This window comes from Gemmobacter aquaticus, from assembly GCF_007859075.1.
Classification (GTDB): Bacteria; Pseudomonadota; Alphaproteobacteria; order Rhodobacterales; family Rhodobacteraceae; genus Gemmobacter; species Gemmobacter aquaticus.
The window spans coordinates 166,704-224,374 of sequence record NZ_VOAK01000024.1 but is presented as its reverse complement, the minus strand read 5'-3'; the positions used below and the strand labels follow the sequence as shown (position 1 = coordinate 224,374).

General features: G+C 61.5%; 40 protein-coding genes and 3 pseudogenes (2 of these 43 cut by a window edge). 23 read left to right on the top strand and 20 right to left on the bottom strand.

All coding sequences use genetic code 11. The features are described from left to right. Positions 1-693, top strand: partial view of a LysR family transcriptional regulator gene (locus tag FQU74_RS16830; protein ID WP_146287637.1) — the 3' portion only. It extends 219 nt beyond the left edge of the window; only the last 693 of its 912 coding nucleotides appear in the window; its start codon lies beyond the left edge, outside the window; its stop codon occupies positions 691-693. A gap of 184 nt (positions 694-877) precedes the next feature. Here the strand turns inward: FQU74_RS16830 and FQU74_RS16825 are convergent. Then, positions 878-1,509 (bottom strand): annotated as a pseudogene (locus tag FQU74_RS16825) (tyrosine-type recombinase/integrase). Positions 1,510-1,838: 329 nt separating this feature from the next. On the opposite strand from FQU74_RS16825, the gene FQU74_RS16820 reads away from it, so the two are divergent. Continuing rightward, positions 1,839-4,097, top strand: coding sequence for an AAA family ATPase (locus FQU74_RS16820; RefSeq protein ID WP_146287636.1), 2,259 nt, complete (start codon positions 1,839-1,841; stop codon positions 4,095-4,097). Between the two features lie 256 nt (positions 4,098-4,353). Further along, positions 4,354-4,545 (top strand): GFA family protein, encoded by a 192-nt coding sequence (locus tag FQU74_RS16815; protein ID WP_146287635.1) that lies wholly within the window; start codon positions 4,354-4,356, stop codon positions 4,543-4,545. A 358-nt stretch (positions 4,546-4,903) separates the two neighbouring features. Here FQU74_RS16815 and FQU74_RS16810 read toward each other — a convergent pair whose 3' ends face one another. Beyond that, positions 4,904-5,932 carry an AraC family transcriptional regulator gene (locus tag FQU74_RS16810; RefSeq protein ID WP_146287634.1) on the bottom strand — a complete coding sequence of 343 codons (1,029 nt, stop codon included), beginning with the start codon at positions 5,930-5,932 and terminating at the stop codon, positions 4,904-4,906. A gap of 74 nt (positions 5,933-6,006) precedes the next feature. Between FQU74_RS16810 and FQU74_RS16805 the strand changes: the two genes are divergently transcribed. Both FQU74_RS16805 and FQU74_RS19765 read left to right on the top strand, forming a co-directional pair. Then, the gene (locus FQU74_RS16805; protein ID WP_146287633.1) at positions 6,007-7,527 is read left to right on the top strand and encodes a DUF1254 domain-containing protein; all 1,521 of its coding nucleotides are present in this window, start codon (positions 6,007-6,009) and stop codon (positions 7,525-7,527) included. 17 nt (positions 7,528-7,544) lie between these two features. Next, a pseudogene (locus tag FQU74_RS19765) lies at positions 7,545-7,700 on the top strand (IS3 family transposase); the annotation flags it as partial. A 72-nt stretch (positions 7,701-7,772) separates the two neighbouring features. Here FQU74_RS19765 and FQU74_RS16800 read toward each other — a convergent pair. Together FQU74_RS16800 and FQU74_RS16795 are read right to left on the bottom strand one after the other, a co-directional pair. Continuing rightward, positions 7,773-8,552: a class I SAM-dependent methyltransferase gene (locus FQU74_RS16800; protein ID WP_229704410.1), complete on the bottom strand. Its 780-nt coding sequence runs from the start codon at positions 8,550-8,552 to the stop codon at positions 7,773-7,775. Positions 8,553-8,794: 242 nt separating this feature from the next. Beyond that, positions 8,795-9,232, bottom strand: coding sequence for a DMT family transporter (locus FQU74_RS16795; protein ID WP_146287632.1), 438 nt, complete (start codon positions 9,230-9,232; stop codon positions 8,795-8,797). A gap of 143 nt (positions 9,233-9,375) precedes the next feature. Here FQU74_RS16795 and FQU74_RS16790 point away from each other — a divergent pair, with 143 nt between their 5' ends. Then, complete coding sequence (locus FQU74_RS16790) at positions 9,376-10,062, top strand: TetR/AcrR family transcriptional regulator (protein ID WP_146287631.1); 687 nt, start codon at positions 9,376-9,378, stop codon at positions 10,060-10,062. Here FQU74_RS16790 and FQU74_RS16785 read toward each other — a convergent pair whose 3' ends face one another. Genes FQU74_RS16785 through FQU74_RS16775 form a run of 3 tightly spaced genes read right to left on the bottom strand, consistent with a single transcriptional unit; the run spans position 10,063 to position 13,150 of the window. Continuing rightward, positions 10,063-11,301, bottom strand: coding sequence for an FAD binding domain-containing protein (locus FQU74_RS16785; protein ID WP_146287630.1), 1,239 nt, complete (start codon positions 11,299-11,301; stop codon positions 10,063-10,065). A 15-nt stretch (positions 11,302-11,316) separates the two neighbouring features. Beyond that, positions 11,317-12,636 carry a TRAP transporter large permease gene (locus tag FQU74_RS16780; RefSeq protein WP_146287629.1) on the bottom strand — a complete coding sequence of 440 codons (1,320 nt, stop codon included), beginning with the start codon at positions 12,634-12,636 and terminating at the stop codon, positions 11,317-11,319. A 1-nt stretch (position 12,637) separates the two neighbouring features. Beyond that, complete coding sequence (locus tag FQU74_RS16775) at positions 12,638-13,150, bottom strand: TRAP transporter small permease subunit (protein ID WP_158635614.1); 513 nt, start codon at positions 13,148-13,150, stop codon at positions 12,638-12,640. Between the two features lie 124 nt (positions 13,151-13,274). On the opposite strand from FQU74_RS16775, the gene FQU74_RS16770 reads away from it, so the two are divergent. Together FQU74_RS16770 and FQU74_RS16765 are read left to right on the top strand one after the other, a co-directional pair. Continuing rightward, complete coding sequence (locus FQU74_RS16770) at positions 13,275-14,339, top strand: C4-dicarboxylate TRAP transporter substrate-binding protein (protein ID WP_146287627.1); 1,065 nt, start codon at positions 13,275-13,277, stop codon at positions 14,337-14,339. A 59-nt stretch (positions 14,340-14,398) separates the two neighbouring features. Next, positions 14,399-14,818: a cupin domain-containing protein gene (locus tag FQU74_RS16765; RefSeq protein ID WP_146287626.1), complete on the top strand. Its 420-nt coding sequence runs from the start codon at positions 14,399-14,401 to the stop codon at positions 14,816-14,818. 39 nt (positions 14,819-14,857) lie between these two features. Here the strand turns inward: FQU74_RS16765 and lhgO are convergent, their stop codons facing one another. Both lhgO and FQU74_RS16755 read right to left on the bottom strand, forming a co-directional pair. Continuing rightward, positions 14,858-16,057, bottom strand: a complete 1,200-nt coding sequence (gene lhgO, locus FQU74_RS16760; protein WP_146287625.1) for an L-2-hydroxyglutarate oxidase — start codon at positions 16,055-16,057, stop codon at positions 14,858-14,860. 15 nt (positions 16,058-16,072) lie between these two features. After that, positions 16,073-16,990: a polysaccharide deacetylase family protein gene (locus tag FQU74_RS16755; protein WP_146287624.1), complete on the bottom strand. Its 918-nt coding sequence runs from the start codon at positions 16,988-16,990 to the stop codon at positions 16,073-16,075. Positions 16,991-17,025: 35 nt separating this feature from the next. Here FQU74_RS16755 and FQU74_RS16750 point away from each other — a divergent pair, with 35 nt between their 5' ends. After that, positions 17,026-17,889: a helix-turn-helix transcriptional regulator gene (locus tag FQU74_RS16750; RefSeq protein ID WP_146287623.1), complete on the top strand. Its 864-nt coding sequence runs from the start codon at positions 17,026-17,028 to the stop codon at positions 17,887-17,889. A 53-nt stretch (positions 17,890-17,942) separates the two neighbouring features. Further along, positions 17,943-19,148 carry an FAD binding domain-containing protein gene (locus FQU74_RS16745; protein ID WP_146287622.1) on the top strand — a complete coding sequence of 402 codons (1,206 nt, stop codon included), beginning with the start codon at positions 17,943-17,945 and terminating at the stop codon, positions 19,146-19,148. A 35-nt stretch (positions 19,149-19,183) separates the two neighbouring features. Here the strand turns inward: FQU74_RS16745 and FQU74_RS16740 are convergent, their stop codons facing one another. Further along, positions 19,184-19,741 (bottom strand): DsbA family protein, encoded by a 558-nt coding sequence (locus tag FQU74_RS16740; protein ID WP_146287621.1) that lies wholly within the window; start codon positions 19,739-19,741, stop codon positions 19,184-19,186. Between the two features lie 85 nt (positions 19,742-19,826). Between FQU74_RS16740 and FQU74_RS16735 the strand changes: the two genes are divergently transcribed. From FQU74_RS16735 to FQU74_RS16715, 5 genes and pseudogenes are all read left to right on the top strand, one after another. After that, positions 19,827-20,489, top strand: coding sequence for a TetR/AcrR family transcriptional regulator (locus tag FQU74_RS16735; RefSeq protein WP_158635613.1), 663 nt, complete (start codon positions 19,827-19,829; stop codon positions 20,487-20,489). 108 nt (positions 20,490-20,597) lie between these two features. After that, positions 20,598-21,686 carry an amidohydrolase family protein gene (locus FQU74_RS16730; protein ID WP_146287619.1) on the top strand — a complete coding sequence of 363 codons (1,089 nt, stop codon included), beginning with the start codon at positions 20,598-20,600 and terminating at the stop codon, positions 21,684-21,686. A 33-nt stretch (positions 21,687-21,719) separates the two neighbouring features. Next, complete coding sequence (locus FQU74_RS16725; protein ID WP_146287618.1) at positions 21,720-23,255, top strand: aldehyde dehydrogenase; 1,536 nt, start codon at positions 21,720-21,722, stop codon at positions 23,253-23,255. A gap of 14 nt (positions 23,256-23,269) precedes the next feature. After that, complete coding sequence (locus FQU74_RS16720; protein ID WP_146287617.1) at positions 23,270-24,370, top strand: oxidoreductase; 1,101 nt, start codon at positions 23,270-23,272, stop codon at positions 24,368-24,370. A 53-nt stretch (positions 24,371-24,423) separates the two neighbouring features. Beyond that, positions 24,424-25,118, top strand: a pseudogene (locus tag FQU74_RS16715) (IS6 family transposase); the annotation flags it as partial. A gap of 710 nt (positions 25,119-25,828) precedes the next feature. Here FQU74_RS16715 and FQU74_RS16710 read toward each other — a convergent pair. Continuing rightward, complete coding sequence (locus tag FQU74_RS16710) at positions 25,829-26,098, bottom strand: helix-turn-helix domain-containing protein (protein WP_146287616.1); 270 nt, start codon at positions 26,096-26,098, stop codon at positions 25,829-25,831. A gap of 115 nt (positions 26,099-26,213) precedes the next feature. Here FQU74_RS16710 and FQU74_RS16705 point away from each other — a divergent pair, with 115 nt between their 5' ends. The 3 genes from FQU74_RS16705 (at position 26,214) to FQU74_RS19320 (ending at position 29,964) form a co-directional block, all read left to right on the top strand. Further along, positions 26,214-26,723, top strand: coding sequence for a hypothetical protein (locus FQU74_RS16705; RefSeq protein ID WP_146287615.1), 510 nt, complete (start codon positions 26,214-26,216; stop codon positions 26,721-26,723). 52 nt (positions 26,724-26,775) lie between these two features. After that, positions 26,776-27,714 (top strand): GIY-YIG nuclease family protein, encoded by a 939-nt coding sequence (locus FQU74_RS16700; protein WP_146287614.1) that lies wholly within the window; start codon positions 26,776-26,778, stop codon positions 27,712-27,714. Positions 27,715-28,569: 855 nt separating this feature from the next. Next, the gene (locus FQU74_RS19320; RefSeq protein WP_158635612.1) at positions 28,570-29,964 is read left to right on the top strand and encodes an AAA family ATPase; all 1,395 of its coding nucleotides are present in this window, start codon (positions 28,570-28,572) and stop codon (positions 29,962-29,964) included. 157 nt (positions 29,965-30,121) lie between these two features. On the opposite strand, the gene FQU74_RS16690 is transcribed toward FQU74_RS19320, so the two are convergent. Genes FQU74_RS16690 through FQU74_RS16680 form a run of 3 tightly spaced genes read right to left on the bottom strand, consistent with a single transcriptional unit; the run spans position 30,122 to position 35,870 of the window. After that, positions 30,122-31,597 carry a class I SAM-dependent DNA methyltransferase gene (locus FQU74_RS16690; RefSeq protein ID WP_146287612.1) on the bottom strand — a complete coding sequence of 492 codons (1,476 nt, stop codon included), beginning with the start codon at positions 31,595-31,597 and terminating at the stop codon, positions 30,122-30,124. Continuing rightward, positions 31,594-33,081 (bottom strand): restriction endonuclease subunit S, encoded by a 1,488-nt coding sequence (locus FQU74_RS16685; RefSeq protein ID WP_146287611.1) that lies wholly within the window; start codon positions 33,079-33,081, stop codon positions 31,594-31,596. The genes FQU74_RS16690 and FQU74_RS16685 overlap by 4 nt, the downstream gene beginning before the upstream one ends. Then, positions 33,078-35,870 (bottom strand): type I restriction endonuclease subunit R, encoded by a 2,793-nt coding sequence (locus FQU74_RS16680; protein WP_188781591.1) that lies wholly within the window; start codon positions 35,868-35,870, stop codon positions 33,078-33,080. The genes FQU74_RS16685 and FQU74_RS16680 overlap by 4 nt, the downstream gene beginning before the upstream one ends. A 316-nt stretch (positions 35,871-36,186) precedes the next feature. Between FQU74_RS16680 and FQU74_RS16675 the strand changes: the two genes are divergently transcribed. Together FQU74_RS16675 and FQU74_RS16670 are read left to right on the top strand one after the other, a co-directional pair. After that, the gene (locus FQU74_RS16675; RefSeq protein WP_146287610.1) at positions 36,187-36,564 is read left to right on the top strand and encodes a hypothetical protein; all 378 of its coding nucleotides are present in this window, start codon (positions 36,187-36,189) and stop codon (positions 36,562-36,564) included. Further along, positions 36,555-39,017: a hypothetical protein gene (locus FQU74_RS16670; RefSeq protein WP_146287609.1), complete on the top strand. Its 2,463-nt coding sequence runs from the start codon at positions 36,555-36,557 to the stop codon at positions 39,015-39,017. The genes FQU74_RS16675 and FQU74_RS16670 overlap by 10 nt, the downstream gene beginning before the upstream one ends. A 455-nt stretch (positions 39,018-39,472) precedes the next feature. On the opposite strand, the gene FQU74_RS16665 is transcribed toward FQU74_RS16670, so the two are convergent. Beyond that, positions 39,473-39,727 carry a hypothetical protein gene (locus tag FQU74_RS16665; protein WP_146287608.1) on the bottom strand — a complete coding sequence of 85 codons (255 nt, stop codon included), beginning with the start codon at positions 39,725-39,727 and terminating at the stop codon, positions 39,473-39,475. 38 nt (positions 39,728-39,765) lie between these two features. Between FQU74_RS16665 and FQU74_RS16660 the strand changes: the two genes are divergently transcribed. Then, complete coding sequence (locus FQU74_RS16660) at positions 39,766-41,187, top strand: tyrosine-type recombinase/integrase (protein WP_146287607.1); 1,422 nt, start codon at positions 39,766-39,768, stop codon at positions 41,185-41,187. Positions 41,188-41,420: 233 nt separating this feature from the next. On the opposite strand, the gene FQU74_RS16655 is transcribed toward FQU74_RS16660, so the two are convergent. From FQU74_RS16655 to FQU74_RS16645, 3 genes are all read right to left on the bottom strand, one after another. Continuing rightward, entirely contained in the window at positions 41,421-44,057 is a 2,637-nt protein-coding gene (locus tag FQU74_RS16655; RefSeq protein WP_146287606.1) for a DEAD/DEAH box helicase, read from the bottom strand. After that, positions 44,054-51,523 carry a sacsin N-terminal ATP-binding-like domain-containing protein gene (locus FQU74_RS16650; protein WP_158635611.1) on the bottom strand — a complete coding sequence of 2,490 codons (7,470 nt, stop codon included), beginning with the start codon at positions 51,521-51,523 and terminating at the stop codon, positions 44,054-44,056. Before FQU74_RS16650 ends, FQU74_RS16655 begins: the two co-directional genes overlap by 4 nt. Before the next feature lie 354 nt (positions 51,524-51,877). Further along, on the bottom strand, positions 51,878-52,525 hold the full coding sequence (locus FQU74_RS16645) for a GntR family transcriptional regulator (RefSeq protein ID WP_146287604.1): 648 nt from the start codon (positions 52,523-52,525) through the stop codon (positions 51,878-51,880). Positions 52,526-52,647: 122 nt separating this feature from the next. Here FQU74_RS16645 and FQU74_RS16640 point away from each other — a divergent pair, with 122 nt between their 5' ends. Further along, complete coding sequence (locus FQU74_RS16640) at positions 52,648-53,307, top strand: flavin reductase family protein (RefSeq protein ID WP_146287603.1); 660 nt, start codon at positions 52,648-52,650, stop codon at positions 53,305-53,307. Between the two features lie 7 nt (positions 53,308-53,314). Here the strand turns inward: FQU74_RS16640 and FQU74_RS19725 are convergent, their stop codons facing one another. Together FQU74_RS19725 and FQU74_RS16635 are read right to left on the bottom strand one after the other, a co-directional pair. Further along, positions 53,315-53,449, bottom strand: coding sequence for a hypothetical protein (locus tag FQU74_RS19725; RefSeq protein WP_268236787.1), 135 nt, complete (start codon positions 53,447-53,449; stop codon positions 53,315-53,317). 97 nt (positions 53,450-53,546) lie between these two features. After that, a complete protein-coding gene (locus tag FQU74_RS16635; protein ID WP_146287602.1) occupies positions 53,547-53,828 on the bottom strand; it encodes a hypothetical protein in 282 nt (93 codons plus the stop codon). A 618-nt stretch (positions 53,829-54,446) separates the two neighbouring features. Here FQU74_RS16635 and FQU74_RS16630 point away from each other — a divergent pair. Beyond that, positions 54,447-57,671, top strand: partial view of a RecQ family ATP-dependent DNA helicase gene (locus FQU74_RS16630; protein WP_170246256.1) — the 5' portion only. 1,824 nt of this gene lie beyond the right edge of the window; only the first 3,225 of its 5,049 coding nucleotides appear in the window; its start codon is at positions 54,447-54,449; its stop codon lies beyond the right edge, outside the window.

The window sequence follows — 57,671 nt, the reverse complement described above, 5'->3', positions numbered from 1 at the left end:
GCCATGACCGATATCCATGATGCTATGCTGGCGGTGCAGTCGCTTCAGGAAACCCCGACCGGCACCCTGCGTATCAACGCCTTCGCCTCCGCCGCAAGGGAAGTGATGGCGCCGCTGTTCCTGCCCTTCCTGCGGCACTATCCGCAGGTGCAGATCGATCTGGTGACAGAGGGCAAGCTGGTCGACATCGTCGCGGGTGGGTTCGATCTGGGGCTGCGGCCCGCCGATCTTGTGCCCGCCGACATGATTGCCATCCCGCTTGGCATGTCGCGGGAAAACGCCGTCGTCGCCTCGCCGGAGTTCCTGCGGATCCACGGCGAACCGACGGTCCCGGCCGACCTCTACCGCTATCGCTGCATTCGCGCGCGCCTACCCAACAACGCCCTGTTCCGCTGGCGGTTCGAGAAGGACGGCGTGCCGGTGCAGATCGATGTGCAGGGCGCCCTCACCCTCGACGAGGCAAGCCTTGTCCGCATCGCCGCGCGGGAGGGCATGGGCCTTGGATACGTCCAAGAGGCGGATGTCCGTGAGGACATCGCTGCGGGGCGGCTCGTGCGGGTCCTGGCAGACTGGACCCCGAGCCTGTCCCCGCTTGCGCTTTACTATCCCGGCCGGAAGAACCCACCCGCCGCCTTCAGCGCCTTCATTCAGGCGGCGAGAGAGTTCGCCAGCAGGACGGAGCGGTCGCACTGAGGATCAGTCTAAGGTCGGGCTTACGTTGGGGGCATATGCTTTTGAGCAATTGTAATGTGACGCGTCAAAATTAACTGCTGGCCCAGCCGAACGTCCGCTTCGAGGAGACTGCAATTCGGCATTTCTTGGCGCCGATCGGCGGCTATGGGCCGACCGGCGCATGGCACGCGGGTCGGCGGGGTTGTTACAGATCGATCCCTTCTGACAAGGACAGCGCATCGTCCAGGTCGACCCCAAGATAGCGAACAGTGCTGTCCATCTTGGTATGCCCGAGCAAAAGTTGAACAGCGCGCAGGTTGCCTGTCTTCTTGTAAATCTGGGCGACCTTTGTGCGTCGCATCGAATGGGTGCCATAGGAGCTCGGTTCAAGCCCGATCGAGAGAACCCAGTCGCGCATGATCCGCGCATACTGGCGTGTCGATAAGTGCGGGCTAGCATGGACACGGCTGGGCCAAAGATATTCGCAACCGATCATTTCTGGATCTTTGATCCAACGCTCCACCGACAGTCGCGTGGTTTCGGTGATCTCGAATCGGACAGGCTTGCGTGTTTTGCTTTGCGTCACGGATGCGCGTTCCTTAACGCGGCCTGCGGCGTAAACATCGTTCACCTTCAGGCAGACCAGATCGCAACCCCGGAGCTTGCAATCAATGGCATGTTGAACAGCGCAAGATCGCGATTATTCTCAGCCATTTCCAGCCGGACACGGATGGACCAGACATGTTTGGGCAGCAGGGGGCGTTTCTGGCCAACGATGCGGCCTTTATTCCAAGGCACACGCGTCGGACGAAGGGCGGGAAGTGTTTCGATGGACATAGCATCTCTCCTGTCCACCATGCCCGCCACGTCCTCGGCTTTGCCGACAGGACACTGTAACATCGATCACCATTCCGGTGCTGATGAATCGTATCGGGCGGGAAGCGGTCTGTAAGGAGCGCCGCGTGGCTGCAGCGGATACTATCGAAACCAGTCATTCATACAGTGCAGAGAGAACCGTTGGGGCGTCTGCGAGCTCCTTGCGAAGCGATGTCTATATAGACCGCGATGCATGAGTTGCGGTATTGTCCAGTTGAATTGTACCTACACATTGCCAACACTATTCCGCAAACGCCGCGACTGGTGCTAGCGTAGAACGCGGAGGGAAAGTGCTCACACAAATCAGGAAGATCAAAAACCTCGGCGTATTTGATAACTACGCCGCACCACCAGAGCTTAAGGCATTCGAAAGGTTTAATATCGTTTACGGCGAGAATGGCTCAGGTAAGACAACGTTTTCGCGGCTTCTCGCCTGTCTTCAGGCTGGCGAACATAGTGATTACCCGCACCTCGAATTTAGTTTCGATACGCAATCCGGGCCGCTGAGCCACGGCCAGAAATACGTGCGGAATGTCCGCGTCTTCAATAGCGACTTTGTAGAGGCCAACATTGGCCGGTTCGATGGGCCACTTCGCCATATCCTGATCTTGGGCGAGGAGAACAAATCCGTCGCAGATGAAATCAAAGCAGAAATCGCAACGAGGGACGATCGCATCAAGCGGATCCAGGCTATCACTACTGCCGTCGCCAAGCTGGAAACCGAACGGGGAAAAATTTTCTCTTCCATAGCAAAGACCATCGGGGAGGCGACGAGCGGCTCAACCCTTCGCACCTATCGCAAGCCCGACGCCGAGACAGCCTTCGCGAAGCTTACAAGTCCGAAATCACTCAGTGACACCGAACTGGAGGTCCATCACGCAACCGTCCGTCAGGTGCAAATGTCTGAGGTAGGCAAACTCAATGTGCCCGGCATAGTCGAGCCCGGCACCGAGAAGACTATCGGCCCGGTGGGTGCTGCTAACGCGTTGGCGCAGCGTTGTAAGGCCCTCACGCTACGCTCCGCTGCGTCTGCGGTAATCTCGCGCTTGGCCACGCATCCGATGATCGCCACTTGGGTGGAGGAAGGAATCGGCCTACACAAAGCTCATGCGAGCGAGAATTGCGAGTTTTGTTCGCAACCATTACCGACTGCCCGGCTTCACGCGCTTGCGGAGCACTTCAGTGTGGAAGATCAACAGCTCAAGGCCGAGATCGATCAAGAGCGCGCATGGCTTTCCAGGGTGTTGGAAGGCCTCGGAGGGTTCACGTTCCCGGATCGCCTCGCGCTATATCCTGAGCTGCGCGCTGATTTCGACGCCGCCGTCAGCGTCTTCGCGACTGAGCTAGAAGCTGTCAGGCAACGGATGCGCGTTGTCGATGCTGTATTGTTAGACAAGCTGACGCGGCGAACCGAAGCCTATGAGGCTAAGGTAGAGTCAGATGCGGAAGCCCTTAAAGCGGCCCTCACATCGATTGCTGATGTGATGCAAAGGCACGACGCCAAAACCAAGGGCTTTGAACTTGAGAAACATGCGGCGAGAGATGCGATCGAGGCCCATTACCTCCTGACAATTCAAGAGCAGGTCGCCGAGACTACCTCCAAGATCAGCACCAAGGAGGACGAGGCAGCTCTTCTAATGAATGGCGGCGACGGCCTACCGGACAAGCGGAGCCTCGCTGATATTACACTATCGATCACCGCTAAGCAGGCCCAGATCTCAAACGCGCATAAAGGTGGCGAAGAGCTGACCACGCATCTGAAGCAGTTCCTCGGCCGCACCGATCTGGTCTTTGAGAACAGCAAGGACGGCTACGTCGTCCTGCGTCGAGGTAAACCCGCAAGGCGACTGAGCGAGGGAGAGAAGACAGCCATAGCATTCCTCTACTTCCTCGTTCAACTGAAGGATCAGGATTTCGATCTAGCCGAAGGGGTAGTTGTCATCGACGACCCAATCTCCAGCCTTGACTCAGGAGCGATCTATCAGGCTTTTTCGTTCTTGAAGGTCGCGGCACAGGGTGCCAAACAACTGTTCATCCTAACACACAATTACGAGTTCTTACGGCTCGTGATCAACTGGTTCCAAAACCTCCCGGGCGCTCTCAAGAAGCAATGTTCCTACTCGATGGTACTATGCTCCGAGACGGATGTGGGCCGCTCCGCGCGCCTCGTACCCCTCGATCAGCTTCTCATCGACCATGCGACCGAGTACCATTACTTGTTTAAGGTGCTCTACTCATTCCAAAGCGACGGCTCAATTTTGAGCTGCTACCACATTCCGAACATCGCACGGAAAGTCCTAGAAACCTTCCTAGATTTTCACATTCCGTCTAAGGACAAACTCTATCGAAAGCTCGAGAAGACCGAATTCGATCCCCACAAAAAAACTGCGATCCTCAAGTTCACCAATGACCTGTCGCACTTCACGGGTAAGGGCTTTGATCCAGCCTTGGTAGCCGAGACACAGAAGAATACGACCTACCTTCTAGAGATGATCAAGCACACCGCGCCCTTGCATTTCGCCGGGCTGGAGGCGTTGACCAAGGGTTGACCGAAAATCCCTACATATAAGCAAAGCAGGTTTGTTTGGAGCGTTGTATATGACGCTCAATGGGCAGCAATGGTGCCGGAGCAGGCGTCGCTCGGCACTTCCTCATACGACAGCAAAGGGCAAACGACCGTGACCCTTCAGGACCACATGCGAGCAGAACTGGAGGGGTGGGCGGACGCTATACCCGAGGCCTGGCGCGTGACTTTCGGCGGAGCGCTCCCAAATTTCGACGCACCCTTGCTCGCACAAATTCAGGATGAGGAGTTATCGGGGGTCAGAGCAGATCGACCACGACGTGCGTTGCGCGACCTGTGGCTCATACCTTTTTTCGGTCGTGCGCAATGGCGCGTTTGTCCATGTCAGCTATGGATCCCTGATCGACCTCCCGTCCATGCTGTCGATGGAACACATCCATGTTGCTTCGAAGGCGCCATGGTATTCGATCTGAGATGATCTCCCGCAATATGAAGCATTTCCAGACTAGCCCAGGGTACCATACCACCTGAACCGCACCGGGGTTGCAGGATACTGGCTGACGATAGTTACTCGGCCTTGGCTTGCGTTTACGGAGCCGCTTCGCCGCCCGTTGCGTCTGCTACGTCGCACCCGGCCTTAAGTGACGGTCGCGACCGAGGGGGCGCTGCAGTGCAACTTCTCAGAAGCGGTCGTTCAGGCTTGCTGCAGCGAAACTGGAGGGGCCATGGGTTAGTTTCCGGAGCCGAGAATGACCTCAACGAGTGATGAGTCCTCCGTGGCTGCGTCCGATCTTAGTGGATCAGCCTAGCAGATTGATCGGGCTCTTGTGCTCACACCTTTCGCGCGTGCCGTGCTCGCCACTCGCGCGGAGAACACCCGCGCATTCGGCGGAATGCCTCTGCGAAGACCTCGGGCGAGGCATAGGACAGCGTGGCTGCGACCTCGCCCACGGGCAAGTCGGTAAGTTCCAGCAGCTCCAGCGCCGAGGCTAGCCGCACCTCGTCGCGCAATGTGTCGAAGACAAGCCCGTCTTCCTTCAGCCGCCGCCTTAGCGTGCGCGGATGCAGCGTAAGCTCACCTGCGACCGCCTCCATCGTGGGCTTTCCCACGAGCAGGAGCTTACGAAGCGCCCCCCGCACCCGTGTTCCGAGGCCCGGGTCCGCCCGCTCCGCCATGACCGCCGCAATCTCCCGCGCCAGTCGCTCGTGCCGGGCGGCGTTCGACCCGGGAAGGGGCAGGGCGAGCACCTCAGCCGGGAGGTACATGCAGGTCAGGGGCTCTTGGAACCGCACCGGCGCCGCCAAGATGCGCAGGTAGGGTGCCCGGTCGGCCGGGGCGCCACAGGACATGTGAAACTCAACAGGCGCGGCCTGCCCCCCGGTGAGGAGCGTGATCATCCGCATCCCGATCCCGACGACGAGGTCCGAGTAGGTTCGCCCTGGCCGCACCTCCCCCGAACAGACGGCGTTCCCGAATGCCGTCATACCGTCCTGGGAATGAAGATAGACGACGGCGCCGCTCGAATAGCCCGGCTGGCAGGCGACAAACGACCTGAGCGCAGCACCCAGTGTCGGCGCCGTGCGCATCAACTCGCCCACCGCCCCGTGATGCTCGAGCCGAAACCGCCGGCCCAAGAGCAGGCCCAGCTCCGGCCGCCCCGACAGCCGTACCGACCGGTCGAGGATTTTGGCCAGATCGCCGAAGGGGATCCGCGTCTCCGCGTCAAGCGTCGGCAGGGTCACAGCCGTGCCCTCGAACACCTCCGCTGCATCGACCCCCAGCTCAGCAAGCAGCGCGGGCAGCTCGGCAATTACGGTCGCCCGTTGCCGCACTTCGTCGCGTGAAACCTGTCCGTCCACGTTCTGTCCTCAAAACCAAGACCGCCGTGTCTACGCCATGATACACCGTGTCATCCATAGATGGGAGCCTTCCGATGACCCGACCCCTCCTGCGCGCCAGCCTCCTCGGTCTCGCATCCCTCGCGGCGATTCCCGCCCGCGCCCAGACGCCTCCCGAGTTCTCCGCCGACATCCCCGCCAAGATCACTACGCCCGACAGCGTCGACACCCGCATCGGCACGCTCCGCTTCCAGCACGGCGCCCCCGATGCGGACACGGTCAAGGCGGTCTACGACAACCTCGACTTCATGCGCGGCGTGCAGGCCTTCCTCACCGGCATTTCGGCCACCTCCGTGCGCGCCGCCTGCAACGGGCTCGAAAGCGTGGGCGTCAAAGCCAACCAGGGCTTCGGCCTGACTGAGGACCTGATGGACGCGCGGTCCCTCTTCCTCACGCCCAACACTACCACGGTCTACGGCTTCGCCTGCCTCGACCTCACTGCGGGTCCCATGGTCCTGACCGTGCCCCCGGGCGTCCTCGGCCCTGTCGACGATGCGAACTTCCGCTGGGTCAACGACGTGGGCCTCACCGGCCCCGACGCCGGCAAGGGCGGAAGCTACCTCTTCGTGCCTCCGGGCTACACGGGCGAGCTACCCGCAGAAGGCTACTTCGTCGAGCGCCCTACGACGAACACGCTTCTCTTCTTCTTCCGCGCCTTTGTGCGGGACGGCGACATCAAGGCCGCGGTCGATGGCGTGAAGGCAGGCGCGAACATTCACCCGCTCCACGCGACCACGGAAAGTGGCGCCCCGCCCGCGACGACCTTCGTCAACACCTCGGGCCTGCGCTTCAACACAATCAGCGCCAACGACTTCAGCTTCTTCGAAGAGCTCGACCAGGTCGTCCAGGCGGAACCAGCCGACTTCGTGGACCCCGACACCGTGGGTCTTTATGCCTCCATCGGTATCCGCAAGGGTCGGCCCTTCGCCCCCGACGACCGCATGAAGACGATTCTTACCGATGCCGTGGCTGTCGGCAACGCCACCGCCCGCACGATCCTCTTCGCCCCCCGAGATCCGGCCGTCTTCCTCTACCCCGACCGCAAGTGGCTTACCCCCTTCGTGGGCGGCAGCTACGAGTTTCTCGACGGGGCCGAGCGCCTGCTCGATGCGCGGACAATGTTCTTCTACTACGCCACCGGCATCACGCCTGCGATGTCGATGGCCAAGGTCGGTTCAGGCTCAGCCTATGCCGGGCTCTTCCGCGACGCGAAGGGCGACATCCTCGATGGCTCGAAGACCTATAGGGTCACGCTCCCCGGCCCGGTCCCGGCCAAGGAGTTCTGGTCCTTCGTGGTCTACGACAACCAGACCCGCTCGCTCCTAGAGACCGACCAGAAGCTTGCGGGAGTGGACAGCACGAGCAAGGCCCTGAAGATCGAGGCGGACGGGGCGTCCACCGTCTGGTTCGGCCCGACGGCCCCCGAAGGTGAGGAGTCGAACTGGGTCCAGACAACACCGGGCAAGGGCTTCAGCGTCCTGCTGAGACTCTATGGGCCGCTCGAGCCGTGGTTCGACAAGAGCTGGAAGCCCGGCGACTTCGAAGTCGTCGAGTAGACGCCCCCGGCGCAGTGCCCCCGAGGCGCAGCCGGGAGGACGAAGAGATCGGGGCGAAGGTGCGGGCGAGCTTCATCGCTAGTGCCCGCATCTATGGGGCGTGGCGTGTCCGTCACAATGTTCTGGCCGAGGGCGTCGACTGCGGCCTGCATCGCATCGAACGCCTGATGCAGGCTCGCCGCACTTGGGGTAGGCTGCACTTCAGGTTGCCGGTATGTATGACAGCGAAGCGGGCACAGGGCTAATCACGCCTTGTAGGCAACCCAACCTCTGAACGTGAATGCCGTGTAGAACAGGGCAACGTCTGCAAATCCTGCTTCCCGAAGCAGAGCTTCGTCCTGCTCTGGAGACAAGGTCGGCAGCCGCTCACTGATTGCCGCGATCGCTCTTTCCGCGTTCGCAATGGGTACACCGGAAGCCACCGCAAAGGCGGCATAGCGGGCCAGCCATTTCGCCTTCTCCTCAACATCCTGTGGAAAGCTATGGTGGGCGACTACAAATGGAGCGCCAAGCTTTAACCTTCGATGCACTTCACTCAAAGTGCGCCGGCGCTCGTTCTCGGCAAGGAAGTGGAGGGTTAGGAGGCAGGTCGCCCCATCGAACGGACCGAAAGGAGCACTGTCGATAGTTCCCTCATAGAAATCGACGCGAGAAGCAAGTGGCCCGAGCGTGCGCTTTGCCAGACCCAGCATCTCTACTGAAGGATCAACACCGCAGAAACGCCATCCAGCTTCTGTTTCGGCAAAGGCTTTCAGTTCCAGTCCGCCGCCGGCGCCGAGGACGAGTACATGCGCATCGTCTTGAATCCGTTCAGCGAGAAGGAGACGCGTCATCTGTTGCAGACCGTAAAAGCCCGGAACCTGCCGAACAGGGCCATCAACATAGTGGGCGACTGCTTCCGGATCGGAGAATGGCAGCAAAGGTGAGCTCCCGCGCACGACTTTGAGCCTGCGGATACATCTGCTTTGACGCAAATGCAATTCTTGGGAGCGACTGGCAGGTTTGTCCGCATAGCTGACACTCAATACCAAAAATGCTGCGGCATTCCTAATTGACCGGTTCGGGGAAGCTGCACCGCGGCGCGGCGGTCATCCTTACCGGCAGCTAAGGGCCGCAAACAGCAGTAGCACAAGGATGAGGGGTAAATGCCGCATTGCGACATCGTACTTCGGCGAGGCGGATTGGCCAAGTTGACCGGGTGTTTTCGCCAGGACGCAAGCGGCTTGCGCATATGCCGATGGCCTTGGGCATTGCGGCCGCCGGAGCCTTAGCGCAATACGAAGGCTCCGGCAAGGACGAGGGCGATCCCCACCATCCGTTGCATGTCAACCGCCTTGTGAGGCAGGCCGAACAGGCCGAAGTGGTCTATTGCTGACGACATGACGAGCTGCCCCAGCAGGGCCAGTGCCACGCAGGTCGCGGCGCCAAGTCGTGGCAGGGCGAATGTGGATGTGGTCACAAAGATCGCCCCACCCAGCCCGCCGAACCAGTAGATTGCCGGAACCGTCCGCAGCACCTGCCAGGACGGAAATTCCTGCCGGGTCAGCAGCATGACCCCGGCCATGCAGGTGAAGCTGACGAACAGCGACACCATCGCCGCCCAGATGGCCGAGACGGCCGCCGTCCGTGCCAAGAGCGCATTCAGCGCGAACTGCAGCGGAAGGGCCGCGCCCGCCAGGATCATCATTACGAAAGTGGGGGGCATCGGGGGCTTCCGGATCGCGGGCCAGTAAATGATCAAGCGATCAATAGAGGGCGGGCCAGGCACTGTCAACCCGCGCCGGTGGCTTGCACACCCCAATGCAATCAGACACAAGATAGCATCACGATGTGCAGAGCGGGGGAACGATGGTACAGATCGCCCATGAAGGAAGCCAGCCCGCCAAGGGCGCCGGGCCGCAGGTTACGCCCACGCAAGAGGCGATCATGGCGGCGACGATCCGCCTTCTGCTGCGCCGGTCTTCGGACGGGATCAGCATGGGCGACATCGCGGCCGAGGCGGGGGTATCGCGCCGCACCGTGTTCAACCAGTTCGCCAGCAAAGAGGCGCTGGTCGAACAATCTCTGGCCCGGGTCTGGACCCGGATCGGGATTGCCGAAATCACCGGCACACTGGATGCCACCGCCGATCCGCGTGCCACAATGACCCGCATCGGCCGGGCGATCACCGCCTTCTGGCTGGAGGGCGATGCCATCGCGATTGCGCGCATGGCGATCCGTGAAAGCTTTATCTTGCCCGAAATCAGCCTGCATTATCTCGATCAGGGCAAGCGGCCGGTGACGCAGGGTATCATCCGCTATGTCGAGACGCTGGTGGCGGCGGGACGGATTCAGGCCGATGATGCGGGGCTGGCCGCCCGGCAGTTCATCGGCCTGATCAATGAACCGCTGGTATTCCTGCAGATTCTGGGCCAGCCCGAAACCCACCCCGAGGCGCATATTCGCAAGGTGGTAGAGGAAGCGGTGCAGATCTTCTTTCTGCGCTATCCGCTGCAGGATGGGGCGGGGCCGCCTGGTGGCGGCCGCGCCCGCTGATCAGGCGGCGGTGGCGCGCAGGAAATCCGCCGTCGCGGTTTCGCGCATCACCGCCTCGGCCGAGCGGTGGCGTTCGGCATTCTGCCGCTCTTCGGCGGACAGCAGCTGCGCCTGCATATAGGCTCCAAGGGCGCGGGCATGGTCCACAACCTGCCGGTTCACCGCACAGCGCTGGTCGTTGAAGCGCTCCAGCGCGGCGGGAACCGTGCCGGCATCGTCCAGTGCGGTGGCCAGCGCGGCGGCATCCTGCGCGGCCTTGGTGACGCCCATCCCGCAATGCGGCCGCCCGACAAAGGCCGCATCACCCAGCAGCGCCACCCGCCCCCGCGCCATCCGGCCCACGGTCAGATCATAGATCGGCTGGATGAAAGGCTGCGCTGTCTTGGCCACCAGTTCGGCGAACTGCGGTGACAGCAGGCGCTGCGCCGCATCCCGCATTTCGGCGATGACCTCATCCCGGATCAAGTTCGGTGCGATCGAAACCTCATTCACCACGCCGTTGCGGTCGGTCAGCAGGCGGGGCAGTTCGGTAGCGATGTCCGCCGGGCGATACCAGACGAAGTTGTAGCGCCGGTTCCCCTCTTGCACATCATTGCCTTCGCCCGCGACCGGATAGCCCAGCATCTGCTCGCCCTCGGGCAGGCAGAAGGCGAAATAGGGGAACATCTCGGCCCGGGCACGGTCGGATAGGGCTGCCTCTTCGACCATGCCGCGCCAAGCGATATAGCCCGCATAAAGCGGCTGCGCCGCAGGGTCGAACTGCGCCCGCACGGCCGAGCGGAACCCGTCTGCGCCGATCAGCAGATCGCAGCGGACAGGATCGCCGGTTTCGAAATGCGCGGTGACGCCTTGGGCATCCTCTTCATACGACAGGAAGTTCTTGCCGCGCAGATACAGCTGTTCGGGGAAGGCCTCGCCCAGAAGCTCATACATCCGGCCCCATGAGGTCAGGATCTGTGGCAGATCGCGGCGGGCGGCCACGGCGCCGTCGCGGGCCAGCACCACCCGGCCCGGGGTGGGCACGCCGATTTCATCCCCTGCGGCAAGGCCCGCGGTCGCCAGCGCCTCGAACAGTTCGGCATGGGTCACGATCCCGGCGCCGCGCCCTGAAAGGGGCACCGGCACGCGTTCGTGGATCGTCACCTCCCAGCCCCGGCGCAACAGGTGCAGCCCGGCGAACAGCCCGCCGATCGAGCCGCCAACGATTACCGCGCGGCGGCGCGTCATGGATTTTTCCATCGGTTCTCTCCATTCTTACATGTTGTTGGGCAGGTAGGTGACCAGACCCGGCATCAGGATCAGCAGCACCCCGGCAAGGCAGATCAGCAGCCAGTAGGGCACCGCGCCGCGGAAAACCTCGGACAAGGGTACGTTTTCGGGCACCGATCCCTTGACCACGAAGACGAGGATGCCGAAGGGCGGGGTCAGCAGGCCGGCCTCGATGATCAGGATGCCGTAGATCGCAAAAACCAGCGGGTCGTAGCCAAAGCTTTGCGCGATGGGGGCGAAGATCGGGACGGTCAGCAGGATGATCGATGAGGAGTCCAGAAGAGTTCCCATCGCCAGCCAGACCAGCGTCATGGCGATCAGCAGGGTGACCGGCCCGAAACCCGCATTAACGATCCACTCGGTCAAGAGGTCCAGCGTTCCGCTTGTGACAAGGAAACGCGAGTAGAGCCCGGCCATCAGCAGAAGGAACATGATCGGCGCGGTGGTCACCCCCGCCGAGATGATTCCGTCCAGGATGCCGCGCCAGGTCACGCCTTTGAGCAGCGCAATCACAAGCGCCCCCAGGGCGCCGACGCCCGCCGCCTCGGTCGGGGTGAAAAGCCCGCCCCAGATACCGCCGATCACCAGCGCCACCAGCGCAAGGATCAGGCCGCCGGACAGGATCACCGGCCAGCCCAGAGGTTCAGCGGTGACGCTCGGCTCGCCCTCTCCCACATGATAGGGGGCCTTTTCGGGGTGCCTGATCGCGGTGAAGACCAGATACAGGATGAACAGGCCCGCCACCATGAAGCCGGGCACGATTCCGGCCACGAACAGCTTGCCGATCGAGATTTCCGTCAGCACGCCCCAGAAGATCAGCAGGATCGACGGCGGGATCAGCATGCCCAGCATGGCGCTGCCCGCTATGACGCCCAAAGCCATCGGCCGGTCGTAGTTGTAGCGCCGCATCTGCGGATAGGCGATCCGCGAGAAGGTGGCCGCGGCCGCCACGCTGACACCCGAGATGGCAGCAAAGATCGTGTTGCCAATCACCGTGGCCACCGCCAGCCGCGCCGGAATGCGCCGCAGGCCGCGGTTCGTCATGGTGTACAAATCCCGCGCCGCGCCCGAAGCGGCGATGAAATTCCCCATGATGATGAACAGCGGGATGGTGCCGAAGGTGTATTCGCGCAGCATGCTGAAGGCGACGCTGCCCGCGGTACCTCGGGCAATTTCCCAGCTGTCGAACAGCAGCCAGAGCCCGGCCAGCGACACGGCGCCCAGTGAAATGCCGATCGGCACACCCACAAGGATCATGGCAATCAGTAGACCAAGGCTCAGCAGGGTCAGAAGGGTCGGGTCCATCTCAGACCTCCTGTTCTTGGGATTCGGCGTAATCGGACAGCCGCGCCCCGCCCAGGAGGCGGAAGATCAGCTGGAGATAGCAAAGGATGCTCAGCACGCTCATCGCGAAGATGATCGCGCGGGTGGGGTAGACTGGCACGCGCAGCGCGCCTTCGCCCTCGAACTCGCCGATGCGGAAGCTGGTGATCATGTCGGACCACCCGCCCCAAGCGATGGCGACAAAGATGCCAAGCCCCAGCACGCAGGACATCAGGTCGATCATCTTCCGCCCGCGGTCCGACACCGCGTCATAAATCACGGTCGAGCGCAGGAAGCGCCCGCGCACGATGGTCAGCGGAAACTGCAGGAAGACGATCGCCACGATCGAATTCGCCACTAGTTCCACCGTGCCCTGAAACGAGACGCCAATCGCCCTGCCCAGAACGTCGGCTAGAATCACGAACGCCAGCACAAAGGCCCACATCGCGGCCAGCGCATTCAACAGGGATACGGCCCCGTCTGTCCTGCTTGTCATTTTCTCCTCCCTCCCGGGTCGCGGCGGTGCCGCGAAACCGGCTTGACAAAGTTGAGTCTGACGCATTACTTATCATTCAATAAATAAACCGACAACAGAATTCCATTTGCATCGGGAGGAGACGATGGAAGTTTTCAAGATGGCCCCGCTTAGCGGGGTAATGGCGCTGATCGCGCTGACCGGACCCACCGCGGCGGATACGTTCACCCTGCGCATCGGTTCGGGCCATCCGCAGGGGCCGGTGACCTATGTGAACACCTCGCATGAGTTTCTTGTGCCAGAGATCGAGAAACGGGTGGCCGAACGGACTGAACACAAGGTGCGGTTCATCGAGGCCTATGGCGGCTCGCTGGCCAAGCTGGACGAGACGCTGGAGGCGGTGGAGAAGGGCATCCTCGACATGGGGCATGTCTGCTTCTGCTTCGAGCCGTCGAAGGCCATGGCGCAGAACCTGAACTACTTCATCCCGTTCTCGCCGCCCTCGGCCGTGAAGCAGCTGGAAATCACCCGGACGGTCTATGCGCAGAACCCGGCGCTGGCGGACTTTTCCGCCTATAATCAAACGTTTATGGCGCTGTCGGGTTACGACAACTACAACGTCGGAACCAAGTTCGAATGGGAAAAGTTCGCCGATCTGTCCGGCCACAAGCTGGGCGGCGCGGGGCCGAACCTGGTCTGGCTTGAAGGGTCGGGCACGACCGTGGTGCAGACGGGCATTCCTGACTACTACACCAACATCCAGACCGGCGTGATCGAAGGCAACATGCTGTTTCCGTCCAGCTACTACGGGCTGAAGCTGTATGAGGTGGCGCCCAACTACAAGATCATCGACATGGGCGCGATGATGGTGAACGGCCTGATGATCAACAACGACACGCTGGCCAAGCTGCCGCCCGAGGTGGTCGAGATCATCCGCGAGGTTGCCACCGAGTATGAGATGGTGACGGCCGAGGCGCTTGACCGCGATCAGGCCGCCGGCATCGAAAAGCTGAAAGATGCGGGCGCCGTCATTACCGTCCTGTCCGAGCAAGAGCGGCAGGCTTGGGCGCAACGTCTGGCCGGGTTGCCGGCGACCAAGGCGAAAGAGTTTACCGCCGCGGGCTACGACGGACCGGCGATCTTCAACAGCTATCTGCAGGCCGCGAAGGCGGCAGGCTACAGCTTTCCGGTTGACTACGTCATCGAATGACGGTTCCGGCCGCGCCCTGATTGGCGCGGCCCTTTCATCTGCAAACACTGAGGTTTACCATGTTGAATGGCACGCCCGATCCGTCCGGCTTTGACTGGCCCGAGGATCTGAAACGCGAATTCCTGACGGCCGGTCAGAACGGCTGCGTTGGCAGCACCCTTGTGTCGGAAAGCGACCGCGTCCGCGTCTGGTCGCTGCGGCTGGCCCCCGGGCAGCGGATCGGTTTTCACAAGCATGTGCTGGATTACTTCTGGACCGCGGTGACGCCGGGTCGCGCGATCTCGCATATGGACGATGGCCGCACGGTCGAGGCGGTATATGAAGCGGGGTCCACCATGCACCACCGCTACGCGCCCGGTGCGTTCAAGATTCATGATCTGCAGAATGTGGGCGACACCGATCTGGTCTTCACCACGGTCGAGTTTTTGGACAGCCAGAACCCGCCGCTGGATATTCCGCCCGGCGTGCGCCGCGTATGAACGGGTGCCCCGCGCGCCTGTCGTGCGGGGAAACCTGGGTCACAGCCCGAACCCGTCAACCGCTTGTGCCACCACATGTTCAGCGATCGGCATGGCCGAGGTGGCTGCGGGTGACGGCGCGTTGCAGACATGGATCGTGCGCGCCGTCCTCCGGATTAGGAAATCATGCGCCAGCGTTCCATCCCGCATCACCGCCTGCGCGCGAATGCCGGGGCGGTGCGGTGTCAGGTCTTCCAACTCCAGCGCGGGGCAGTAGCGGCGGCAGGCCTGCAGATAGCTGCGGCGGAACAGCGACATCCGCGCCTCATGCAGACCGGGGCGCAGGTTCGCCGCCATGGTGCGCCAGAACCCGGCAAAGCCCAGCATGTCAGCCAGATCGCGGGTGTTGAAGGCCAGTTTGCCATAGCCTTCGCGGGCCAGAGACAGCACCGCATTCGGCCCCACGGTAACATAGCCGCCGATCATCGGCGTCAGGTGAACCCCCAGAAACGGCAGGGCCGGATCGGGGACGGGATAGATCAGATGATGGACAACCCGGTCATGCCGCTGCGCCAGACGGAAGTATTCGCCCTTGAAGGGCACGATGCGGAAATCATCGGCCAGACCGCTCATCGCGGCCAGCCGATCCGCCTCAAGTCCGGCACAGACAATCAGATGACGGGCGTCCAGCATGTCCTGCGCGCCCAGGTCCAGGGTGACCGTGCGCGGCATTTCCCGGATGCCGGCCACGCGCGCGCCAAGACGCAGATCGCCACCAGCGGCAGTAAAGAGGTCCGCCATCCTACGGGTGACCGCGCCATAATCGACAATTCCTGTCGTCGGGCTGAAAAGCGCGCCAAGCCCCGCGATGTTCGGCTCACGCCGTTGCAGTTCGGTGCGGTCCAGCCGTTCAAGCGGCAGGTCGTTGCGGCGCGCCCGATCCTCAAGCGCCGCCATCCGCTCCATCTCGGGCGCCGAGGTGGCCACGATCAGCTTGCCGCGCTGGTCATAGGGCAGGCCATGTTCGCGGCAGAAGGCCACGGTCATCGCCAGCCCGCGGCGGCAGAATTCGGCCTTCAGACTGCCCGGCGCATAGTAGATGCCCGCATGGATCACGCCCGAGTTGCGGCCCGTCTGGTGGCTGGCGATCGCATCTTCCTTCTCCAGCAGGGTGACCGTCCGCCCGGGAAGCACCGCCTGCAGGCGCAGGGCCGTCGCCAGACCGACGATGCCGCCGCCGATTACTGCAATATCCGTCACGCGCGTTCTTCCTTGTCAGCCGATGGGGGAAATCAGTTGCCGCCCGTGCGCGCGTTCCCAGACCGCCCATTCGTCGTGGGGATTCGGGTCGCGCACCACATCGGGGGCCGAAAGGGCGAAACGCGCAATCTCGTCCTTGCGCAGGCAGACCACGCCGGGATGCGACAGGGCGTAAGTCAGGAAACGGTCCAGCGAGCGCACGCGGAAGGGGCGGCCCTGCACCCGGTCATGGGTCGAGATCGACATCATCCGGCGCCGCAGGGCGGCCTCTTCGTAAAGCAGGTCGAACTCATCCTTCAGCTGCTGTTCGTAGGCCGGGGCATCAAGGCGATAGCCCTCAAACTGCACGATATCGTTCAGCGTCAGCGAATAGGGCACCACGGCGAAATCCCGGCCGCGAATCGGGATCAGAAAGGGTTCGTCGCGGCTCACATCGTCAATGTGATAGGTGAAGTCCAGATCCTGAAGGATTTTCAAGGTGTTAATCGTGCCGCGCATTGCGGCGCCGTTATAGCCGACGGGCCTTTTCCCCGTCGCCCGCAGGATCGAAGCGACATTGTCGGCGATGAAGGCGCGCTCTTCTTCAGCCTGAAGACCCACCTGCAGCACCCAGTCGCGACCATGGGCGGCGGCTTCGTGCCCGCGGTCGACAATCTCACGCGCGATATGGGGCGAACGGTCCACCGCGCTGCCCACCATATGCGAGGTGACGCGAATGCGGTGCTTGTCCCACAGGTCCAGCATCCGCTGCAGGCCTTCGACATAGCCGTAGCGATACCAGCTTTGGGTCGGGAAGTCGGGATAGGCCGGGTCCATCTCGATAAAGCCGGAAAACGGCCCGCCGGCGCCATAGGGCGCCTGACCGCCCGCTTCGAACTGCATCGAGATCGACAGCACCAGACGGATGCCGTCCGGCCAGAAAGTTGGGGTCATGGCGGCCATGCTCCTTGTGCAGCGGGTCTGACGCCATGCTGACACGCCCCGTCGCTGTCCGCTTTTCGCAAACGGACAAAGAGTTCATCCGGGCGGCCAACCGCAGCGCCGGGGGCGTGACCTTTCTTGGCACCGGCCCCGGCGAAACGGGCAGCTTTGCCGCCACGGTCACCCTGCCGCATCTGGCGCGTGCCTTCCGGCCTCTGCCGGATGACCATCTGCTGCTGTGCCGCGGCGGCGCGATCGAGCTGCGGGGCGACAGCGGCAGCTGGACCATCCCGCCCGGTCATATGGTCATGATCCCGAAAGGCCGGGCCTTTCATCTGCGGACGCTGGCACCGACGGATCTTTTGCAGGTCCGGTTTGCGCGGGGCGAGGTGGACTGGCGCCATGACGGCTGCTGGGTGCGGCGCAGCGAAGGCCTGATGGCAGTCCTGCTGGCCTATGGGCTGAAATGGGGGCCGGGGCGGGGTGGCGATCCGCGCTCGGCCGCGTTCTTCACCACCCTGGGCGAGATGGTGCCGGGCTGGTTCAGCGCGCCCCGCGTGATGTGGTCGCCCCGCGCGCGGCATCAGGGGCTGCGCCGCCTGCTGACGCGGGTCGAGGCCGTAGGCCCCGACCTGACGCTTTCCGAGGCGGCGGTTCTGGCGGGGCTGTCCGAACGCAGCCTGCGCCGCCGGATGCAGGCCGAACTGGGCCAAAGCTGGCGCGATTTCCAGCGTGAGGCCCGCATCCGGCGCGCCATGGCCCTGCTGCGGCGCGGAGATCGCGCGATTACCGATATCGCGCTGGAACTGGGCTTTGCCAGCACGTCGTCCTTTTCGACCTCTTTCGCGGCCTATACCGGCGAAAGCCCCAGCGCATTCGCCCGCAGCCTGCGGCCGCGCCAGAGGTCTTGACTCGAATCTAATTATCGATTGATAAATTAAAGAGGAGACAAGAGGAGGAAGCGATGGCGCGACGCGCATTGATTGTGGGCGGCTCGATCGGCGGGCTGGCCGCCGCGGCCTTGCTGGACCGGTCAGGTTGGGACGTGGAGGTGTTTGAGCGGGTGGAGGTAGAACTTTCCGGCCGCGGCGCCGGGATCGTGACCCATCCCCCGCTGCTGGAGGCGCTGAAGGCGGCGGGGGCCGACACCGGCGATCTGGGCGTGGTCAGTGAATACCGCGTGGGATTTGATGCGGCGGGCGCCGAAATTGCCCGCTTTGCCTTTCCGCAGCTTGTCACCTCATGGGATTGCCTGCAGGCAAGGCTGCGGGCCCGGGTGCCGGATGACCGCTATCATCTTGGCCATGTGCTGCAGTCCTTTGCCAGCGATGGCGGGCGCGTCCAGGCGCGGTTCGCCAACGGGCATGAGGCCGAGGGCGATCTGCTGCTGGGGGCCGACGGCTTTCGCTCGACCGTCCGGCAGGCGCTGTTCCCGCAGGTGCGGCCGGACTATGCGGGTTATGTCGTCTGGCGCGGTCTGGTCAGCGAGGCCGACCTGCCCGCCGCAGCCCGGGATCAGGTCTTTGACCATTTCGGCTTTCACCTGCCAGAGGGCGACGGCGAGGTGATCGGCTATCCCATCGCGGGGCCCGAGAACGACCTGCGCCCCGGCCACCGCCGTTATAACTTCGTGTGGTATCGCACGGCCAGCGCGGAACAGCTGCGCGACATGCTGACCGACGAGGCCGGCGTGACGCATGACCTGTCGATCCCGCCGCCGCTGATCCGCCGCGATGTTCTGGCGGGGCTGAAAGCCGATGCCCGGGCGAAGCTGCCCGCCAATCTGATCGCAATGCTGGACCACGCGCATTCGCTGTTCTTCACGCCGATCTACGATCTGGCCAGCCCCGCCATGACGGCGCTTTCCGTCGCGCTGGCGGGGGACGCGGCATTCCTTGCCCGTCCGCACATCGGGGCGGGCGTGACCAAGGCCTGCGAGGACGCCGTCGCTCTGGCCGAATGCCTGGCAGGCGACCGGCCGGTGGCCGAAGGCCTGCGCGCATATGAGGCCGCCCGCCTTGCCGCCAACCGCAAGGCCTGGGCGCGCAGCCGTTACATGGGCGAATACCTGATGCCGCAGTTTGGCGATGCCGCAGGAAAGGCCGAATGGGCGGCGCAGCACAATCTGCACACCATCATGCGCGACACGGCAGTTCTGAACTTTGCCTGAAGCGCCGGCTGGGGTCGGGCGGCGCGCCCGGCCCCTCAGCCCAGTCCAAGCGCGTCCAGCCAGCGGCCGATGTCATCGCCGCTGCCCAGATCGGCCTGTACCAGCCCACCCACCATAAATGTGGGCGAAACGTGGATGCCGTTCTGGCGGGCATAGCGGGTGTGCGCCTTGATCGTCTTCTGCAGGCCGCGCGCGTCGAAGGCCGTTGTCAGCGAAAGGCCGGAAATCTCTTCCAGCGCCTGAAGGATCTGCCGAGGCGTGCGGTCCATGTTGGGGCCGCGGGCGTGATCTTCGAATTCGAACTCGGGCTGCCGGGCAAAGACCGCCGCCATCAGATTCCAAGCACCCTGCTTGCCGCCGGGGCCGGCGGCGGCGGCCAGCACCGCCCGGGTGATCACGCCCGAAAACATGTGCCACGGCTGGGAGTGCAGCCACAACCGCAGCGTAAGCCGGTCCTCACCCGCCGCCTGCATCAGCGCCTCCAGCTTGCCGAAGGCGCGGCCCGAAAACGGGCAGGTGGGCTCCAGAAAGATCTCGAACAGGGCGGGGCCGTGCCCCCAGACCAGCGGTTCAGGGTCCCTCATCTGCGGCATGGGCGGTCCTTTCACATAGCGCGTTATCAATTTATTGATTGATAATCAGCGTCGGTGTCAATATTTTACGGGCATGGAGGAAAAGATGACGACAGATTCCGCGCCTGCCCCGGTCCGCCGCCGCTATGCGCCTTCGGAACGCCGGCAGATGATCCTGGACGGGGCCATCCGCTTTTTTGCGGAACACGGGCTGGACGGGTCTACCCATGCGCTGGCCAAGTATCTGAACGTCACGCAACCGCTGCTCTATCAGTATTTCCCGAACAAGGAAGAACTGATCGACGCTGTTTATGAGGAACTGTTCCGCGGCCGCTGGCGGGCGGAGTTCGACCGTATCCTGACGGACCGCAGCCGTTCGCTGCACGATCGGCTGATCGACTTCTACGCCCATTATGCCGAGATCATGCATGCCTCGGAATGGATGCGGGTCTATCTTTATTCCGGACTGCGCAACCTTGAACTGAACCAGCGCTACAACCCGCTGATCGAAAAGGGCGTCATCGCCCGCTTCTGCGAGGAACTGCGCCACAGCCTGCACCTTCCGGGTTTCGATGCCGTGCCGCTGACCGCGCAAGAGCGTGAGGCGACGTGGATGCTGCACGGCGGGCTGTTCTACTACGGCGTGCGCCGTTTCATCTATGGCGTCGAAGCCAGCCAGAACACCGCCGAGACGGTCGAGGTGGCCGTAACGATGTATCTGGCGGGCATGCCGGCGGTCTATCGCGGGCTGGGCCTTTCGCCCGGCTGATCCGCCGAAAAGCCTGTTGACTTCACTGCACTGTGCAGTGCATGTTTGATCCCGAAGGGTGTGAGTCGCGCGATCGCGTTGATCCAGCGCCCGCAGAGGGAGAACAGGATGCAAGACCTTGCCACAGGTGCGGCGCTGCCGCCGGGCGCAAACCGCTATGATGTCACCGCCGCGCGGCCCCGGAATCTGCCCCGCGCACCGTTGCCGGCGGGGGCGCGGACCATCGACATGCACAGCCATGTGGACGTGCCCGAGGCGCAGGCCATGGTGGCGGGTGTTTTCGACCCGATGACCATGCCACTGGTCCGCTTTTCCACCCCGGAAACCCGGGCGCTGAACATGAAGCAGAGCGTCGAGCGGCGTGACCTGATGGTGGATGTGCAGCACCGGCTGGCCGAGATGGCTCGCTATGGCATCGACCATCAGGTGATCATGCCGACGCCGTTCCAGTGCTTCTACAGCCTGCCGGACGCGGGCCTTGCGGTTGAGGCAACGCGGGCGGTGAACGAAGGCGTCGCCCGTTTCCGCGACGCAGCCCCGGGCCGGTTCAGCGCGCTCGGCTCGGTCCCGCTGGCCGATCCGGTGGCGGCGGTGGCGGAATTGACGTGGCTGATGGCCAACGGCTTTCGCGGCGCGCAGATCCTGACCAGCGTGAACGGGCTGGAACTGTCGGACCCGCAATTTGAGCCGTTCTGGGCTGCGGCCGAGGCGCTGGGCGCGGTGATCTTGCTGCATCCGAACGGCTTTTCCGATGGCACGCGGCTGTCGCGGTTCTATTTCAACAACACCATCGGCAACCCCTTCGACACCACGGTTGCGCTGCATTACCTGATCTTCGACGGGGTGCTGGAACGCTATCCGGCGCTGAAGCTGATTGCTGTGCATGGCGGCGGCTATGTCGCGGCCTATAGCGGGCGGATGGATCATGCCTGGGGCGCCCGTTCGGACTGCCAGAGCACACCGCTGCCGCCGACCGAGTATCTGAAGCGCATCTGGTTCGACAGCGTGGTCTTCACCGTGCCGCAGCTGCAGGCGCTGGTCGCACTGGTCGGCGCCGATCATGTGATGATGGGCACCGATTATCCCTATGACATGGCCGAGTATGACCCCGTCGGCCATGTGCTGGAAGCCGGCTTTGATCAGGCCACGCAGCGCGCCCTTCTGGGCGGTTCCGCGCAGGCCCTGTTCAGTCTCTGACCGCCCATCCCCATCCGACACCGGAGGAAACCCATGTCCGCCTTCACGAACCTCGTGGCCGAAAGCGCCACGCCCCGCAGCTTTGGCCTGTTCATCGACGGCGCGCTGCAATCCACCGCCGGGCGCCGGATGATGCCCGTCATCGCCCCCGCCACCGGCGAGGTCATCGCCGAAGTGGTCGAGGCTGATGCCGCAGATGTCGATCTTGCCATCCGCGCCGCCCGCCGCGCATTTGAAAGCGACGAATGGGGCGGGATGGCGCTGCGCGCCCGCTGCCGTCTGGTCAACCGGCTGGCCGATGTGATGGAGGCGCATCTGGAGGAGTTGTTTGCGCTGGAAACGCTGAACAACGGCCGCCCGATCCGCGAGACCCGCGCCCAGATTGCCCGGGTGCCGGACCTGTTCCGCTACAATGCCGGCCTTGCCATGGCGCGGCGGGATTCGGTGATCCCGGTTGAGGGCGACTATCACGCCTTCACCAACCGCCTGCCGGTGGGGGTGGTGGCCAATGTGACGCCCTTCAACCATCCGCTGCTGATCGCCTGCCGCAACATCGCGCCCACTTTGGCCTCCGGCTGCACCACGGTCGTGAAGCCCTCGGAGTTGACGCCGCTGACCACGCTGCGGCTGGCGGAACTGTTTGCCGAGGCGGGGCTGCCCGCGGGCGTACTGAATGTGGTCACCGGATATGGCGCGGTGGCGGGGAAGGCGCTGTCGGAACATCCGGGCATCAACAAACTTGTGCTGACCGGCGGCACGGAATCAGGCCGCGCCGCCGGCTCTGCCGCTGCGCGCAACTTTGCCAGCCAGACGCTGGAACTGGGCGGGAAAACTCCGGTCGCCGTTTTTGCCGATTGCGATGTGGACCGCGCCGTGAGCTATGCCGCCTTCGGGGCTTTCGTGGGTGCCGGGCAGACCTGCGTCTGTGCCGCCCGCCATCTGGTGCAGCGCCCGGTCTATGACGAGTTCGTCGCCAAACTCGCCGCCCGGGCCGAGGCGATCCGCGTCGGCGACCCCTTCGAGATGACCACCCAGATGGGCCCCGTCATCTCGGCCCGCCAACGTGAACGGGTTCTGGGTTTCGTCGAAACCGGGCTGGCCGAAGGCGCGCGTCTGGTCGCCGGGGGCCGCGTCCCCGAAGAGCTGGGCAATTCCGGCGGCTTCTTCGTGCGGCCCACGGTCTTTGCCGATGTGACGCCCGAAATGACCATCGCCCGCGAAGAGGTCTTCGGCCCCTTCACCGTTGTCATCCCCTTCGACACCGAGGAGGACGCGCTGCGCATCGCCAATGACTCGCCCTATGGGCTGGCCGCGGCGGTGCATACGGGCGACGTCGCCCGCGCCCACCGCTTTGCCCGCAATGTGCAGGCCGGGATCGTCTGGATCAACGATCACCACCGCGTCGATGCCGCCTCACCCTGGGGCGGGGTGAAGCTGTCGGGCATCGGGCGCGAATTCGGGGAAGAGGCGTTCAACGCCTATTTCACCGCGAAGGCCGTGATGGTGAACACCTCGGGCGCGCCCTTTGACTGGTACGATCCCTACGCGCTTGACGCGCGGCTGAACTGAAACGGAGAGGTCTCATGAACGCACCGCTTTTCGAACCCTTCCTCCAGGGGCCACTTGACCTGCCGAACCGGCTGGTCGTGGCGCCACTGACCCGGGTCAGCGCCACGCCCGACGGCAGCGCCACGGCCGAGATGGCCGCCTATTACCGTCGCTATGCGGAAGGCGGCTGGGGCCTGATCGTGAGCGAGGCGACCTATGTCGATGACCACGCGTCGCAAGGCTATTTCCGCCAGCCGGGCATCGTGACCCCGGCGCAGATTGCCGCCTGGCGGCAGGTAACGGAAGCGGTTCATGCAGCAGGCGGTCGGATCGTCCTGCAACTCTCTCATGCGGGGGCATTGGGGCAAGGCAATCCGCGCGGGCGGCGGACGGTGGCGCCCTCGGCCATCCGCCCGGCAGGAGAGATTGCCCGGCGCTATCGCGGGATGGGCCCCTATGCCATCCCCGCCGCGCTGGATGAGGATGAGATCGCCACAATCATCGCGGCCTTCGGGCAAGCTGCGCGCAATGCCATCGACGCGGGCTTTGACGGGGTCGAGATCCACGGCGCCAACGGCTATCTGATCCACCAGTTCCTGACGCCTGACAGCAACCAGCGCAGCGATGGCTGGGGCGGATCGCTGGATAACCGACTGCGCTTTCTGATGGCCGTGCTGCAGGCCGTGCGTGAGGCGGTGCCGACAGACCGCATTCTGGGCCTGCGTCTGTCACAGTCGCGCGCCAATGACGCCGCGGCGCAATGGCAGAACGGCGCGGCTGAGGCCGAGGGCATCTTTAACGCCGTCGGGCGCGTGCCGGGGCTTTACCTGCACATCAGTTCGCACACCGGCTGCGCTCCGGTCTTTGACAGCGGATTGAGCCTTGCGGGTCTGGCCCGCCGCCACTCCGGTCACCCTGTCATTGCCAACGGCAGGCTGGAGACGGGCGATCTGGCAGCAACGCTGCTGACTGGCGGAGAGACAGACCTGATCTCGCTGGGCAGGGCCGCCATCGCAGACCCGGATTGGCCGGACAAGGTGAAACGCGGCGACGTCCCGGTAGGCTTCCATCCCGACATGATCGCTCCGGTCGCCGATCTAACCAGCCGGATCGCGTGGGACTGGTCGCAAGGGTAATGTCAGAGGAACCAATCTTGCCGCGGGGCAGGGCGACCGATTAGCCTCACCAGATGACCAAGCGTTCCCCGTTCCGCTACTTCAAGACCAGCCCGTCGATCATCCGCCTTGCGGTGATGCTCTACATCCGGTTACCTAATTCCCTGCGCAATGCCGAGGACCTGCTGCACGAGCGCAGGATCGAGATCAGCCACGAGACCGTGCGACACTGGTGGAACAGGTTCGGCCCGATGTTTGCATCCGAAATCCGTGGCAAACGTGTCGAGGCAATGCGCGCCTGCCGCCACTGGCGCTGGCACCTGGACGAGGTCGACGTAAGGATCAATGGCGAGATGAACTACCTCTGGCGCGCCGTCGACCATGAGGGCGAGGTGCTCGAAAGCGTCGTCACCAAGACGCGAGACCGCAAGGCGGCGCTGAAATCCTCAGGAAATCGGTGAAGCGGCAGGGGCGGCCCGAGACCATCGTGACGGACAGGCTTCGATCCTACGGTGCTGCCCTGAAAGACCTGGGCCGCGGCGATGACCGCGAGACGGGGCGCTGGCTTAACAACCGTGCTGAGAGTTTATACTTGCCATTCCGGCGACGAGAGCGAGCCATGCTGCGGCTCCGCCGCATGCACACCTTACAGAAATTCGCTTCAGTGCATGCCTCGGTCCACAACCACTTCCCAACGGAGCGTCACCTCCAAGATCGCAACGCCTACAAACAGGCCCGTGCCGCCGCTCTCGCAGAGTGGCGCGACCTTTTCGCTGACCGACAGGCGGGTGGGGTAGGGGAAACGGAGACTGGTTCGCATTCGTCTGGCAGCACCCCCGGATGAGTTCTGCCTGCCGCGATGGAGAAACAGGGCAATAGGCGCTTAAGGTGGTTGCGATGCTTTCGTGGCCTAGGTTCATCGACCAGGCCTGAAACTGCTCGGGGGTCTTGCAGAAGTCGTTCGCGAGGATGCCGCGTGTCTTGCGGAGACTGTGGGGGCCGAAGGGGGGCAAACCGGCGTCGGTGTTGGCCGTCTTGATGACCTCGCGGATCGTCCCGGTTGTGCCATAGGTTTCACGGGAGAGTTCTTCCCACGCAAGGGATCCTTTCTTGAGGGACATTTTCAGCTTGGGAAACAAGGCGTCACCTGGGCCGAACAACTGGTCCTTGCGCAGGTAGTGACCTGCCACGGGATTTCTCCTCCAGTTGCGACTAGTGTCCGCCCCAAGGAAGGGACGGACGATGAAGCGAATGATACGAAGCGAAGAGCAGATCGTAGGGGTTCTACGCCCTTCCCGAGTTTCGCCCGGCCGACCTTCGAAAGGCCGCTTCGGAGAATGCTGCCATGCAGCGTTGTGGCGGGACGAACGTCTGCAAAGGGCCGCTCACGCAAACTCTCACAACTGCGCCTGCCTTCCCACAAGGGCAGTTTTGCCCAACACTCCGAAGCGAGAGGCCTCGGTGCCCCTCGCAAACTCCTCAGCTGTCGAAGTCAGCCTCAATTTGTGTCGGCAACCGCAGCCTGACGCCTTCTCCCTTGCCATTTTCCGCTCGGATAAACTCAATTCCGCCTTGCTCGAGTGCAGCCATCAAGCGTTCGACAATCTCTAACCTTGATCTGCCCGGCCCAAATTTTGGGTTTTCGATTCTCTGGACAGTGGGGAGAGAAATCCCTGTCTTTTCAGCAAGTTCAGCTTGCTCCCATCCAAGAAAAAGCCGTGCAGCCTTTATTTGAGCTATGCTAATCATGTTTCGTACATCTTTTTTTACGTTCCGGGATTGACTTATCGGGTCGCATATTTTATGTTTGAGACATAACAACACAAGCGGCAAACGTGAAGCCCTTGTTCCATTGGAGCATGAAATGAATATTGACCAGAACGGCTTGGACACACAGCTGGCAACCTCTTGCAACACGCTCGACACTCTCACTCCAGCCGCAGAGGCATTTGAGAGCCTGATTGCGCGGCTCGATACCCTTTGCGATGCAGAAGCAGCCCTTGAAGGCGCGCCGGTTGGCGATCTCGCTTTTGACCGCTGGTTTCAGGATGCTGAGGCGGCGAGGACGACCGCGATCAGCGCCGCGGCGGCGCTGTGCGATGCCGATCCCCTCTCCCAAATGGATGCCCGCATGCAAGCCCTTGGCAAGGCGTTTTCGTCCATGATGATCACCGCTGATCCCGAAACCTATCGGCGTCTGCATGTGTTTTTTATCGCCGAGGCCGCCCATCCACGGGCCGCTCTCCAATCCAGCGCAAAATCCATGCAGCAGTTCTGCAGGTTGATCTCAAGGCTGCTGGCTCTGCTAGATTACCTGCCTGAAGACATTGGGCTCGATGAGGCCAACGCATTCGATTGCGCCTTTGCGGCCTAGAGCCGCGCTCCCGTTTTCCCCAGAAAATCTAATCGCTTGAAAGGGTGTTCTTATGCTCAAGACACAGTTTTGCCTAAACCAATCTTCAGATGTCCTGACTGGCGCCTATGCGCTCAGCGACCGCCCGATGAACGCGCAAATCGTCTTGGCGGCGCGCGTGAAAGGCTTTCGGGCGTTCAGCCGTCTCAGGAAAAATGGCTACTATGCCTTGTATTGTCTCTCTTGTGGGGAGGTTCTGCGGGCGCGGCATTCGGTCATTCTGCAGTCCCAGCCCACATGCCATTCCTGTCTGGCTGAGAAGCATAAAAGGATCGCCTTGGATGCAGGCCTGGTTTTGTTGGGCCGTGACCCCAAGAGCCGCCACTATGGGATTTTCCGCGCCCTATGCGGGCATGAACTCCGCCGCGAGTTTGAGTTTGTGCAAAGGATGGCGCGCGGAGAAGCTGCGGCGCGATGCGAGACATGCCATGCGCAACGCCAGCAGGCGACAGCACTGGCGCGCGGTTGGCGGCTCATCGGGGCGGACCCGGCAGGGCGGGTCAGCTATCGGCTCTATGCACATCTGGCCTGTGGGGCGGAGCTGCCGATTGCCCTGGCCAATATGGAGTCAGGGCGCTTCAGCTGCCCACGATGCGGGATGGCATGGCCGGCCGCTCAAAGCGCCCTTTATGTGATGCAGTTCCTCCTGAACGGGAAAGAGCCCGCCATCAAACTTGGCTTTTCAAAGGATCCTGCCTCGCGGCTGAGCCACCAACTGCTGTCCGGCGTCACAACTCCGGGCCAATTGCTGCGGGTCGTGCCCATGCCAACGGGTGCTGCCGCGATCCAAACCGAAAAGTCCCTTCACAAACGCATCTTGGTTGAAATGCCTTCGGCACGCTTGGCGCCCCATCTGTTTCGCGGGCAGATCCGGGTGAAATCGGAAATCTATGCCATCGCCGCGCTGCCATTGATCAACCGCATGCTGGACGAGGTCCGCTCCGCCGCCTGACGCCTTCCTCTCAATTGCCACGCCTCTGAACGCCCTAGGGCGATCCCTTCTTTATGTTCTGGAGCTTTGCACATGACCGATACCCGCCACACATTTCTGCCCCCAAGTGCCCTGACCGCTGCAAGCTGGTGCTCCCTTGCCGATGACCTCCTGTCACTTCTCGCCAAAAGCAGCAGCCGCGAGACAGCCTTCTTGATCGTAACGCCCGCCGAGAAAGCACCAGCAATGCCGGAGGCAGCGCCCAAGGCCGTGGCGGCAGCGGCGGAAAACTTGGGAGATCTGTTTCCGAAATTGGACCGCGAGCTAGACGAAATGGATATGATTCACCCCAGTTCACCGCCCCGCGTGATTGATGAAGTATGCCTGCGTCCACGCCCCGCAACCCTCATGGCGGCGCTGCAGATTGCAAAAACCTTTGAGACGCAGGAGGTCTTGGAGGCCGCTCTTTCTGACCGGTCGCAAATCACCGTCCTTTGCGCCCATGCCGCAAAGCTGGCGCCTTCGGTTGCGCTCCTTCTCAATGCGGCAAGCGCTCAAGGCGCTGAAGAGGCCCCCTTCGTTGCCCGCGTTTCAGAAGTCTTGCGAGAAGGCAGCGACAGCGCCGGCCGGACCTTTTCAGGCTTGCGCGACACCTTTATTCAGGCCTTGGAGCAGGGGCAGCCGATCACGCTTGTCGCGGCATCAGCTCATGATTTGCTGAAGCCGGTCCAGAGCTTGGGCGCCACGTGCCGCGATCTCGTCCCCCTCGACGCGAGCATCTTGGATGTGGCGTTGCGCGTGGCTTACCCAGATTGTGACCCCGTATGTCCGCCCGCCAACTTGCCCGTGGGGCATCTTGAACCCGAAGATCTGGCTTTGGCATGCAGAGCCGAAACCCGCCAAGGCGCCATCGAGATTTTGACCCAGCGGCTCTCGCCCCAAGTGGTCAAAGGGCCGGGGTTGATGGAGTTTCCGCTGCCTGCTGAGGTCAAGTCCACGCTCAAGCGCATGATCGAGGATTTGCTGGCATGGCAAGCGGGGGAAATTGCTTGGGCTGATGTGACGCGAGGCCTACTTTTGGTCGGTCCGCCCGGCACCGGCAAAACAGAGATCGCGCGGCTTTTGGCGCGGGATGCAGGATTTGAGACCATTGCCACATCCTTGGCGCAATGGTCTTCTGACAGCGGTCGATCTGGCGAAATTCTGAAATCGATGCGGGCGGCGTTCTCGCGCGCGCAAACCTTGGCGCCTTGTATTCTCTATATTGATGAGTTGGATGCGCTTGGCGATCGCAATCGCGCGCCGGATCACAATTCAGCCTGGACTGACTTCATCATTGGCGGGCTGCTCGAATGTCTGGATGGTTTTGCAAATCGTGAGGGCGTCATCGTCATCGGCGCGACCAATCATCTGGCCAAGATTGATCCGGCCATCCGGCGGCCGGGGCGGTTTGACACATTCCTTCGGCTGGAGGTCAGCGGCCCTGATCTGCTGCCAGAAGTGTTTCGCTGGCATTTGAAGGATGATCTTCCGTCAGCGGATCTGGTGCGGCTCAGCCAGATGGCGGAGGCGATGTCGGGCGCTCAGGTGGCGGCTCTGGTCAGAACGGCGCGGTCGCATGCCCGCTCAGAACGCCGGGCGCTTGCCCTTGCAGATCTTGAGGCCGAAATTCGCAACCTGCGCCCTCCCTTGCCGCCATCTCAGCTCTGGCGCGTGGCGGTGCATGAGGCGGGTCACGCGATTGTCGCGGCGGCCAATGGGGCCGCAATTCCCGTGGCCCTGGCGATTGGATCCGGGGGCGGGTGGGCCGCTTTTGCCATGCCGGCTGGGCATCAAACGCGCGACGACATCCGCGCCGATCTGTGCCGCCTTTTGGCCGGGCGGGCCGCGGAACGGCTTGTGCTGGGGAACATCAGCGCTGGTGCCGGAGGCGGGGCGGAAAGCGATTTGGCCAAGGCCACGCAACTTGCCACGGCCACGGAGATTTCCTGGGGCCTCGGCAGCTCCCGCGTTTGGCTGGGAGACACAGAGGCCAGTCTGTCACGCCTGGTGCTGGACGCCCATCTTCGGCAAAGGATTGAGACGCAATTGGCGCGGGCCGAGACAGGGGCGATGCAACTCCTCACGCGCTTCAAGCCTGTGCTCATCGACCTTGCCACAGCACTCTGCACCCAAAAACGCATCGAGGGTACCGAGTTGGAGCGGCATCTCTCAAAGGTGACAAACATGAGGGCTGAGGCAGCAGAGGATGTCACGGCTGACTTTTCATGACCTGCGGCTCTGCATCATGCTGCACCGGCACCAAAGGACTGGAGAGGAGGCGGTCCACGAACTGCTTCCTCTGATCTTTTCGATTGCAGGGAGGATACGCCGCCACGCCCGCGCATAATCAAACGATAACGGTCACTGCACGCGCCGGACACTTCTCTCAAGCTGATATCTTGAGCGCCCCAAGCACCGAACGCAGGTTTTCCAGACCCGCCTCAAGGCTTTCCATAATTTCCTCTGCGATCTCACCGGGCGACGCCAGATCGTCCATATCCGTCAGGCTTTTGTCCTTCAGCCAAAACAGGTCGAGACTTGCCTTGTCCCGTGCCAAAAGCTCTTCGCGGGAAAATGCCCGCCACCGGCCCTCTGGCGTGTCCTCGCTCCATGTGGCTTTGCGGTCATGCCGGTTGGCACTGTTGTAAAGCGCCACGAATTCCGACAGGTCCTCATGCCGCAGGGGGCGCTGTTTCAGCGTGTGATGCACATTGGTGCGATAATCGTAATACCAGACCTCCCGCGTCTGAGGCTCTTTCGAGGCCGGGCGGTTGTCAAAGAAAATCACGTTGGCCTTCACGCCTTGCGCATAAAAGATCCCGGTTGGAAGCCGCAAGATCGTGTGCAGGTCCGTCATCTGCAAAAGCTTCCGGCGGATGATCTCACCCGCGCCGCCTTCAAACAGCACGTTATCCGGCACGACCACCGCTGCCTTGCCCGTGGTCTTCAGCATCGCATGGATGTGCTGGACGAAATTCAACTGCTTGTTCGAAGTTGAGGCCCAGAAATCCTGCCGGTTATAGGTCAGCTCCCCTTCCGCCTCTCCCTCGTCATTCACAAACTTCATCGAGGATTTCTTGCCAAAGGGTGGGTTGGCCAAGACATAATCGACCGTCATCGCGGGCGGCGCGATCAGCGCATCGGCGGGCGAGATCGCGCTGTCGCCGATCATCTCGCCGATATTGTGCAAGAACATGTTCATCAGCGCCAGTCGACGCGTCCCGGCGACAATCTCGTTGCCAAAGAAGGTCTTGGATTTCAGGAAGGCCTTCATTTCACGGTCGAGATCCAGCCGCGACAGATGGTCATAGGCCGCAAGGAAAAAGCCCCCCGTCCCGCAGGCCGGGTCAGCGATGGTCTTGCCGGGCTGAGGATCGACGCAATCGACAATGGCGCGGATCAGTGCGCGGGGGGTGAAATACTGGCCTGCGCCGGATTTCGTATCCTCGGCATTGCGCTCCAACAGGCCTTCATAAATGTCGCCCTTCACATCGGCGCCAAGGATGGTCCATTTCTCCTCGTCCACCAGCGCGATCAGCCGCGACAGCTTGGCCGGGTCTTGAATCTTGTTCTGCGCCTTGGTGAAAATCTGCCCCAGCATCCCGGTCTTGGTGCCAAGGGTCGTCAGGGTCCGCATGTAATGCTGTTCCAGCTCGGCCCCTTTCAGCGCGCGCAGATCGGCCCAGGTGAAGCCCGCAGGAATACCCACATCCCGCAGATAGGGCGGCTTTGCATATTCATCGGCCATCTTGAGGAAGATCAGGTAGGTCAGTTGTTCGAGATAATCGCCATAGCCCACCCCGTCATCCTTGAGGATCGTGCAGAAGTTCCAGACCTTTTGAATGATCGGATTGGTGCTCATGTGCGGGGCTTTCGAGAGCGGGCAGGGGCCGGATTGGGTTTGAGGCGGGCGAGGAGCGCGGCGGCGGGTTCGTCCTTGGGGTCTTGCGGGACGAGGCGGCCCGAAAAGGCCTCTTTCAGGATGGATTGCCGCAGGGCCGCGATCTTCGCGAGGGCGGTGGTGATTTCGGCCTCGGTGGCGTCGATGGCCGAGAGCTGGGCGTCCAGGATATGGACAAGCTCATTTTGTTCTTCGAGAGGCGGCAGGGGAAACGCAAATCCGCAGATATGCGGTTGGTTGATCTTGTAAATGCCGGCGGTCGTCCGCGCTGCCGTTTCGATTTGATCCCTCAAGATCCGTGAGTTCCACACAAGAAGGAAGTATTCCGCCAAGGCGACATCTCTATCGATCGCAAGCCGGATCATCGTATCGGGGTAAGCGACAGGCTCTCGGACACCCACAGCCAGTGCGCCGATGCCTACCAGGTGTTTTGAGCCATTGCCACGAATGACGAAGAAATCGCCTTCCTCGACGATCCAGCCTTCAGCGTCCTCGGCGCTCCAGTCGCCCTCTTTCGCTTCCATGAGGTTCAGCCGGTTGCCCTTGAACGCGGAGAGGCGAAGAACCTTGAACCCGCCCTTGCGGTCCTTCACCGAACGCCCATTCGACGGGGGTTCTTTCAAAAGCCCCTCGACTGTGACCGTGACCCAACCCGGGGGTGAATGGCCGTTCGGACTTCCCGAGGTGACGAGTTCTGCCGGCCGCGAAGGCTTCCCCGGCTTTTTCCCCTTCTCGCCGCCTGCGCGCCATTCGGAGAGGGCGGTTTGCCAAGCGTCCAGGGCCTCGGCATAGCGGGTTTCGCGCTCTTGGCGGATGCGGGCGAGGAGGGTCTCGGGGGGCTCGAGCTTGTCCTTGTTGGCCTCGCGCCAAGCGGCGGTGAGGTCGCCTTGGAAGGCGGCTTTCAACAGGGATTGCCGGTAAAGCCCCAAAAGCCCGCGCGCCCGGATCAGGTTTTCCTCCCCGGCATCCAGCTCGGAGAACAGCTCCTCGACCTTGGCCACGATCCGCTTTTGCTCGGGGAGGGGGGGGAGAGCAACAGGGCGCTCTAGCGAAGCCTTTGTCTTTACAAATGGTTGACCGCTACCGCTACGGACCCAGAACTCTTCATCGTTGACGAGGTACCAAAGGTAACGATGTTCAATCAGCCCGGGATCAAATCGAAGAACGTGCGTATTCGCGACAGCACTCCATTTGCCGTCTGCCATGAAGCACTTGCCGCATCGAGCGCCGACCGCAGAAATCACGATGGCGGGGCCTTCTTGTTCGTAACTCTCAAGCCAGACGTCTTGCCCGGATGCGCTGAAGCCCTTGTAGCTGCCTTTCGCTGGAAAACTCAGTTGCTTTCCTTTGATGAGCTTGGAGTTACCTGAGTGATGGTCGATGACCTCATTTAGACAGACCTTTACCCACCCGGAAGGCAACTCTTCAGGCAGGAAGTATCTCATGCCGACAGCGCCTCATTAATCTCATCCATAACGGCCGTCATCCCCTCACCGAACAGCGCATACATGCGCCCGAGGCCTCCTTGCGCGTCGAAGGGGGTGAAGTCCAGATCGGAAGTCTCGATGCGGAAGCTTTGGGCGATGTGGTCGCGGATCATTTGCAGCCATGCCATTTGCTCACCTGTGAATTTCTCGCCCGCGCCGGAGTGGCGCTTCAAAATCCAGGCCTGAAAGTTGCGCCGCACGCGGTCCTCATTGGGGGTCAGGGTCTCATCCAGCCCGGTGGCGCGGCGGATGAGGGCGACAAGCTGGCCAAGGTCTGATCCCGGCGTCTTGCCCTGATAGTGATCCAGATGGGCATAGGCGCGCCACACATGGGCGGGGGAAAGGTTGGGCCGATCAGATTTCAGGATGGCCAGCAGTTCCTTGATCATGGCGTGGCTGACCTCGGCGCGCCGGGCGGGCTGGCTGTAATAGATCTGCAATGCGGTGATCTGATCGGCATGGGTGGCCAGCCAACCTTCGAAATCGGCGGCGATGGATTTGGCATTCTCGCCCGCCTCTCCGGCCCAGGTGGAGACGGTGACAGTATCGAGCGTATCATGGTCGATGGTCTGTTCATGATCGCGGCGGATCGTGTCCAGCAGGTCGATCAGCGGTGCCGTCAGCCCTTTGGTGGCCTCTGTCACCAAACTGTCGCGCGCGGCGTTCAGCGCGGCCTCATCTGGCTCGGCCTCGCCAGTGGTCTGGCGCGCCAAGGTCTCGATCCGGTCGGCGTCGATGGCATCGAAAAGGTCGCGGATGAGGGAGGTGAGGGGCATGCCCGCCTTGTCCTCGATGCGCTTTTTCTCGGGCGCGTCGAGCTGTTTGTTCAACCGGGCAAGGCGGGCGGCAAAGGAGGCGACGGCATCCTCATCGGTCGCGCCCATCACAAGGCCCATGCCCAATTCCTTGAAGGGGATCGAGGGGGTGGTGTCGAGCGGGCGGGAGGCGGTTTTCAGCGAGGTGGTGACGCCCACCGCATCCACGATGACGTAATGGGTTTTGGCATTGGCCGAGGGGGTGACCTTGCGCAGGTCATCAGGGGCGACAACGCGGGTGCCGCGGCCCTTCATCTGCTCGAAATAGTTGGCGGATTTGACGTCACGCAGGAAAAGCAGGCATTCCAGCGGTTTGACGTCGGTGCCGGTGGCGATCATGTCCACGGTGACAGCGATGCGCGGATAATAGGCATTGCGGAAATCGGAGAGGGTGGATTTCGCGTTGTCAGCCTGGTGGGTGATCTTGCGGCAGAAATCGTTGCCCTCGGCAAATTCTTGACGGACGATCTGGATGATGTCGTCGGCATGGCTGTCGGTTTTGGCGAAGATCAGGGTTTTCGGGGTTTCCTTGCGGCCGGGGAAAATGGTCGGCAGCTTGTCGCGGAATTCACGGATGACGGTGCGGATCTGGTCGGGGACCACGACAGAGCGGTCGAGCTGGGAAGCGGCATAGGCTTCCTCGGCATCCTGCTTTTCCCAGCGTTTCGCGCGGGTCTGGCGTTCGCGTTTCTGGATCAGCTGCTGGGCCTTGATCTTGCCACCGGCCTTTGAAACCTGCGTGTCGATCAGGTAAACCTCATTGCCGACATTGACCCCATCGGCCACGGCCTTTTCATGGGTGTATTCGCTGACGACGTTCTTCTGGAAGAAGCCGTAGGTGCGGGCGTCTGGGGTGGCGGTCAGGCCAATCAGGAAGCTGTCGAAATATTCGATGACCTGACGCCAGAGGTTGTAGATTGACCGATGGCATTCATCGATGATCACAACGTCATAGAACTCGGGCGGGAGCTTTGGGTTATAGACAACGGGCAATGGCGTCTTGCTGAAGACGCGTTCTGATGGGGGCGCATCTTCAGCGCCCTCGGCCAAGTCTTCACCTTTCAGGATCGAATACATCCGCTGGATGGTCGAGATGTGAACCTGGGCGTGGGGGGAGGCATTCGCCGAGGACAGGCGCTGGACGGTGTAAAGTTCCGTGAATTTGCGGCTGTCATCGTTGGGAACGAAAGACATGAATTCTTGCTCGGCCTGTTCCCCGAGGTTCTTGGTATCAACGAGGAACAACACCCGGCGCGCGCCGGCATGTTTCAGGAGTCGGTAAACTTGGGTGATCGCCGTGAAGGTCTTGCCCGACCCTGTGGCCATCTGCACGAGGGCCCTCGGGCGGTCTTCTTGCAGAGAGGCTTCCAGTTTCGTGATGGCGCCGATCTGACAGTCACGAAGGCCGGTAGAGTTTAGGGCTGGCAAATCTTGCAGGGCAGCCCTGAAGGATTTGGCTTGGGATTTCCATTCCTTCAACGTGGTTGGCTGATGGAAGGAAAAGACTTCCCTCGATCTGGGTTTCGGATCGCGAAGGTCGGTAAACCGCGTGATCGTCCCGGTTGCCTCATAGATAAACGGCAGGGGGTCCTTGTTCTTGATCCATTTCAGTTCAGCCGCTGCATATTGGGCTGACTGCGCTTCAACGGTGGTGATTTTTGCGCCCCAAGAGTCGGGCTTGGCCTCGACGATCCCAAGGGGCACTTTCTCGGAAAAGAGCGCATAGTCGGCGGGGCCGACACGGGTCTGGTATTCGCGGATGGCGATACCTGTGCCAGCCGTATGGTCGACTGATTTCATGGCTTGCACAGTGAAGCCCGCAGCACTCAGGCGTTGATCGATTTGGTCACGGGCGATCTGTTCCGGGGTTTGGTTAAGCGTTGCCACGAGAATGAATTTTCCGAAAAGTGATCCGGCGGTATCTTGGATCATCAAGATCAACAGGGCAAGGACCCGCGCTTGGCGGTGTTCAGTGGGCGGGGCGCTGGTTCGCATGTGATGCTCTGGCATTGAAAATGCGGATTTTCCGCGTGCCATGTGCCGATGACGAAACCCATTCTCGGGCGAGCTCAGCCTATCTGCCAGAAATGATGAAGGTACTTGCCATGTTCGAGCGCGGAAAACGCCCTTGAGCAGAGGTTATCCACATAAAACGACCCCCCTTTGTTTTGGGCTTTCTAGGGCATGACTTAAACTTATCTGGGAACAACAAGGATCCTCAGTCTCAGAGGAATACTCAGGTTAAGTGATGGGCAGACCAAGAAAAAATATTTCCGATAGGCAGACCGCATCGATCACGATTACGCTGACTGCTGCCCGAAAGCAGCAGGTCGTGCAAGACGCCAGCGCGGCGGGAATGTCGGTTTCTGCCTATCTGGCTGCACGGATCTTTGCCCGATCATCGGGCGCCTCAAGGCGCGCTGCACGTGATGCGGAGCATCTTTCGGCGCAACTCAGGTGCGCGGCAGCGCTGGAAGATCTTTCCAGGAAAACGGTGGCTTTGAGCCATCCTGAGCAGTGCTTCGATTTCGGGATTACCTTGATGTGCATTGAGCGCGCCTTGCTGCCTTCGGGGCCAGTCAGGGACATCACGGTCGATTGGGGTGATGAGGAGGCTTGGGAATGATCGTTGGCTTCTCCTCACATCGGCGAGAAATTGGGCGCGGCGTCATGGCCTATTTCTTCGCGTCGATGGGGCCGGGCGCCGATGGTGGCCTCATGCGTCGCAACCCGATCCCTGAACTGCTGTGCGGCGATCCGGGATTGTTCTCCGCCACAGTTCGCGCACTGCGATTTCAGAACAGATACCGATCAGGCACGCTCAGCTTTTCGGCGGATGAGTTGGATGTCAGGGCCTTCAATGCGGGGGATCATGATCGTCGAAAGATGGTTGAGGAAATCACGGGTCTGCTTGAGGCAACTCTTTTCCCCGGTGTGCCAAAGGCCGCAAGACCTCCTCTCGTCATCGGCACGCATACCCATACTGAACGCCTTGAAGTGAACTTCGCGGTTCCGCAAGCGATCAAGCGTCCCGATGGGATGTGGCGGGCCTTTAATCCCGCGCCCCCTGGATTGGCCTCGAAACGGCTCTGGGATGCAATGCGGGATCTCGTCAACCTGCGCTATGATTTGGATGATCCGAACGACCCTGCGCGTGTGCAGGCCTTTTCGCTCCCCGCTTGGCGCCACAAAAGATGGGCAGCGGCGCGGCGGGAGGGGGTGCAGCCCGATCCGCTGGATGATGCCTTGATGACCCTGCGTCATCATTTCCACGCCGATCCGCCTAAGGGCCAAGAGGAAGCCAAGGTGCGGATCAACGCGGTGCTCTCTGGCTTTGGCCTCAGGGTCATGAAAGTCACGGATCAGAGCACCACGATTGGCCCCTGTGATGGAAGCGCGACAGCGCCGGTTTTCCGACTACGGGCTGCTCGGCTGTCAAATGTGGCCCAATCGGCGGCGCTCCGAAATTTGGAAGCTCAGGTTGCACCCGGAAAAGACCAAGGCTCGATCATCGTAAGATACGGGCAGGAATGGTCGCGCGTGGCGAGGTTTAACCGGGATCGATACGGCCAAGGGGCGTGGCCGGAGGCGGCCTTTGATCCGGAGGCTTGGTTGGCCGGGCAGGCACCTGTCTCGACCCGCATTCCCAAAAGACACCGGTTCATTCGGATCGAAAGGAGAGAAGATGCCGCATTTGCTCACACCGATGGAAGCCGCCTTGATCGAGAAGGTCGAGGCGATGGAGTGGAACCACCGCAAAGACCGCGCGCAATGGGAGCGCCAGGCGACCAAGTTTCAGGCGGAAATCCAGTCCTTACAAACGCAGGTGCAAGAGGTGACCACGATCCTTCAAAGCCTTGCCCCCCTCTGGGGTATCACGGCACCTCGGCAGCCCTGACGCGCCTTGCCGCGCTGCTCAGCTCGACCTTTCGTGTTCTGGCTGCAGACCTGAAGCCATTGGACTGGATGATGCAGTTTGATCGCGCCATCCCCGACACATTGATCCACACATTTCGCAATCTCAGAAAGAAAGTTGATACCCTCAATGTCTCACTCGCCTTCCATCGCCGCGCCCTTATCGCCAGAGCAGGTCGCGGAGCTATTGGCCATGGTCCAGCAACTGGTCCGCTTGGTGAACCCCTTGACCGCCCTTCTATCGGGGGCCTCAGGTCTGTCGGGGGGAGCGGGCCAGCGCCTCGAGGAACTGATCCAGCAGCTCACCTCGGTGTCGAACGGGCTGAACAGTTCGGTGGAGGCGATGGTCGACATTTTTGGGCCACAGGGGGCGTTCAAGCAGCAGGAGGAGCGTCTGTTGCGGATCGAGACGGCGTTGCGAACTTTGCTTCGACACGAGAGCGAGACGACCAAGGCGATACAAGAGATGCAGTTGTGGCTGTCAGGGGCGGCCTGAAGGGCGACCAGCGCGGCACGCGGTTGTGGTTGATCAAAAAGGTGAAGCGCGCCTTTCGCGAGGCGATGCCCGGCCAAAATTACAGAATTAACCCCATGGCGGGCGTGGGTCTGGCTGTCGATGTTGAGGGCGCGGGAAGGCTCCATCTTTCGATGGAGGCCGTGACGGATGCCAGCCCAAGACAGACCGGCAGGCTGGATCGGGTCATTTCCACACTCAAATCTCTGATTGGATTGCCCTCTGAGCAAAGTCACGCCAAGCCCGTGCTTCTCCTGCTGTACGAAGATCCCGCCGACCTCCCGGCGCTGCGGCAATTGGTGCCCAAGATCGCTGGGCGCAGCGTCAAGCTGCAAACGGCAGCGGCGTTGCTGGAACCTGCTTTCGCAAGCAAACTTGAGCGGGCGCTGAGGGGCGGTAAGGTTCATGACTGCATGCTGGTGGCCAGATCGCGCGAGGGACCATCTTCATCTTTGGCGCGGGCGATTGAGAGGCTGGTCCATCTGTTCTCAGAAACCAAGCGGTTGCGCCAAGCCTGTCTGGCCCCTGATGGCAGGCTGGCATTGATCGCTTGGACGGCACCCGCCCCTGTCGAAGATCAGCAGCCGTCCAACCATCCCGGTGATGACAAGCCCGAAGCGTCAGGGTCCGGCCCTGACCCCGGCGGATAGCGGGCTTGCGAGAGCCGACCACAGGAAAACAACAGGTCCAGCAAGCGCCTTCCATGCGCATTTTCTCGCGAAAATGCCGCGCAGGAGGGGAACCCGAGTCACCGGCCTCGGCTTCAAGTTCCTCCCTCCTGCGCTCGCATGGAACCTTTGCGCTTGCCTTGACTGCCGAAACGAAGCCGCGTCTGGCGACGCATCGCCCCCTCGGTCAACCCGAGGGGGCGGGGCAAAATCATTTTGTCTTCGTCTCGGCCGTCAACCTGTTCTTTTCCTGAGGTCTATGGAGGCTGGGGGGGGCAGGGGCAGACTGTCTGTTGGCCGGACAAATGGACAGAATCAACTGCCCAAAGTGACTATTCCGGAGAACTCATTTTGGGAGGAGTGCCGTTCTGGGTGTCTTGTAACCCGGAGCCGATGGTACGTATCTTGTGACCCCGTTGTGACCCGGGCCGCGGAAATTAAGGCGCCGCAGACTTGAAAAGCAAAGCTTCAAGCTCTATTTTGTGTAGCGATATCAGTGTGATGTAAGTGGTGCCCGGAGACGGATTTGAACCGCCGACACGCGGATTTTCAATCTGCTTGTCGATGATGCGCATCCCCTTTGCATTCAAGTGATATTCTAGCATAACCTTATGAAGTAAATTGATATTACTGCTGACATGGTGTGGCAACTGATCGTATGCAGTCGCAAGCAAATGCACCAAGTCGGCCAAGTAATGTAGCCCAGATGTAGCCCAGAAGAGGTGACGAATTGTCCAGAGCTAAGCCCTCACTATCGGATGCGGCGCTTCGCAAGCTGAAGCCAACAGGCCAAAGATACGAAATTACCGATAGCGTCGTCACAGGGCTTAGAGCTCGGATTTCGTCTGGCGGAGAGGTGGCATTCATTCTCAAGGCTCGAAATGCAGCTGGTCAGCTCAAGACGGTGACGCTCGGTTGCTACCCCCAAGTGTCGCTAAAGGAGGCCAGGGAGGCGGCGAACAGGGCTCGCCTGGATCTCAAGGATGGGAGGGACATAAACGGAGAAAAGCGGAAGATTCGGACAGCCGCAGCACAACCGGCGGAATTGGTGACGCTCCGCGATTTAGTTTGCGAGTTCGAGGGGCGCTTTGCTTCATCAAAGAAGACCTGGGCGCCTCGCGGACCGAAATCAGAACGAAGTGGAGCGCGTCAGGTGATTGAGCGCGTCTATGCAAATCTCTTGGCTAAAGACGTCGTGGAGGTCACCGATGAGGATTTCGCGCACGCGGTGCTTTCATACAGACGTGTCAATCCAAGCAACGGCAAGGCGACAGCAAATGGCCAGGCTTCGCGTGCCCGGGGCTATCTCGGCCCCGTCCTTGACTGGGCCGCAGGAAGGAGGAGCTACTCGAAAATCGGTGCATCGCGCATGCCAAGACTGAATGTCGCAAATCTTGCGACGACCCACGACCCTGCCGCAGCTGACCCGACCATTACAGGCAAGCGAAATAGGGTTCTCACCGAAGCGGAGCTGCGGGCAGTGCTTCCGCTGCTTCAGTACCCCGCGCCAAAGATCGGCGACCTGAAGCTCCAACCGGGGAGTGATTATCGGCCAATTGCGATGAGGTTCCTGTTGTTTACCGCCGCACGGCTCGAAGAAGTTTGCTCAATGCGTTGGGGAGACTTCGATCGCGTCAATCATGTTTGGCATAAGCCCAGCGTCAAGTCGACCAAGGGTGGCCCTCGCAGCCAAGACCTGCCTCTATCAGAGGCAGCTGTGTCAGTCCTTCGTCAGTTGCCCCAGTGGGCTTGCGCAAATTCCAAAGATCTGGTGTTCCCAAACAGCACCGGAGATGGACCACTGGGCAACTGGACTCGCTATCAACGTGCACTTTGTGAGGCGAGCAGGACCCAGGGTTGGCATAGGCACGACTTGCGGCGAACGGCGGCCACTATCATGCATTCGCTCAAGGTGCCGACGTCAACAATCGAACATATCTTGGCCCATTCAGACCCCTTCCGAGGTGCGAACGTTGGCGGAGCCGCATCCCACTATCTTCAACTCACTAGGGTGCTAAACGAAACCCGTGATCCACAGGAAGAGGCCTTGGCAATCTTGGCAAACGCTCTCGAACTAATTGAGACAGGAAGCTTCGTGACCAACGCCAGCTTCCGACACGGCGCGATTTCCGGATGCTCAGCCTCGCTCTGAGTGGGCTCAGTTCGGACTTGCGGCGATGCAGCGACGCGATTGAAGGGCGGGCGGCGGTGCCCTTCGACACTCGGCCCTATGCGGCCGGTCGGGGTGACGCAGTCGCCGCAAAGCGGCTTCCCCAAAGCAGTCGGCCACCCAAGATATCGCCCGAACGCGCAAGGGCGGCTACAATCGAGTGGTTACGACACCCCTTCCATGTTTCCCGTTACTGGTCGGGGGGAACACGACTATCAGAGAACTCTGCTGGATGCAGGCACCAATGCCATGATGGGCCTTGCCTTTGGGTAGGTGAACCCAAACGATCCCGGGAGTTCAGATGCTTCAAGCTGCATCGACAGCTCGCGCAACGTCGCTGCATGTTCTACTGATAGTTCGGTTGGTGCCGCTTCCAACCCAGTGCAGCGATTGAGCAACGACAACAGCTCACCGTCTCGCAGGATGGCGGACTGCCCGTGTTGCACTCCGAGGACGATGCGATGAACGGTCGCCTTCGTTCCCGTCAGTTCGTCCTCCACCCGTGCTAGCAGGATCGTGTTTTCGAGATCCTTGAGATATGCGGCAAAGACCGGCCGGTTGACTGCATGCTCCAGAAACTTGTCGACAAGGGAATGCCCGATCCCCATCATTCGGTTCATCTGCTCCTTCGGCGCGAGGTCGCGGTCGAACGTCAGCCCATCGTATCGGGATTTCAGATCCAGATCGTTGCGCCAGATCTCGGGCGTCGCGATCGAGAGACCCGCCTCAGAGGTCGTAACCCTGCGCCCGTGTGTCTTGGCGGCGTTCCGGAAGAACGGCTCGAGCTGTGGGAGATCGAGTTGCGGGATTTCCTTGGCCATCGTCGCGGAATCGAATTTTGATGCAGAGCCGAAAAGGCTTCGGGCCGTCGCGAGCGCATTGTCGCCGCCGAAGCGATTGCTGTTGGCGGTCCACCAGCTTCTCAGGGTTTCTCGGCCTTGTTTCGAATACCCCTCAGAATAAAGCTCGTCGAAAACCGAGGATCCAGCCATGCCGATCACGAGCTGGGCAATGTCCTCGGCTTCCTCCATCGATGCACTGAGCGTGGCCTGGATACGCGCGAGCTTTTCTTCGAGAAGGGACCAGATACGTGCCTCGACGGTTTCGGGGTTTCGCATCAGGTAGACAGATACGGCACGGGTCTGCCCGTAGCGGTTGAGGCGACCGACCCTCTGGTGCAACCGCATCGGGTTCCAAGGAAGATCGACATGCACCAGCGTGGCGCAACGGTGCTGAAGGTCGATACCCTCGCCGCCAGCCTCAGTCGAGATCAGGAAGCGGGTGCGTCCGGCATTAAAATCTTCGGCCGCCGTGTCGCGAGCCAGGTTGCGAGTCACGGCGATACCGCTGGCATCGGGCAGCGTGAGGCGTTCGTCACCATTGATAAAACCGGCGCTCCCTTCGCCGAAACGTGCTTCTAGCGCGTTCAGGACGAGGGCCTGGGTGGCCTTGTATTCCGTGAAGAGCAAGACGGGCTCTCCGTCGGGGAGCTCGGTCTCGATTAATTCGATCAATCTAAGGATCTTCGTCTCTTGGGTGATTCCGTCGGCGCGAGCGAGGATCTCGTCGAGGCGGGCAATCTCGTCGCTCATGAGCGTCGGAGAAGTCTCGACTATGGAGGTTTCCTCGCGCTGGGACCGTTCGTCGTCATCTTCATCCTCTGGCGGCTCGACGATCTGGGCGGCATCTCTTCGACCTTGCGCGATTGTCGTCGCCAGCATGCCTCGGCGCTTCGACAGGGCGCTTCGGATCGCCGCGATGGAACTGGCGGCAAGCTTCTGTAGCGCGATAAGCAGCAGCATGCGCGAGGTGCGCTCACGGCCGGCAAGGTCGCTCGCATAGGCCCGACCGTCGAGGATGAACTCGCTCATGACGTTGTAGAAATCCGCCTCCGTCTCAGTATAGCCGTAGTCGACGGTCTGGGTCAGCACCGGCTTGAACAGCGGCTTGCCTTCGAGGTCGGTCACCGTGGCCTTGTTGTTGCGGATCATCGCTTCGGGCAGGTGCGCAAGCTGTTCCTCGATGTCGCGCTGGGGGTCGAAAAGATCAGGCCGCAAGAGGTTCATCAGGGCGAGGAAACCGAAGTCTTTGCCCCGGTGCGGCGTTCCGGTGAACAGCACCAGCGACCCGATTTTGCCTGCGGCCTCCATGTCCTTCAGCAAGTTGTAGGTCAGGGTCGCGCTGCGTTCGACCGCCTGAAAGTGATGCGCTTCGTCTACCAGAACCAGATCCCAAGGCTCGGCCATCAACAGACGCTCGCGCGCCTTGTCCATGCGGAGCGTATGGAACGAGGCGACCACTTTGTCGGCCGTCTCCCAGTAGCTGATCTTTCCGCGATCGAGGTCGGCGGAGTAGAGGTTGAGACGGATGTCGAACATCGTCTTCATCCGGTCGCGCCATTGCGGGGCAAGACGGGCCGGGGTCAGCACCAGAACACGCTTTACCCGGTTCGAGGAGAGCAGCGGATCGAGGATCAGGCCCGCTTCGATGGTTTTCCCAAGGCCCACGTCATCGGCGACCAACCAGCGGGCTGGCCAGTTGCGCGTCACCTGGCGGCAGACCCAGAGCTGATGGGGCAGAAGCTTAACCCGGGTGCGCGTAAAGACGCCCCATTGGTCGTTGATCGACCGGATCAGGAGCGCCTGCGCCTTCGCCAGCGTGGCAGTTGAGTCGTCCGTAGTGAGGTCGGTAAGCCGATCCTCCAACGACTCGATGCGCATCAACTGGGCTGTCTCCACCCTATGAATGTCCGTACCGAACTGGACGAGGCTGAAGATTCCCTGATCGACCACCATACGGCCTTCACCGTGATCCGGATGCCGAACGGATTGCTCGGGCGCGAAGGTCGTCATGCGATGAAGTCCTCTTCTTCGACGTTGTCTTTCGAAATCCTGGGGGTATCAGGTCCGAAGATGACCTCCTGCGCGCCCTCGTGCTTCTGGGTCATTAAAAGCTGGATGGGAAGGTCAAGGGCGCCACCAAAAGATGCGCGTTCCCTGAGGACTGCTTCGAACTCGGAGTAGATTACGCGCGAGGCATCCATCCCGCCAAGGTCAAGTAGATGTCTCCAGCCTATCCGATCCGCGAAACGCACCATCGCCGAGGATTTCGCCCAGCCGTAGCTGTGCATATAGCCGCCGAGATCTCCCCAGATACCGGCCCGCACGCCCTCGCGGATCATCCAGTTCGCGCCGTTTCCGAGCGTGCGGATTAGCGAAGCCCCCTCAGTGCCGCGCCTCTGATGCAATGGCGAGGCACTCGGCCACCAATGATCGACGAGGCTGATCGCTCCTTCGCGTTCCACGAACCGTGGCAGGTTCTGATAGACGTCTACGTACTCGGGAAGCCAGCGAGCGACGACGTAGAGTTCCCCCAGCGCACGGCGCCATGGTCGATAGTCCTCGGCCTTGCCATCAATCCTCGCAAGCTCTTCCAGTCGATCTGTCCATGGTTTGTAGCTGTGCACTTGCGAGATACGGGCCATCTCGCCCCACCAGCCGTCGCCCTTGGCATCTTTGATGAAGTTGCGGCTGGCGGCTGCGTTGCCCCACTCGATACTTCGGAAGACGGCTTGGGCGAAGAAGGTGAACCACCCTTCGGGATCATCGTCGTAGTGCTTGTCGAGGAGCCGTTCCGGCTTGGAGTTCGCGGGGTAGGTGTCAACGTTGTAGTTGCTGCAAAGCTTCTGGGATTCTTGCGACCACCATGCATGGAGACGTTCGAGGACGAGGGCTGGATTTGCCTGACCTCCGAGCTGGCCTGTCGGAGAATATCCGCCTGCAGGGGCAGTATACCGGGTCCCATCGAGACGTTCCTCATGTTCGCCTGCGTAGAGATGCGGAAGAACGTGCCGCAGAAGATCGTTGCGGTTCAACCCCTGTGCGAAGTCACTTTTGCAAAATGCTTCGAAATCAGGGGGGAGCCAGCTACAGCGCCGGATGCCCAACTCCTCGGCCAGCTTTCGGCCTCTTTCGCCGCGCACCATGTACGTCACAACTGCGCGCTTCGCTTCGATCGTTTTGCATTCGCGGGCAAATTGGGCGAGCCTCGCCGGTGCAAGAAGGCTGCCGAGATGACCGCTACCGCGTGCGAGTTCGTAAAGGCTGATCGCGTCGCCGGTGTAACTCCCGGACAGGATATTGTCCGATGGTACGAACTCGGAAATCAACCGCTCGTCCGGATCGGCCCGTTCATTGTCATACGGCATGAATGCCGCCGGTCCCCATCTGCCATCCGCCATGCAGAACGTCGCAGTGCGCAAATGGAGCAGGGCTTGTTCTCGTTCGTCTTGCTTCATCGGTGCGGACGACAGGATACCGCCAAGCCATGAAGCCAGTTCCGGGTCGATCCGGCGACTCTCCTTGAGAGCTTCCGCGAGAAGGCCGCCGCCATGCAGGGGACTTGGAACCCTGAGGCCGATGCGTTCAAGCGTGCGGGCTGCTCGGCTCGACACGCTGCTCGACAGGATCCGCTGGGCGGCGGGATGACCTGCAAGCCGATTTGCGGCACCCGGAAAATCCATCACGCCGGCGACTTGCCAGCGAACATCCGTGGCTCGCAACAGGGGTGCGAAGGGAGCGGCGAGACCTGTCGGGAAGACGGGCGCGTCGCTGACCAGACTCGCCCAGCCGAGCCGGGCGCTGTCGGGGGTCTGGTTGGTGATGTCACGCGGTCGGGTATCGTCCATGTGGAGAGACCCTAGCAAGTCGTGACGCAGATCCGGTATGAAGTTGTCGGCCAGGGCGGTCCAGAACAGGCTTCGGCCTTCTTCAGGGTCCGGATTGGACAAACCGGCCTTCTGCGCGAACGCAGGCCAGTCGTTTTCTAGCAGTTTTGCCAAAGACTTGAGCCTGCGCGCTAGGCTGGTGCCATGCTTTCGGAACAGAGCCTTGCGTTCGTCCAATGTGCCCCGCAGGTGCCCCCGGCCCGGATTGACTGCAAAGCTGCGGCTGTTCATTAGCCATCGCGGGCGCGCGTCGACATCCAGCGGCGCCAGCAACCACAGGCCGGGGGTACCTTCGGCGGGCGGAATCGGCCCGGTCGGACCGAGGGGCAAGAACAGCGTCGTATCCTCGTCCAGATCAAGTACAAGCGCCTTGCCGGATTCGGTTCCGGTCAAGGTCAAAATTCGGACGTTCTCGGTTCCCGTATCCTCGAAGGACGCGCCGAAGGTCTCGGCGAGAGCCTCCTTGCGGATATCGACCTGCCGGATGCCACGCGCCATTGCGGGCAACCAGCGCGCTGACCGGCGGAAAGCGTCCCAGGCCGCGTCATAGTCCTGTCCCGCCTTCTGATCGAATTCGATGATCGTGGCGGGGCGGCCCTTCCGTGTCGCACCAAAAGAACGCTCCTTTCCCTGATCCCAAGGATCGGGCAGCAGCCCGCCATGGACGTGGCAGGCGACGTGTCGGCTGGCGATCCGCACCTGATCCGCCAGAAGATGGACTGCCTTGAAGCCCAGGCCGAACTTGCCCGTCACGGCCTCCGCGCGATCCTTGTCACTGAGGTTGAGCAGAAGCATATGGTAGAGGTCTCGGTGCCAGCCCATGCGCTCGCCGTGACTGCCTGTACCGACAACGTTGATGAGCCTTCCCCAGTGTTTCATGGTGGTCGTACCACGATTGCGCGAAAGCTCAAACCGTCCGGGGGCATCGGTCCAGGCTGGATCCTGCTGCCAGGCATCGTCCGCGTTCTGGAAAAGCTCGAAGAAGATCCGTGCCGGAGTGTATCCGTCCTCTGTGATCCTCGCCCGCACGCGTTCTAGCAATTCCGCGTGTCCAACGGGTTGATCGACGGTCGTCCAAAGCCGGTCCTTAAGATCTTTGCGAATGGCATCGGCACCATCTCCAGCGCCGCGCACCGCATCCTCGTAGTCCTTTCGCGCACGTTCCAAGATGCCGCCGGGCCTAGGCTTCATTTCGCCAAGGATCTTTGGCATCTGGTCGCGGATTTCGGCCCTGACTGCACTCGCGACATGTTCGGCAAACCGTGCTCGACCTGCAAGCAGCGCGTCCAGAGCGGCGCGTGCTTCGGGTTGATCCTTGACACTGCCGACATATTCTTCGGCCAGGGTTCGGCAGAATTCAGTGACATGTCGGTCCGTCAGCCGCACATCGTCCGGCAACACCACGTCGAGAGCGCGTCGCCTTTTTAGGCTATGCAAGTCTTTGGTATGCTCGTTTTTCCAGTTCTGATAGATGGTTCCGACGATCTCCAGCGGCTGCGCGTCTCCGAGGGGGAGCATCACGGATGTTCCCGCGATGCTGACGAACTCGTCCTCACCTTGCAGATCGCGTCGCGGACGGAACTGGATTCGCATTCGGGCGGACCGGGCCTTGAGGCTTTGGTCGCTACCTTTCCTGTACCCCGCCTCCACCTGGCTCTCGAAATCGCGCTCGATCCCCTCGATAACCGGGGCAGCCAGGCCAAGCTCTTCACGCATCAGAGCGCGCCAGTAATCCGACCGACCGAGCATAAACACCAGAACGGCAAGCATCTCAGCGGGAACGGCAACTTTCGCACGGGCGAGGATCGGCCTCAGGCTATCGGCGGACTGCTTTTCTGTCAGTTCAGCGGGCGGGTCGCTTAGGCGAAGCTTTCGCGGGTCGTCGCTCGAACCCTGTGCGGTCTGCGGGAGCAACCGCGACAATTCGGGGTCGAGACGATACGGGAAGGCAACGGCACCGCCATGCGCGACCACCTCGGTGGCGGCACGCCAGGTTCCGTCGCGCGTTGGCACCAGCGTTCCGGAAAGGATCTTCCCGATCTGACCGATCGACGTTCTCGCCAGAAGGCGGAAGCCCGAGTCATAGACAGCGCGGGCGGCGTGGCTTCCTGACGCGGCGATGCGTGATAGCGCATCCATCCAACCGTGGAAGTGTTCAGGGTCCGGTGCTCCATGCTGCTGGACCTCGCGCATGATGGTCAGTGCCTCGGCGCCTGGCGCCGACAACAGCCAGGCCAGAAGGGGCCATCCCGGCAAAGTCAGATCCGCGCCATCTTTTGCGAGCGATTGCAGGTGAGCGGCGATGTCACCCGGCCGCTCGCCGAACCAGCACGGGAGGCTTCCATCAGAAAGACGATCAAGCAGGGCACTTTTGCTTGCGGCGGCGTCCTTCAGCACACCGTCTTTCACCAGCAGACGTAGGGTGTCCTCGTCCAGCAGACCGACCGGTAAATCGTTCCGCGTTGCAATGTCCGCAGGGAGCAGGTCCGAATTCAAACCCGGCAGATCCATCACTGACGCAGGCGCGACAGCGTGCCCGTCCTTAAGCGTGAGCCACGGCGCCTCCGCAAGCAAGGGGAGAGTTTCCGGACTTCTGCCTTCCCGAATGGACGCGATGATCTGCGCGCCGTACCGCGCGGGCTCAGGTTGGCGGAGGAGGAAGACAAGTTGCCTTTCTGCAGACCATATCCGTGCCGAGGTGATCCGGCGAAACTGTTCCTGCGCCGCGTTGCCGAAAGGGGCCTGCAATATGGGCACATCGATACCATCCGGAAAGGGCAGGTCCGGGTTATGGCGATAGCCTTGCACGGCAGAAACGCGCCCTTGGTTCGTCTCGAAGATCGGTAGACGCTCGAGATCTTCGTCTGGGATATTCGCCGTGAAGAAGGCCGATAACAGTTCTGAGGAAATCGGAGCCGCTGCAATATACCTCTGGTTGGCGACGAACTTTTGGCCAAGAACTGCGCCATCGAACCGGCGGACACCAAGCAGGCCCTGTTTCTCTGCATCGATGCGCATCAGCAGGGTCGAAGACAGCAGGATAGTCTTGTCGTCTCCACCGACGAGGGTGCGCGCAAAGGTGTCGAGCTGGACGTTCCCCCCTTCGATCCAAAGCAGGTCTCGGTCGTCGAAGCGGGCTTCGCGACGTCCGGCAAGAAGTGCGCGCAGATAAGGGCGGTACTTGCTCTCGGTGCTCCAGAGCTTGTGCATCAGGTCGAGACGCGCTTCATCGGGCCCAAAAGCATCTGCCTCCGCGGCAAGGCGGGCCGTTTCATACGAAGGATCCTTCGCATAAGTCAGGCCAATTCCAAGTTCGGTCAGAAGCTGGGCTGCCTCGGCATAGTTGATCATCATGGCGCCGGCTCCGGGGGCTGCACGTTCGAGCAGCTCGACAAGTTTCCGGTTCTCGTTGTTATGTGCGAAAAGCCGACCGCCGCTTGCTGCCTTTGACAGATCGTCGAGGCTGGCACTTCGAGGGAAGCCAAGTCCCTTATCGACCCGGACGATGTGCAGGGCCCGGAACTCCGCGTCAGCCTGTGCCTCTGCCAGGTTGACCCCCATCGCCTTCAGGATGGCAATCGCGGCGGTTGCGGCCGCGTCCTCGGTCGCGGTGTCCTTCAGCAGCGGTTGCAGGGCCGTCAACAGGGCCTTCGCTTCGATTAGCGACAGGGTTCGGGCTCCCAAGCTTGTCGGACGCCAGTCCTGGTGAATACACAGCGGCGCAGCCTCGACCGAGGCCAGCGTCCGGCGCATCTTGCTGCTGCGCATCACGCTCGGTGGCATGGGCAGCACACAATCGTCCGGAAGATGGCGAAGGACCATCCGTATGTGTTCGCTCTCTGCCATGTCGACATCGCGCTGTGCCATCGCCCGGCGAAGCAGGTCCAAGACAGGCTCGACAAGTGCTAGCGACTTGTCCACGCGCTCGCGGCGTACAAAATCGAGGAATTCACCGAAGCGTGCGAGCTTACCTCCCTTACCGAATACGGTGGGGGTTAGGAGCCCGGCCATCCGGGCAAGCTCCTCGTCCTGCCAGGCAGCGGCAACTGGCGCCAGGACTGCGTTGGACCCGACCGTTGGAACAAGGTTCCACTCAGCCATGCGTTGCTCGATGTCGGGGATCAGCTCCAGGATCTTGGGAAGTCGGGTGTTTTCCGGCGCGGGCAGAGCGCGGAATTGAAGGCTGGGCACTTTCAGCGTCCAGCCGATCTTTCGGTCGCTCAGGGTCCGTGCCAAAACTTGCCGCGACGAGATCGCGGTGCGATGGTTCCGTATGAGCTCGGACGCATTCAAGCCGGACACGACCGCGTGGAGCTTTTCTTCAGTCAGGGCGTCTGACTCGAGTGCATCCATTAACAAACCCGGCAGCAGAGGCAGCACGAGTTCGTCGCGCACCCGCGCGTTCCATGCGGCGCTGACGTCGTCCAGCATGTCCTTGTCGTGGCCGAGGATGGCGTCCCGTCCGCTGGTTACGAAGAAGTAGCCATGCAGGAACAGCCGCACCTTTCCAGTCCCAACGACATGGGGCGCGCTTTCGCTCGCGACCGGAAGGAAAACGGACCACGTGATGTCGAGTTCATCTCGCCCGTCGGGATCAACGAGAAGCGCCACAGCACCATGCGGCAACGCCTTCTGCCGAACCATGACATCGTCCTGCCGATCGAGGATGTCCGGCCAACCTTCCGAGGCGGTCAGGTCAGTGCCGAAATCCGCCGTCGCCATTATCTCCTTGCCTACACTGCGGATTCCGGCACATAGCGGACCGCCGAAATCCGTCTGCCCCGGCGTTGCGGGATCGAAGCGCAGACGCGGGGAAGCGGCCCGATCAATGACAATGGACGTGCCATTGGCCACGACAACCTCGAGCTTGCTGACGTTGCGCAACAGCGAAACGATGCCAGACAGCCAGAACGGGTCGTTGGCATCATCCAGCAAGCTTGTGTCGTAGGACTTGGGTAGGAAGCCGTTGGTGGTCGTCTTCGGTTTGAGGCTTGAGCTCCGGAGGGGATACCATTGGACCATCTTCCGGGCGAAGCCTGCGAGGCCACTGGACAGAAGCAGATCACGGTCCCGCGCGGTCGGTGCGTCTTCCCATTCGAGGCAGGCATCCCCGGGCTTTCCGATGACGATGTAGGGATTGACCACCAGGGGCGGAACTTCGGTTTCGTGCCCTTCAGAGACAACGAGAAAGGCGTCGCAGACGTGGAACGCTGTCTTCTGTCCCATTCCGAACCGCCCGATGGCAGCGGTGTCGGTGGCCTTGACGCTGCCGCCGAAGCGCGCAATCCCTTGCGCTGATTCCGCGTCATATCGGCCGTCGTTCGCAACCATCAGCCCCGGAACCCTCAGGAGCGGGTGATCTGCCTCGGGCCAGCCGGGCAGGACTGCGATCCTGACTTGCTCTGAACCGGAATCATCCGCGTTTTGCAGCAGTTCTCGCAGGAGCGTCCGTCCGCCCTCGAAATGGTAGCGTTCCTTCAGGTTGGTCCGAAGGTCCTCGATGATCGACTTTTCGTCGCGGTGCATCGTCATGGGCGGAAAACTCTTCTCAATAGGCGAAGCGGCGGAAATTACGTTTGGCAAGCCGCACATTACGGAGTGGAATGGATAAGAGGGCAAAGCGCAAGATCGACTCGGCTTCGAAGTTCTCTCGCAGCGAGTATCCCGATGGGCGGCGATGCCGACCATCGATGAGGCCGGTCACCGGGCGCGTAAGAAGAGTATTTCTTGGGAGCTAAGTCCGTTTTTCTGCCCGTCGCGTAGCCGTCTGAGCGGGATGCGAAGGTCCGCTGTTCGCTGATTGCCGCGGGCGCGATGCCGCAGCCTCACGGGCGGCTCTCCGCCCATCGTTCGCTATTGCCAACCTTACCATCTCAGGCGTCATCGACCGACATGCCTTGGCGTGTGCGCGCCATGAACTCGTCCTAGCTCCAACCATCGGTCAGTTCAGTTCCCCGGATGTGCGCGCCGGGTGATTGTCGCGACGGCAAAGCGCACGAGATAGTCGTTCAGTGCGAGCGATGCGGTTTTGGCGGCGTTGGCGTCGCGGTTCAGGATTTGCGTCAGGATCTCGGCATGCAGGGCGCGGCCCTCGGCGATCTCGCGTGCGGTGTCACTGACGTGAATGATCCAGAACCGGCGCGATAGCGCCTGCAGTGGGGTCATCATGGTATCGAGATAGGGGTTCGATGCTGCACGAATGATCAGCGCATGGGTCTGCCTGACCGTTTCGGCATAGGCCGACAGTTGGAAATCGCCGGTGAGCGCACTTCTGAGCGTGCCCATATCGGTCATGTCCTGCTCCGTGGCGCGAGTGCAGGCCAATGTAACTGCTAGGCTTTCGAGCGTGCGGCGCACCTCCAGCCCGTTCAGCTGATCCTCGACCGAGACGGCAGGAACCTCGATCCCCTTGCTGGGGTGGACGTGCAGCATCCGCGTCATCGCAAGCCGCTGGATCGCTTCGCGCACCGGGGTGCGCCCGAGACCCGTCAGCTCCATCAATCCGCGTTCCGACACCATGCTGCCGGGCCTCAGCTCACCGTGTTCGATCATTCGTTGCAGTTGTTCGACGGCCTGGTCGGATTGGTTGCCCATGATACTTCCTCACCTCTGGGCGCTTGGCGCCCCGGAATGGCTGGTACAGGAATGCCAAGGAATCGCTTGCCATGCAACCGATATATCGATCATATTCTGAAAATGCGTCCAAGGAGAGCATCATGAAATACGCCCCGCATCTGGAGCCCAGCCCGCTGCCGTTCTCGCCCTTCAAGAGTTGCACCGTTCCGCGGCCGATCGGTTGGCTGTCCAGTGTCAGCCGGACAGGGGTCGAGAACATCGCGCCGTATAGTCAGTGGCAGAACCTGTCTTTCGACCCGCCGATGGTCATGTTCTCGGCCAACCAATATCCTGACGGTCGCCGCAAGGACACGGTGCTCAACGCCGAGGAGACCGGCTGGTTCGTCTGGAATATGGCGACATGGGATCTGCGCGAGGCCGTGAACCTGAGTGCGATGGCCCTGCCGCCGGAGGAAAGCGAGTTTGACCACCTGGGGGTGACACGCGAATACGCTGACAATGCGCCTGTTCCGATGGTCAAGGAGAGCCCGGTCAAGTTCGAATGCCGCTATCTCGGCACCCATCGGCTGAAGGGCAACTCACCGGTTGGCACGATCGACATCGTCTTTGCCAGGGTCGAGAAGATCCATATCGACGATCGCGTCATCCGCTCCGATGGGCGGCTGGACATCCCCGCAATCCGACCGATCGCCCGGTTGGGGTACTTCGACTACACGGTTGTGGACAACGTCTTCGAGATGCGCGTTCCGGGTTCTGATAGCGATGCGCAGGCCGGGCTGGAGGGACGCGCGTCGCTCTGATGCCATGTCAGGCGACGGAGGTCCGAGGCGGCCCGGCATTTGGGGAGCGGCGAAGGCGCGTCGCGCAGCCGTAAAGATCTGCTGCAGGTCCCTGATCGTGCTTGGCCAGAAGCTCGGACAGGTCCACGTTCGTCTTGGTCATCGGGGTCTCCATTAGGTCCGTGGTCGAAGTCGCCAAACTCCACCTCGACCATTCACCTCGATGGCCAACCGGGATCACACCGCCGGCAGCGATGAAATTACGCCAGCTCCTCGGACGCAAACTGAACGACAGCATTCTGCTCTTCACCACGCCCTGTCGACTGTGCTTTTTGACCGTGAAAACGGAGGGACCGCATGCCGCGTGCGCCAGCTGGGGCCTTGCAAACAAGGAATGAGATCTTACTGCGCAGGGCAATGCTGAACCTTACTTGCGCGAGCGCTAGCAGTGGGGCCAGAAGATATTTGTGCCACTGGCCCATCCGCCAGCAGATTTTGGCGATTCCGTCGTCGTCTTCGCCGGTGTCGAGCAGAAAGCGCATATCTTGGTCATGGAACTGCCGGACAGCGAAGGGGTGGCTCGTGCCCCCGATCGGCCGCACATGCGGTTCGGATGGATCGCAGCAAACCGAGGCTTTCTGGCCTCACTAATATCCGCAGTTTATCCGTGTTTTATCAGATGGTTGCGTCGTGGCTCGTTTAACTCTCTGTTAAACGGCTACCGTGTGCAGCTGTCCTTCCGGAGCGAACTCTTTCTATTGAGAATTGTTTAGGTTGAACCTGTGTTGGAAACATCGTCTTTCTGGACTTGACCCAATGGGAAGCAAGCGAGAACCGGTGGTTCGCTTGTTACTATCTCGCCGGCAACGAGGTTGTGGTATCTTCCGGTAGCTAACGTCAAGGCACTACCCACGCAAAGCGGTCACCCAGCGCTGTGCAGCTTCAGAAATTGCGCGTTCCACTATGCTTCCGGCCCTGGACTAAGCGTATTGCGGTGCTGAATTGGGCGCTCTAGGCTGGATTATCTCTATCCTTCCGCGCCGGGCTTGATGGCTTTGTTCAGATTCATGCGATCGAGGACTGAGGACAAGACGCCTCTGCTCGAGCGTTGTTTGTCGGTGGATCTCGAGGTCAACCCCAGGACAGCTGAGATATTTGACATGGCAGCGGTACGGTTCGGCGATGGACCCGCGGTTGTCGCCCCGAAGGGCAATGTAAAACGGGGACTCGATCAGCTCGAGAAGGCGCTCGAGAAAGCCGCGTATGTCATCGGGCACAATATTCTGCGCCATGATATCGAGCATCTTCTGGCCGCGCGCCCGCGGCTCATCGCGAAAATGGCCGCTCCGATTGACACACTCTGGCTCAATCCGTTGGCATTCCCGCGCAACCCGTACCATCACCTCGTGAAACACTACCATGACGGGCGCTTGCAGGCAGGGCATGTGAACGATCCCGAGCTGGATGCGCGGCTAGTGTTCGAAGTGCTGGAAAACCAGATCAAGGCGCTGGCTGAGCTCTCATCGAAATCACCCGAAACACTGCTTGCTTACCACTACCTTGCGACCCGTCTGGACCGGGCTGATGGATTTGACGCCGTCTTTTCCCATATCCGCAAGGCGCCCCAACCTGATCGCGCATCGGCCCTTGCGGCTACCCGGACGCTGCTAGTCGGCAAGGCCTGTGGCGCACAGGTCGAGGCGGCGCTCAATACGTTGTCGGACCCACGATCGGGCTGGCCGATGGCCTATGCGCTGGCGTGGATCTCCGTCGCAGGCGGGGAATCCGTGATGCCACCCTGGGTGCGAGCGGCGTTTCCGAAATCCGCCCTCCTCGTGCGCATGTTGCGCGATACCAACTGCGGCGACAGTACCTGCGCTTGGTGCGCCGAGATGAACAACCCGGTTGGAGCGCTGAAGAAGTGGTTCGGTTTCAACGGCTTCCGCCCCCAGCCAGTCGATAGCGACGGACGGCCGCTGCAAGAGGTCATCGTGGCCGAAACCATGGGACATGCCGACGTCCTTGGCATCCTGCCCACGGGCACGGGCAAATCGGTCTGCTATCAGGTTCCGGCGCTAAGCCTCTATGACAAGACCGGTGCGTTGACGGTCGTGATTTCGCCCTTGGTGGCGCTGATGGCCGATCAAGTTCAGGGGATGGAGCGGGCGGGGATTTCGTCAGCTGTGACTATAAACGGCATGCTGTCGATGCCCGAACGACAGGATGCGCTGGACCGGGTCAGGCTGGGTCAGGCGGCGATCCTGCTGATTTCGCCCGAGCAGCTGCGCAGCGTGTCGGTCCGCTCGGTTCTGGCGCAACGTGAGGTGGGGCTTTGGGTGCTCGACGAGGCGCATTGCGTTTCGAAATGGGGGCATGATTTTCGGCCCGACTACCGCTACATCGGGCGCTTCATCCGGGAATTCTCAGGGGATGAAAAGCCCGCGCCGGTGTTATGCCTTACGGCTACCGCCAAGCCCGAGGTCGTTCGCGACATCACCGAGCATTTCCGCGAACGGCTTGGCATTGCGCTATCGCTTTTTGACGGCGGAGCCACGCGCACCAACCTGACGTTTTCTGTGCTGGCGACCACGAAGGAAAGCAAGCTCGGGGATATCCTGACGGTGATATCCGAGCGTCTGCCTATCGGCGATCAATCGGGGGCCGTCGTTTATTGCGCGACACGAAAAGAGACGGAGCGCGTCGCGGACTTCCTCAAGAAGCAAGGGCTTGCGGCCGAACATTTCCACGCAGGGCTGACCGCGGATGACAAGCGGGCGGTGCAGGAGCGCTTCCGTGTGGGCGATTTGCGTGTGATTGCGGCCACCAATGCCTTTGGCATGGGTATCGACAAGCCTGACATTCGACTGGTGGTCCATGCCGATATTCCGGGCTCACTGGAAAACTATTTGCAAGAGGCGGGCCGAGCCGGGCGCGACCGGGCACCTGCGGCCTGCGTGCTTCTGTATCACTCCGACGACGTTGAGCGGCAATTTACGCTGACTGCGCGCTCACGTCTTGAGCGTCACGAGATCGGCGCCATTCTCAAGGCGCTACGTCGCATCGATGAGCACACCCGCAACAGTGGCAAGGTGGTGGCGACTGCGGGTGAAATCGTGCGCGAAGAAAAGGATAGCGAGTTCGTGCGCGACAGTGCGACCGATGATACGCGCGTCAAGACGGCGGTCTCATGGCTCGAAGAGGCTTCGCTGGTCTCACGCGAGGAGAACCGGGTTCAGGTCTTCCCCTCTTCGCTTCTGGTGCGCACGCTGGCGGAGGCAGAGGCGCGTCTGAAGCGGGCCGACATCACCGAGGCGCGGCGGGCGCAGCTTCTGAACATCGTGCGCCACGTGATGAACACGCCGCCCGATCAGGGCATCTCCACTGACGAGCTGACCGGCATCAGCGGGCTGACGCACCGGGAACTAAGCAAGGCGATGGCAGACCTCGAGGCCCTCGGTATCGCGCGCAACGACATCGCGATCACGGTCTCGGTGCATGTCGGGGTCGAGAACCAGTCGCGCCAGCGCATGACCCGCGCGATGCGGCTCGAGAAAGCGCTGATCGCGCGGATGCGCGAACTGGCGCCCGAAGCGGATGTAGGCGAAGGAGCGCCGTTCGATCTGACAGCAGCGACCCAACTTTTGCGCGGTGAAGGGCATGAAGATGTGAGCCCACACCTTCTTGAGCGCCTGTTGCGCAGCATCGAGCGGGACGGACGCGACAGCGACGGCGGACGTGGCAATATCCGCCTGCGCAAGCTTTCCGCCAAGACGCTGGAAGTAGTCTTGCAGCGCACTTGGCGCGTGGTGGACCAGACCGCCACGGTGCGCTGGATGGCTGCGGAAAAGCTGCTCGACTTTCTGATTGCCAAAGTACCCACGGGTACACGTGGCAAGGATATTCAAGTTGAGACGACTATCGGCGACATCTTGGCCGCACTTAGCGGTGACGCACTGATCATGGCCTCTGGCGTGAAGGACATGACCAAGCTCATGGAGCGCGCGCTGCTGTGGTTGCATGAGCAGCAGGTGATGACGCTAGGCAAGGGGCTCACGGTGTTCCGCTCGGCCATGACTATCTATCTGAAACCGGGACATGCGGGCTTTACCAAAAAGGATTTCCTGCCGCTCGAGGAGCACTACCGGGAACAGACGCTGCAGACCCATGTGATGTCCGCCTATGCAGAAAAGGGACTGGAGAAGATCGACGCGGCCGTGCGCCTCTCAGAGGATTACTTCGCCCTCGATCAGGACAGTTTCCTTCGGCGTTGGATGCCCGGTCGCAACGTCGAGATACGTCGCCAGACCACTGGCAAAGCTTGGAAGCAGATTGTCGAGGATCTGAGCAACCCGGTGCAGCAAGACATCGTCGCAGATGATCGCGAA

What these genes read in the sequence shown, in the direction of transcription:
- FQU74_RS16770 (WP_146287627.1), top strand. Translation starts at nt 13,275, where the DNA reads ATGGAAGTTTTCAAGATGGCCCCGCTTAGCGGGGTAATGGCGCTGATC.
- FQU74_RS16755 (WP_146287624.1), bottom strand. Translation starts at nt 16,990, where the DNA reads ATGACCCCAACTTTCTGGCCGGACGGCATCCGTCTGGTGCTGTCGATC.
- FQU74_RS19725 (WP_268236787.1), bottom strand. Translation starts at nt 53,449, where the DNA reads ATGACCAAGACGAACGTGGACCTGTCCGAGCTTCTGGCCAAGCACGAT.
- FQU74_RS16815 (WP_146287635.1), top strand. Translation starts at nt 4,354, where the DNA reads ATGAGGAGTTATCGGGGGTCAGAGCAGATCGACCACGACGTGCGTTGC.
- FQU74_RS16790 (WP_146287631.1), top strand. Translation starts at nt 9,376, where the DNA reads ATGGTACAGATCGCCCATGAAGGAAGCCAGCCCGCCAAGGGCGCCGGG.
- FQU74_RS16750 (WP_146287623.1), top strand. Translation starts at nt 17,026, where the DNA reads ATGCTGACACGCCCCGTCGCTGTCCGCTTTTCGCAAACGGACAAAGAG.
- FQU74_RS16655 (WP_146287606.1), bottom strand. Translation starts at nt 44,057, where the DNA reads ATGACGACCTTCGCGCCCGAGCAATCCGTTCGGCATCCGGATCACGGT.
- FQU74_RS16635 (WP_146287602.1), bottom strand. Translation starts at nt 53,828, where the DNA reads ATGCGCTTTCTGCTCGACACCGGCGAAGACGACGACGGAATCGCCAAA.
- FQU74_RS16680 (WP_188781591.1), bottom strand. Translation starts at nt 35,870, where the DNA reads ATGATCCAAGATACCGCCGGATCACTTTTCGGAAAATTCATTCTCGTG.
- FQU74_RS16765 (WP_146287626.1), top strand. Translation starts at nt 14,399, where the DNA reads ATGTTGAATGGCACGCCCGATCCGTCCGGCTTTGACTGGCCCGAGGAT.
- FQU74_RS16650 (WP_158635611.1), bottom strand. Translation starts at nt 51,523, where the DNA reads ATGTGCGGCTTGCCAAACGTAATTTCCGCCGCTTCGCCTATTGAGAAG.
- FQU74_RS16640 (WP_146287603.1), top strand. Translation starts at nt 52,648, where the DNA reads ATGAAATACGCCCCGCATCTGGAGCCCAGCCCGCTGCCGTTCTCGCCC.
- FQU74_RS16775 (WP_158635614.1), bottom strand. Translation starts at nt 13,150, where the DNA reads ATGACAAGCAGGACAGACGGGGCCGTATCCCTGTTGAATGCGCTGGCC.
- FQU74_RS16645 (WP_146287604.1), bottom strand. Translation starts at nt 52,525, where the DNA reads ATGGGCAACCAATCCGACCAGGCCGTCGAACAACTGCAACGAATGATC.
- FQU74_RS16795 (WP_146287632.1), bottom strand. Translation starts at nt 9,232, where the DNA reads ATGCCCCCCACTTTCGTAATGATGATCCTGGCGGGCGCGGCCCTTCCG.
- FQU74_RS16675 (WP_146287610.1), top strand. Translation starts at nt 36,187, where the DNA reads ATGGGCAGACCAAGAAAAAATATTTCCGATAGGCAGACCGCATCGATC.
- FQU74_RS16725 (WP_146287618.1), top strand. Translation starts at nt 21,720, where the DNA reads ATGTCCGCCTTCACGAACCTCGTGGCCGAAAGCGCCACGCCCCGCAGC.
- FQU74_RS16805 (WP_146287633.1), top strand. Translation starts at nt 6,007, where the DNA reads ATGACCCGACCCCTCCTGCGCGCCAGCCTCCTCGGTCTCGCATCCCTC.
- FQU74_RS16710 (WP_146287616.1), bottom strand. Translation starts at nt 26,098, where the DNA reads ATGATTAGCATAGCTCAAATAAAGGCTGCACGGCTTTTTCTTGGATGG.
- FQU74_RS16735 (WP_158635613.1), top strand. Translation starts at nt 19,827, where the DNA reads ATGACGACAGATTCCGCGCCTGCCCCGGTCCGCCGCCGCTATGCGCCT.
- FQU74_RS16705 (WP_146287615.1), top strand. Translation starts at nt 26,214, where the DNA reads ATGAATATTGACCAGAACGGCTTGGACACACAGCTGGCAACCTCTTGC.
- FQU74_RS16700 (WP_146287614.1), top strand. Translation starts at nt 26,776, where the DNA reads ATGCTCAAGACACAGTTTTGCCTAAACCAATCTTCAGATGTCCTGACT.
- FQU74_RS16785 (WP_146287630.1), bottom strand. Translation starts at nt 11,301, where the DNA reads ATGGAAAAATCCATGACGCGCCGCCGCGCGGTAATCGTTGGCGGCTCG.
- FQU74_RS16720 (WP_146287617.1), top strand. Translation starts at nt 23,270, where the DNA reads ATGAACGCACCGCTTTTCGAACCCTTCCTCCAGGGGCCACTTGACCTG.
- FQU74_RS16745 (WP_146287622.1), top strand. Translation starts at nt 17,943, where the DNA reads ATGGCGCGACGCGCATTGATTGTGGGCGGCTCGATCGGCGGGCTGGCC.
- FQU74_RS16690 (WP_146287612.1), bottom strand. Translation starts at nt 31,597, where the DNA reads ATGAGCACCAATCCGATCATTCAAAAGGTCTGGAACTTCTGCACGATC.
- FQU74_RS16730 (WP_146287619.1), top strand. Translation starts at nt 20,598, where the DNA reads ATGCAAGACCTTGCCACAGGTGCGGCGCTGCCGCCGGGCGCAAACCGC.
- FQU74_RS16740 (WP_146287621.1), bottom strand. Translation starts at nt 19,741, where the DNA reads ATGCCGCAGATGAGGGACCCTGAACCGCTGGTCTGGGGGCACGGCCCC.
- FQU74_RS16780 (WP_146287629.1), bottom strand. Translation starts at nt 12,636, where the DNA reads ATGGACCCGACCCTTCTGACCCTGCTGAGCCTTGGTCTACTGATTGCC.
- FQU74_RS16685 (WP_146287611.1), bottom strand. Translation starts at nt 33,081, where the DNA reads ATGAGATACTTCCTGCCTGAAGAGTTGCCTTCCGGGTGGGTAAAGGTC.